We start from the raw sequence: 57,671 nt of genomic DNA, 5'->3' as shown, positions 1-57,671 counted from the left end.
GAGACCGCCAAGCTGGCCCGCGAGCTCTACGAGAATCTGTGACCGCGTAGTTCGCGATTATTCACACCCCCGGTGACGCCCTCCGCGTCACCGGGGGTTTCTTGTTGGTGCGGGTTTCGTGTTTCGGAGGAGTCCTTGTTGTCAGGGTGCTCCGGTCGCCCGGGTGGGATAATGCTCGGGTGACCAACGATGCCACGGCGGCTGGCGGGGACCGGACTCCTGTCCTGGGCGTGCTGAAGCTCCCGTTCCGCGCCGCGTCGGCGATGTTCGACGTCGCCGAGCATGTCCCCGTGGCAGGTTCGGTCGTTCGTGATGTACGACGGTCCGCGCACAACGTCGTCGACTCTGCGGGTGTGTTGGCAACGGCCGGTGTGCAGTCGGGCATGGGTGCGCTGATCCGCGAGATCGTCGACGTGTTCACGTCCGAGATCGACCTCACCGCGCTGGTGCTCGACAACGTCGACCTCGACAAGATCATCGCGTCGGTCGACATGAACGCGATCGTCGACCTTCTTGACCTCGACGCCATTGTCGCGCGTGTCGATCTCGACGCCGCCGTCGCGCGAGTGGATCTCGACGCCGCGGTCGCGCGGGTCGATCTTGACGCTGCGGTCGCTCGGGTGGACCTCGACGCTGCAATCGCGCGCGTCGACATCGAGGCGGTGATCGCGACCGTCGACCTGGACGCGATCATCGACACCGTCGACCTCGACCGTGCCGTCTCGCATGTGGACGTCGACGCCGTGATCAACCGCGTCGACCTCATCGGACTCGCCGACGTCATCATCGACGGCGTCGACCTTCCCGGGATCATCCGCGAGGCGAGCACGTCGGTCACCGCCGACGTGATGACCGACGTACGCAGCACCAGCGAACGCGCCGACGACGCCGTCGCCGTCATGGTCGGCCGGCTGCTGCGCCGACGCGTGGCCGCGGAGGTGGAATCCGGTGAGCGTGACTGAGCCCCAACGGGATTCGTCCGAATCCGATTCGCACCATGAGCCCGACGGCGGCGATCCCTCTGACACTGCCGCCGACGAGCACGCCGCTCGCTCAGAGGCCAGAAAGACCAAGGCCCACGCGGTGCACGACACCTCGAAGTCGGCGGGCATCGTGAGTCGCGGAGTGGGTGCGGTGCTCGACCTGATCGTCGTGCTGGTCATCATGAGTGCCATCTACCTGGGCGTCGTGATGGCCCGACTGCTCTACAACGTCCACGACTTTTCGATGCCGAGCACCAACGGGTTCTTCACGGTCGGTGCATTCGTCGTCGTGTCGATCATTTACCTCGCGACGTGTTGGGCGGTGTCCGGGCGCACGCTGGGGAGCGTCGTGATGGGCATCCGGGTGGTGAATCGCAAGGGAGGCCGTGTGCGGCCATCGGTGGCTGTGATTCGGGCCGCGATCTGCGTGTTCTTCGCCATCGGACTGCTGTGGGCCGGCGTCGACACCAAGCGACGCTCGGTTGCCGACCTGATCCTGCGGACGCGAGTCGTGTACTCGCGCTGAGGTTCTTCACCCGCTGAGGTTCTTCACCCGCCGAGGTTCTTCACCCGCTGAGGCCTGGTCGAAGACTAGCGTTGGTGAGGTGGCTGAGTCGGTGGGAGTGACGGTAGTAGAACTGGTGACTTCACTCGTCGACGACGGCACCTGGCAGTCCTGGGACGAAGCGCCCAGCTACGTTGCGCTCGACCGGGACTACGCCGCGGCGTTGGGGCGTGCACGCAAGCGAACCGGTACCGACGAGTCGGTGATCACCGGTGTCGGAGTGATCTCCGGCGCTCCGATTGTGTTGGTTGTCAGCGAATTCGGGTTCCTGGGGGGATCGATCGGGCGCGCCGCCGGTGAGCGTGTGGTCAACGCTGTTCGACGCGCGACACGTGAGCGACTTCCGGTGCTGGCACTGCCCGCTTCCGGTGGCACTCGAATGCAGGAGGGCACGGCCGCTTTCCTGCAGATGGCGTCGATCGCCGAGGTGGTCGGCAGTCACCGACGAGCGGGGTTGCCGTACCTCGTGTATCTGCGCAACCCGACCACCGGCGGGGTGTTCGCCTCGTGGGGTTCTCTGGGGCACATCACCTGGGCCGAACCCGGTGCGCTGATCGGGTTCCTGGGACCACGAGTCTACGAAGGCCTGCACCACAAGCCCTTTCCCGACGGCGTGCAGGTGTCGGAGAACCTGGCCGCCCACGGCATCATCGACGCCATCGTGCCGCTGGGCGAACTCCCCGGCCGCGTAGCCGAGGTCGTCGCATTGCTCGGTGAGCCTGCTGATCTGCCGGTCGAGGCCTCATCTCCGCTGGTCGACGCCCCATCCCTGCCGGTCGACGCCTCATCTTCGTCGGTCGAGCTTGTCGAGACCTCATCCCCGCCGGTCGAGACCTCATCCCCGCCAGTCGAGACCTCATCCCCGCCGGTCGACGCCTCATCCCCGCCGGTCGACGATCCATCCCCGCCGGTCGACGATCCATCCCCGCCGGTCGACGCCCCATCTCCGCTGGTCGAGCTTGTCGAGACCTGGCCCAGCGTGCTGGCGACGCGCGCCGCAGGTCGTCGCGGGCTGCGCGCGCTGCTGCTCGATTCCGGCACCGCCGTGATCCACGACACCGGTCCAATTGTGCTGGCGCTGAGTCGATTCGGGCAAACGACGGCCGTGGTGATCGGGCAGGACAGGGCAGTGCAGGCCGACGGTCGGCTGATCGGCCCCGCTGACCTGCGGGTCGCCCGGCGAGGTCTGGCGTTGGCGACCGAACTGCGCCTGCCCGTCGTCACGGTGATCGACACACCCGGCGCCGACCTGTCCGTCGACGCCGAAGAGGGTGGTCTCGCGCGTGAGATCGCGCTCTGTCTGGCAGATCTCATCGCTGTGCCACGGCCAACGGTGTCGGTGCTGCTCGGGGAGGGGGCGGGTGGTGCGGCGCTCGCGTTGTTCCCGACAGATCGTCGACTCGCCGCGCACGACGCGTGGCTGTCGCCTCTGCCGCCGGAGGGCGCGAGTGTCATCGTGCATCGTGACACGGAGCACGCACCAGAACTCGCTGCGGCACAGGGTATTGCGGCCACCGACCTCGCCGCACACGGTGAGATCGACGAGATCGTGCGCTGGGGAGCCGACGCAGCTGGCGACCTCCGCGCGAGTATCGGCCGGGTGTTGGCGGGGCTCATGCCCGATCATCAACGGCGCGTGCGTCATTCGGCAGACAAGCGCGGGCGTCGGATACTCGCCGTCGGTGCGATCATTCGCGACGACGACGGACGATTTCTTCTCGTGCAGCGACTTCGCGACCCTCAAGCCGGCCGGTGGACGGTGCCCGGCGGCAAGGTCGATCCGGTCGACGCCGTCGGTCCCTACGGACCCCGTGACGACGCGGACACGCTCGTCGCGGCGGTGATCCGCGAGATCGCGGAGGAGACCGGACTCGACGTCGAGGTCGGTGCCAAGGCATGGGTGGTCGACATCCCCGACGGCAGGGGAGGGGTCTTCGAAATCCACGATTACGTCGCGGTCGCGGTCGGTGGCACGGTGCGGGCCGCCGACGATGCGGCTGACGCCGGATGGTTCACGGTCGACGAGATGCGCGCGCTGCCACTCACCGAGGGCCTGCTCGAGCATCTGACAGCGGGCGGGTTCGTCGAGTGAGCCAATTCGGTTCATCGTGAACACAATTCGACGACGCGTCGAATCCGCAGGTCCGCACGGTGGGTGATGATCGTGACATCGGCGTGTGGTCGGAAGCCTGGTGTGCGGGCATTAGCGTTTTGCAGAGTCAGATCAGTGTCGATTGTGATTCGCGGAGGTCGTCGTGCGGTCGAAAGTTCTCGCCGTCTTGTTGTTGCTCGTGTTCGGTGGGGCGGTGCTGACGGCCTGTGGTGGCGACGACGACTCGTCGAAGGTCAAGATCGGTGTCGCCGACGCGTCCGAGGAATACTGGAATGTGTTCAAGCAGAAGGCTTCTGCGCAGGGCATCGATGTCGAGCTGGTGAACTTCACCGACTACAACCAGCCCAATCCTGCTCTCGCAGAGGGTGAACTCAACCTCAACGAGTTCCAGCACCTGCTCTACCTCGCCACGTACAACGCGAAGAACAAGCAGAACCTGGTGCCGATCGGCGCGACGGCCGTCTACCCGTTGCCGCTGTACTCGACCAAGCACAAGTCGGTGTCGGAGATCCCCCAGGGTGGGCAGGTCGCGATCCCCAATGACCCGACCAACCAGGCGCGCGGACTACTGGTTCTCGAGCAGGCGGGCTTGATCACGCTCACCAAGCCGGGCAATGCGTTCTCGACCCTCGCCGACATCGACCAGGGCAAGTCGAAGGTGAAGGTCATCGCCGTCGACGCCGGTCAGACAGCGGCAAATCTGGATTCGGTCGACGCCGCGATCGTCAACAACAACTACGCGACGTCGGCGAAGCTGACCAAGGACCAGATCATCGCGTCCGACGATCCAAACTCGGCCGGGGCCAAGCCGTACATCAACGCGTTCGTCGCCCGCAACGACGACAAGGACAACCCCACCTACGCGAAGCTGGTGAAGATCTACCACGACCCCGAGGTGATCGCCGCCGTCAAGCGTTCACTCGGCGATAGCGGTGTGATCAAGGACAATTCGGCTTCCGATCTCCAACAGACGACGAAGGACCTGCAAGCGTCCGTCAACACCAATGGTTCCTGACGTCGACGCGGCGTCGGACCTCGGTTCACCTGCGGGGTCCGACACCGCGATCGACTTCGTCGGCGTTTCAAAGCGTTTCGACAAGTCGGGGCCGAAAGTCCTCGACGGGATCGATCTGAGTGTCCGCTCGGGGGAGATCGTCGGGATCATCGGTCCGTCCGGTGCGGGAAAGTCGACGCTCGCCAGGCTCATCAACGGTCTCGAACGACCAACCGGCGGGCAGGTATTCGTGCACGGTGCAGAACACAGCCGGGCGTCGGAGCGGGAGCTCAACCGGCTGCGTACCGATATCGGCATGATCTTCCAGCAGTTCAATCTGTTCAACTCGCGGACCGTGGCGGGCAACGTCGACTTCGCTTTGAAGGTCGCTCACTTTCAGAAGGACAAGCGGCGCAGTCGAATCGAGGAGCTACTCGACTTCGTTGGCATTGCCGACAAGGCCGATCAATGGCCCGCAGCGCTCTCGGGCGGACAGAAGCAGCGCGTCGGAATCGCGCGAGCACTCGCCACCTCGCCGTCGATTCTCATCGCCGACGAGGCGACGAGCGCGCTCGATCCGCAGACGACGTCGGACACCCTGAAGTTGTTGCGGCGCATCAACTCCGATCTCGGTACGACGATCGTCGTGATCACCCACGAGATGGATGTCGTGCGTGACGTGTGCGAGTCGGTCGCGGTCCTCGATCGGGGTCGGCTCGTCGACAACGGAGATGTGTACTCCGTCTTCGAGCATCCCACGTCGGACGTCACACGAGGACTGTTGCGACACGCCGTCGCGGGAGTCCCGGACGCCGATGCGTTGGCGACGCTGCGCGCCCGGCACCCCGGACTGCTCGCAACCGTGTCGGTGCGCGACGACGCTGCCGCTAGCGGTCATCAGGACGCCACATTCGACCTACCCGCGGCCGTCGCGGAACACGGCGCTCGGTCGACGGTGATCGCGGGCGGCATCAGCGACATCGCGGGCCGACCGTTCGGAGCATTGACCTACGAGATCACCGGCGACGCAACGTCGGTCGACGCCGCGCGTGCGCAACTGGTGCGCATCGACGGCGTCGTCGTACACGAGGGGACACAGCAGTGACCGCCGCCTAGACGTTCGTGCTCGCCGACGGTGAGAGCTTCACGCGGGTCTTCGGGCCGGAGCTGCGGCCGTTGTTGATCCAATCCATCTGGGAGACATTCGAACTCGTCGGCGTGACGCTGCTGATCGGAGGTCTGCTCGGGCTGGTCATCGGAGTGATCCTGTACGCGACGAGCCCCGGAAATCTCTGGTCCAACGCGTGGATCTTCAACGGGTTCAACGTCGTTGTGAATATCGTCCGTCCGATCCCGTTCATCATTTTCATCACCGCGATCGCCCCACTCACCAAAGCTGTGATGGGCACGCGCATCGGTACCGAGGCGGCGATCTTCCCGATGACGCTGATGGCGATGGTGGTCATCGGGCGCGTCGTCGAACAGAGTCTTGTGTCTGTTGATCCGGGCGTGGTCGAAGCGGCGCGAGCGTCTGGTGCCAGTCGGTTGCGTACGTTGCTGACCGTCGTGGTTCCCGAAGGGTTTGCGCCGCTGGTTCTCGGCTACACCTTCATCTTTGTCGCCATCGTCGACATGTCGGCAATGGCCGGGTACGTCGGCGGTGGGGGTCTTGGCGACTTCGCATTCCAGTACGGCTATCAGCAGTTCGACTGGAAACTGACCGTCGTGGTGATCGCCCTCCTGGTGATCCTGGTGCAAGTGGGCCAGTACTTTGGGAACTGGCTGGCACGCCGCGCACGGCACAGATGACCCGAGGAGCACGATGACCGACCTTCTGCCGCTGAACCCCGATGAGCTGCTGACGACTACCCGTTCGGTTCGCAAGCGCCTCGACCTGGAGCGACCTGTTCCGATCGAGGTCGTCCGTGAAGCACTCGAGGTCGCGATTCAGGCCCCGACGGGGTCGAACGCGCAGGGGTGGCATTGGATCGTCATCACCGACGCCGACCTCAAGCGCCAGGTCGCCGACTATTACGCCCGCTCGTTCGCCGACTACTCGGCACAGCGCACAGTGTCGACCGACACCGCCCGCCGTGTCGCCGCCAGCGCCCAGTACCTCGCCGACGTGATGGGCGAGGTGCCGGTGTTGATAGTGGGAGCGATCAAGACGGGCGCTGACCTGCCGACAGGCAACCAGGCAGGGGTGTGGGGATCGTTGCTTCCGGGGGCCTGGAACCTCATGCTCGCACTGCGTGCACGCGGATTGGGTTCTGCGTGGACCACCCTGCACCTCGTGTACGAACAAGAAGTGGCCGACCTGCTCGGCATTCCCGACGGCGTGCACCAGGGCGTGCTGCTACCGGTCGCCTACACGCAGGGCACCGACTTCGCGCCGGCACAACGCAAGCCGCTCGACGATGTACTGCACATCAACGGTTGGTGAATTAGCGTCGCCGGTATCGCCGTACCGGCGGTAGATTCGATGACACCATGACGCCAGCAGACCCCGTTGAGACCGCGACGCTCGCCGCGTCTGTCACGCCGCCGCTCACCAAGCGTGGCGAGGCGAAAGCCGCTCGGCGTCGAGAAATGCTCGACGCCGCTGCCCGACAAATGGCCGCACGGGGATTCGCCGGAGTACGTCTCGAGGACATCGGCGGCGCCGTCGGCGTGAGTGGTCCCGCGATGTATCGGCACTTCGCGTCGAAGACCGACCTGCTCGATCAGATGCTGCTCGACATCAGCCGCCGACTCCGCGACGGCGGGGCAGAGGTCGTCGACCGCGGCCTCCCACCTGCCGAGACCCTCGAGGCGTTGATCCACTTCCACATCGATGTGCTGGTCACCAAGCCGGACCTGATCGTCGTGCAGGATCGCGACCTGCACAACCTGACACCGGAGGCCAACCACGAGGTTCGCTCGCTGCAGCGCCGCTACGTCGAGCAGTGGGTTGACGTGCTGCTGGCGCTGATGACCGAACGCGGCGCGACACTCGCGCGGCCGGAAGCCCGCGTCCGGGTGCACGCGATGTTCGGCCTGCTCAACTCCTCGCCGCGACTGCCCGCACTCGACAGCGCCCGCCTCCGCACCGTCCTGACCGCCATGGCCACCGCCGCGCTGGAGTGCGCGGCTGGGTGAGCGGGGGCGCGCGGCGTCGGCGGGGAGCAGCTCTCGGGCAGCCGGGCCGTCGGGCCGTGCAGAAAGTAGGGGAAGGGTTCTTTCCGCGGGGTTTGGGCGTTTCCGTTGGTTGTTTCGCGGGGAAAGGTCAGGACTGCGGGGAAGGGTGTGGGGGTGGTCTGTTCGGCGGTTGTCGGGCGGTGCAGAAAGTAGGGGAAGGGTTCTTTCCGCGGGGTTTCGGCGTTTCCGCGGGTTGCTTCGCGGGGAACGGTCAGACCCACGGGGAAGAGTTCGGCCAGCCTGCTGCGGGACGGCCCGAGCGCCACGCAGAAAGTGGGGGAAGAACCCTTCCCCCACTTCCCGCGCACTCAGTCGGGGACAGCCGTCAGATCCCGAGCTCGGCCCGGCGGCGTGCGACCTCGGCGCGATACCGCGCGACGTTGTCCATCTTGATCTGCTCGTAGCCGCGGACCATGTCGGGCAGCGCCGCCAACTCGGCCAGCGCCGACAGCCGACGCGGATCAGGAGTGCCAGGATCGACAGACCCCGAGCCGACGGCGCCGAGGATCGCGTCGACGAGTTCCCGATATTCGACGATGAGCTCGCGCTCGGTGCGTCGAATCTCGGTGTAGCCGAACGGATCGAGGCGCGTACCGCGCAACTTCTTCATCTTCGCGAGACCGGCGAGCATCGGGGCCGTCCGCGCACCGAACGACATCTTCTCCTTGCGGCCAAGTGCCCGCAGCAGCGGGGGATGCAGTCGCACAGCGACTTTCGCGTCGTCGCCGTAATCGCCGCTGATTTGGGCGGCGAAGGTCGGATCGGCGGTGAGGCGCGCCACCTCGTACTCGTCCTTGTACGCCATCAGTTTGTACAGGTTCCGTGCCACCGCGTCGACGAGTTCGGGGCTGTCCGACTCGCGCGACACGCGGTCGACGACGCCGAGATACTCAGCGGCATAACGCTCGTCGGCGTAAGCGACCAATTCGTCGACGCGAATGCCGACGCTGTGGGCGAGGTCGTCGTCGAGGTGTAGTCGCGCAACCTGCTCGCGCGCATACGAACTCGGCTCGACTGCAGTTGATTCGACGCCGGTGGCCTCTCGCGACACGGCATCCGGATCCGCGATCACCTGACGACCACGCCGGAACGCCTGCAGGTTTGCCGACACTGCAACGCCGTTGAGTTCGACGGCGCGCTCGATCGACTCGGCCGAGATCGGTAGTGCCCCGGTCTGATACGCCGCGCCGACCATCAGCATGTTGGCGAACTGCTCGTCATCGAACAACTCCGTCGCGAGCGCGCCCGCGTCGAGGTATCTGGCTCGTGCGACACGGGCGTCGATCGAGTCATGGACAGCGGTGTCGGCGGGGAAGCCGACCGAGGTGTCGATGACCATGGCGCCGGTGGGAATTCGGGTCGTCGACACCACCGCGACGGTCCGATCCGGCGCGGTGACCTTGAGGTTCACCGGGTCGGTGCCGACGAGGGAGTCGCACGCGAGGTACAGATCGCACGTGTCGGCCGCGGCCTTGGCTGCCTGCTCGACGGGGCTGGGGAGGTGGTCTCGACAAGCTCGACCAGCGGTGGAAGCTCGACCAGCGGGATCGGCTTGACCCGCGGTGGAATCAGCTCGACCAGCGGTGGGATCGGCTTGACCAGCGGAAGACGACGCTTCACCAGCGGGGTCGGCTTGACCAGCGGCATCAGCGGAATCGGTGTCGACGGAGTGCAGCGCCGAGACCTTGATGTCGCTGACGACGGCGCCGCCCTTTTGGGCGAGGCCGGTCATGTCGACCGTGCGGGCTGCGTGGCCGTCGAGAAATGCTGCGGTGGCGAGGATCTGGGAGACGGTGACGACGCCGGTCCCGCCGATGCCCGTGATGCGCATCGTGAAGTCGGTGTCGGACGTGACGGGTCGGGCAATACGGGGAGTGGGGACGGCAGCGGCGTCGATCTCGGTCGCACGCCGCGATGCCGGGGTGTGGCCGGGTGTGACGGTGACGAACGACGGGCAATCGCCCTTCAGGCACGAGAAGTCGAGGTTGCATGAGCTCTGGTCGATGCGGGTCTTGCGTCCGAACTCGGTCTGTACCGGATGCACCGAGAGGCAATTCGACTTCTCACCGCAGTCGCCGCATCCCTCGCAGATACGCTCGTTGATGACGACCCGCTGCGTCGGGGTGGACATGGTGCCGCGCTTGCGTTTCCGACGTTTCTCCGCCGCGCAGTGCTGATCGTGGATCAACACCGTGACCCCGGGGACCGCCGCCAGTTCGGTCTGCACGTCGGCGAGGTCGCCGCGATCACGCACCACGACGCCGTCGGCGAGGTCGGCAGACCGTGTGCGCGACGGGTCGTCGGAGGTGACGACGATGCGCGACACCCCTTCTGCGGCAAGCAGTCGCGTCAACTGGGCGAGGCTGAACTCGCCGACGGGGTCCTGTCCGCCGGTCATCGCGACGGTGCCGTTGTAGAGCAGCTTGTAGGTGATGTTCTCACCCGAGGCGACAGCAGCGCGCAGGGCGAGTGATCCCGAATGCGTGAACGTGCCGTCGCCGATGTTCTGCACGAAATGGTCGGCGGGTACGAACGGTGCCATGCCGAGCCACTGGGCGCCCTCGCCGCCCATCTGGGTGACGCCGGCGATATCGCCGACCTGTTCCGGATCCATCAGCAACACCATTGCGTGACAGCCGATTCCGCCGCCGACGAGCGTGCCGGGACTGACCTTGGTCGAGCTGTTGTGCGGACATCCCGAACAGAAATACGGCGTGCGGACAGCGAGCGGAAGGTCGATCCGGGTACTCGACCGACGCGCGTTGTGCTCGTCGAGCCACGCCTGCGCGGCGTCGACGTGATGGTGTCTTGCCAGGCGTGTCGCGAGGCCGAGAGTGACTGCGTCGACGTCGAGTTCGCCGAAACGCGAGAACAACGTCGAACCGTCCTCATGAACCTTTCCGACGATGCGCGGGGCCCGCGGATGGCGATACAGCATGTCGCGCATCATGGTTTCGATGAAGTCGCGCTTCTCCTCGACGACGATCACCTCGTCGAGTCGACCGGCGGCGGTATCGGTGATGAAGCGCTCGAGGATCTCGCGGTCGAGCGGGTAGACCATGCCGAGTTTGAGGATGCGGATACCGGCCCGTTGTAGATCGGCGTCGTCGAGTCCCATGAGTCGCAACGCATTCCGAAGATCGAGGTACGTCTTTCCCGCGGCGACCAGTCCGATCCTGTCGTCACCACTGCGTACCGCGATGCGGTTGATGCCGTTGTGTCGTGCATATGCCAGCGCGCGCGGGATGCGCGTCGTCAACTGATTCTGTTCGAGCTCCATGAGATTGGCGCCGAGCAGCTTGCCGCTGGGTACGTGCGGGCTGCGCCCCAGATCGCCGTAGACGGGAACCACTCGATCGGGATGCACCACCGCGGTCGACGACCCATCCGCCACGTGTGCAGAGATCTTGAGCGAGGTCCACAGACCGCTGACCCGGCTCATGACCGCGGCGTGTACGCCGAGGTCGAGGATGTCTTGAGAATCGGCCGGGTAGAGCGTCGGGATGTAGAGGTCGGCGAGCGCCATCTCCGATGTGCACGGGACCGTCGAGCTCTTGGCGGCTGGATCGTCGCCGACGAGAGCGACGGCACCGCCGTCGGGATGCGTACCGATGAGGTTGGCGTGGCGTATGGCGTCTGACGCGCGGTCGAGGCCGGGCGCCTTGCCGTACCAGTAGCCGACGACGCCGTTGCGCTGCTGGCCGTCGTCGTCGGCCGCGAGCGGGCCGAGTGTCGGGGCGAGTTGCGATCCCATCACCGACGTCGCGGCGAGTTCTTCGTTGAGACCCGGGCGGTGCACCACGTCGAAGGGTGCAAGGAGCGACTGGCGGCGCATGAGTTCGAGGTCGAAGCCCGCGAGCGGCGAGCCTTCGTAGCCGGAGATGAACGACGCCGTGCGCAGATTCTGTCTCCGGTCGACGCGGGCGCGGTCGGCGATCATCCGGACGAGCGCCGTGATCCCGCCGAGGAAGATCGGACCTTCTTCGCGGGTGTAGCGGTCGTCGAGTGTGAAATCGGTGGGGCGTGTCGTCGCACGCACTCCTGCCTGCGTCGATGCTGAATTCTTCGCGGTTGCGTCGCGCCGGAATCGGTCGGCTCGATCATCTGCGAGGGTCACGGGTTCACCTGGCCTTCGTGGTGTGTCGGCGTCGGCGCGGGTGTGGCCGACGACGTGTGGGCTGGGTCCGGGGGTGGTGGACCTCATCACCCACAGTACGAAATTGCGTGATGCCCGTCACGTCTGGGACGACAATGACAAGTAGATGACAGCCGCGCCGCGATCCGCTAGAGTCGCTTTCAGTTAATTGCAGCTAACTGAAAGCGGATGGCTGCACGCATCCCTGCGAAGCGAAAGGTCTGCCTGTGACGAGGGTGGTCTCGACAAGCTCGACCAGCGGTGAGGGCTCGGCCAGCGGTAGCGGCTCGGGCAGCGTGGTCTCGACAAGCTCGACCAGCGAGAAGGGCTCGGCCAGCGTGGTCTCGACAAGCTCGACCAGCGAGAAGGGCTCGACCAGCGGTGAGGGCTCGGGCGGCGGCAATGGCTCGGCCAGCGGTCGGGCGGTGCACGAGGCCAACGTCGCGACGCTGCGCGAGCGTCTTGCGCGCGTCGCGGTCGGCGGCGGCGAGCGCGCCCGTGAGCGGCACATCTCCCGCGGCAAACTGCTCCCGCGCGATCGCGTCGACGGCCTGCTCGACGTCGGGTCGCCGTTCCTCGAGGTCGGGCCGCTCGCGGCGTTCGGCATGTACGACGACAAGGCGCCGTCGGCCGGTGTGATCGCCGGTGTCGGGCGTGTCGCCGGGCGTGAGTGCATGATCGTCGCCAACGACGCCACGGTGTCGGGCGGCACCTACTACCCGATGACGGTCAAGAAGCACCTGCGTGCGCAGGAGATCGCCGCCGCCAACCGGCTGCCCTGCATCTACCTCGTCGATTCCGGTGGCGCGATGCTCCTGGCGCAGGACGAGGTGTTTCCCGACCGGGAACACTTCGGACGGATCTTCTACAACCAGGCGACGATGAGTGCGGCGGGCATCCCGCAGATCGCGGCGGTGCTGGGATCATCGACGGCAGGCGGCGCCTACGTGCCCGCGATGAGCGACGAGACCGTCATCGTCCGCAATCAGGGCACCATCTTTCTCGCGGGACCCCCGTTGGTGAAGGCCGCGACCGGCGAGGACGTCAGCGCGGAGGACCTCGGCGGCGGTGCCATGCACTCGTCGGTCTCCGGGGTCACCGACCACCTCGTCGACAACGACCAGCAGGCGCTGGCCAAGGTCCGCGAGATCATCGCGACCCTCGGGCCGCGCGAGCAACCGCAGTGGGACACGATCGCCCCGCGTGAACCCGCGCGCAGCCAGACCGACATCTACGACGTCGTGCCCACCGACGCGCGTACCCCGTACGACGTTCGACAGGTCATCGAGATCATCAGCGATGCAGGCGAATTCACCGAGTTCAAGGCGAACTACGGCACGACGCTGGTCACGGCGTTCGCGCACGTGCACGGTCATCCCGTCGGCTTCGTCGCCAACAATGGTGTGCTGTTCAGCGAATCGGCGCTCAAGGGAGCGCACTTCATCGAACTGTGCGACCAGCGTCGAATTCCGTTGGTGTTCCTACAGAACATCACCGGATTCATGGTCGGGCGTGCCTATGAGGAAGGCGGTATCGCCAAAAACGGCGCCAAGATGGTCAATGCCGTTGCGTGCGCACGCGTTCCGAAGTTCACCGTGATGATCGGTGGCTCGTTCGGGGCGGGCAACTACTCGATGTGTGGCCGCGCCTACTCGCCGCGGTTCCTGTGGTCGTGGCCCAACGCGCGCATCTCCGTGATGGGCGGACCACAGGCCGCTGACACCCTTGCGACGGTGCGCCGCAACCAGATCGAACGATCCGGGAAGGAGTGGTCGGCCGACGACGAGGAGGCGTTCAAGACGCCGATCCGCGAGCAGTTCGACGAACAGTCCGACGCGTACTACTCGACGGCGCGCCTGTGGGACGACGGCATCGTCGATCCGGCACACACCCGCACGTTGCTCGGGCTCGCGCTCGAAACCGCCCGTTACGCACCGCTGGCCGATCAGCGCTACGGCGTCTTCCGGATGTGACCGACCGATGCGACACGAGATGGATGAGAACGTCATGACGACACCGACAGCCCGCCCGATCCGCAGCGTGCTCGTGGCCAACCGAGGCGAGATCGCGTGCCGCGTCATCGAGACATTGCGCCGCATGGGGATTCGGAGCATCGCCGTCTACTCCGACGCCGATGCCGACGCTCTGCATGTGCGGATGGCCGACGTGGCAGTACGACTCGGGCCTGCGTCCGCCGCACGCAGCTACCTCGACATCGACGCGGTGGTGCGCGCGGCGCAGCAGACCGGCGCCGATGCGGTGCACCCCGGATACGGATTCCTTTCGGAGAACCAGAAGTTCGCGGCAGCGCTCGACGCCGCGGGGATTGCGTTCATCGGGCCCCCGGCGGATGCGATCGCGACGATGGGCGACAAGATCACCGCGCGCGCCGCCGTCGTCGAACGCGACGTTCCGGTGGTGCCCGGTCTGTCACGGCCGGGGCTGACCGACGAGGATCTGATCGCCGCAGCCCCCGAGATCGGATTCCCGGTCCTGATCAAGCCCAGCGCCGGCGGCGGTGGCAAGGGCATGCACCGCGTCGAGAACGCCGACGAACTCCCGGCGGCGCTGCAACGTGCACGACGAGAGGCCGGATCGGCGTTCGGCGACGACTCGTTGTTCCTCGAGCACTTCGTCGACACCCCACGCCACATCGAGGTGCAGGTCCTTGCCGACCAGTACGGCAACGTGATTCATCTCGGCGAGCGCGAGTGCTCGCTGCAGCGTCGACACCAGAAGGTCATCGAGGAGGCACTCTCGGCGCTTCTCGACGAAGCGACGCGCGCACGTATCGGCGAGGCCGCCTGCGACGCGGCGCGCAGTGTCGGCTACACCGGAGCGGGCACCGTCGAATTCATCGTCTCCGCCAAGCGACCCGACCAGTTCTTCTTCATGGAGATGAACACACGGCTGCAGGTCGAGCATCCTGTCACCGAGCTCGTCACCGGAGTCGACCTCGTCGAGCAGCAGATCCGGGTTGCGCGCGGTGAGAAGCTCGCGCTCACCCAGTCCGACATCGTCTTGTCGGGGCACGCGATCGAGGCGCGGGTGTATGCCGAAGATCCGGCGCGGGGATTCCTGCCGACCGGCGGCACGATCGTGGCGCTCGAAGAGCCGGCCGTGCCGGGTGAGACGTCCGAATACAGCGGCATCCGTGTCGATTCCGCGATGTTCGAGGGCATGGTAGTCGGGAGCGATTACGACCCTATGCTGGCCAAGGTCATCGCATACGGCAGCGACCGCGACGAGGCGATCGAGCGTCTCGACCAGGCTCTCGCGCACACCAGAGTGCTCGGTGTGGTCACCAACATCGACTTCTGCCGCTTCGTGTTGGCGCAGGACCGCGTCCGCGACGCCGAGCTCGACACCGAACTGCTCGACAGGCTCGTCGTCGACTACGCTGCGCCGCAACCGGTTCCGGAAGCGCTGGTGCTCCTGGGTGCTGCCCGCACCGGGTTTCGGCAACCCGGCGACGTCTGGAATACCGAAGTCGGCTGGCGCATCGGTGCACCTGCACCGGTGGTGACCCGCATCGTCGACGGCGACAACAAGCACTGGACGGTCTCGTTCCGTGTCGACGCCGCCACCGACGACACTCTGCGCGGACGCGCGTCGGTCTCCGGCGACGACGTCGACTCCTGGGAAGCCGACGTCGAATACCGTCGAATCGACCAGGGCGGCAACGGTGATCACGTCGACCGCTTGATCGTCGACGGTGTCAGTCAGTCGTGGTCGCACGCGGAGATCGACGGCTCGTGGTGGGTGTCGGGACCAACGGGGTCGTGGACTCTCGAACTCGCCCGACCGATTCTCGACGAGGCCGCAGATGAGAAGGCCGGAGAGATCACCTCGCCCATGCCGGGGACCATCGTTGCCGTGTCGGTCGTCGACGGTGACGATGTCGAGGCAGGGGTACCCGTGCTCGTCGTCGAGGCGATGAAGATGGAGCACACGCTGACAGCCCCGATCACGGGCGTGGTCGCGCTCGCGGCGAAGGTCGGCGACAAGGTCGCGGCGGGCCAAACACTTGCACACGTAACGGATGAGAACTCGATGGAGCAGGCCAACTGATGGAACTGACACAGGACTACACCGACCTGATCGACACCGTGCGCGACTTCGCGCAGTCGGTGGTTGCGCCGGTCGCGGCGAAACACGATGCGGAACACAGCTTTCCGTACGAGGTCGTCTCGCAGATGGGGAAGATGGGACTCTTCGGACTCCCGTTCTCCGAAGAGTACGGCGGCATGGGTGGCGACTACTTCGCGCTGTCGCTCGCGCTCGAGGAACTCGGCAAGGTCGACCAGTCGGTGGCGATCACGCTCGAGGCCGGTGTGTCGCTCGGGGCGATGCCGATCTACAAGTTCGGTACCGAGGAGCAGAAGCAGCGCTACCTGCCCGACCTGACTTCCGGTGTCGCGCTGGCCGGATTCGGGCTCACCGAGCCGGGAGCCGGCTCGGATGCAGGAGCCACCGCCACAACGGCGCGCGACGACGGCGACACGTGGATCATCAACGGCGCCAAGCAGTTCATCACCAACTCCGGTACCGACATCACGTCGCTGGTGACGGTGACCGCGGTGACCGGCGTCAAAGACAATGGGCGCAAGGAGATCTCGACCATCATCGTGCCGTCGGACACGGTCGGGTTCACCGCTGAACCCGCGTACAACAAGGTCGGCTGGAACGCGTCGGACACCCACCCGCTGACCTTCACCGACGCGCGGGTACCGACCGAGAATCTCCTGGGCGAGCGTGGCCGCGGATACGCCAACTTCCTGTCCATCCTCGACGAGGGGCGCATCGCCATCGCGGCACTCGCGACGGGTGTGGCGCAGGGATGTGTTGACGAGAGCGTGAAGTACGCCAAGGAGCGGCAGTCCTTCGGGCAGCCGATCGGCAACTACCAATCGGTCTCGTTCGCCATCGCCCGAATGGAGGCGCGAGCACACGTAGCCCGCACTGCGTACTACGACGCCGCAGCGAAGATGTTGGCGGGCAAGCCGTTCAAGAAGGAAGCGTCGATCGCCAAGATGATCGCCAGTGAAGCCGCGATGGACAACGCGCGGATGGCGACACAGATCCACGGCGGTTACGGGTTCATGAATGAGTATCCCGTGGCCCGCCATTACCGGGACTCGAAGATCCTCGAGATCGGGGAGGGCACCACCGAGGTGCAACTCATGCTGATCGCACGCGAACTGGGGTTCTCATGAGTGATGGCACGCAATCGCCCACATCGACGGCTCGCAGGGTGATACAACGCGGGTTGTGGTTCGAGGAGTTCGACGAGGGCACGGTGTACGAGCATCGGCCGGGTCGGACCGTGACCGAGGCCGACAACGTGCTGTTCACCACGTTGACCATGAACACGCAGGCACTGCATCTCGACGCCGCGTGGTCGGCTCAGCAGCCCGGCTTCGGCGGTCAGCGACTCATCAATTCAATGTTCACGCTGTCGACGATCGTCGGATTGTCGGTGTCGCAACTGACACAGGGGACGCTCGTCGCGAACCTCGGTTTCAGCGAGGTCTCCTTTCCCGCACCGTTGTTCGCGGGCGACACGCTGTACGCGGAGACGGAGTGCACTGGCATCCGCGAGTCCCGGTCGCGTCCCGGCGAAGGGGTGGTCAACCTGCTTCACGTCGGTCGCAATCAGGACGGGGTGGTTGTCGCCCGAGCCGCGAGGGCCACACTGGTACGGAAGCGACCCGACGACTGACGCCGCCGGAGACAACTCCGCCGACGTCTGAACGAACAGGAGTGAGAATCGTGACCACCGGCCCGATCGTGCCGCCCAATCAGTTCGGTATTTCCAGCCAGATCGGCAGTGAACCACAGATGTTGGTCAACGCCTGGCTGCCCTCGGGTCCGGCGATGCTGTTCTGTCCGGCCGACCGTCCCGACCGCTACCAGAAGGCACTCGAGCGAGCCGACGTCGTCATCCTCGACCTCGAGGACGCGGTCGCACCGGAGAATCGCGTGGCAGCACGGGAAGCGTTGGTCGCCAACCCGATCGACCCGGACCGAACCGTCGTGCGTATCAACCCGGCGGGTACCGGTGACTATCGGCGCGACCTCGCGGCATTGAGCGACACCAACTATCGGGTGGTCATGCAGGCGAAGGCCGAGACCGCAGCGTCGGTCATCGAGACGGCGTTCCAGACCATCGCACTCATCGAGACACCGCTCGGCGTGGTGAACGTCAACGAGATAGCTCAGGCCGTCAACTGCATCGGATTGATGTGGGGTGCAGAGGATCTCGTGGCCGGTCTGGGCGGCAAGTCGAGCAGATTCGGTCAGGCTGAGCCGGGGGCGGGCACCTATCGCGACGTTGCCCGCTACGCACGTGCGATGGTGCGGATCTCCTCGGCGGCCGCGGGGATCTTCGCCGTCGACTCGGTACACATCGACATCCCCGACACCGACGGCCTCGCAGCAGAGGTCCGCGACGCCGTCGCACTCGGGTATGCCGCGACAGCATGCATTCACCCCTCACAGGTGGAGATCATCCGTGCCGGATACAGCCCGGATGCCGACGAGATCGATTGGGCCAAGCAGGTTCTCGAAAAGTCGGAGGAGTATCACGGTGGCGTCTTCAGCCTCGACGGGCAGATGATCGACGGCCCCGTGCTTCGTCAGGCCGAGGCTGTGCTGGCGCGTGCCGCCGCAGCCGAAAACCTCGACACGTAAATGACCGCATGATCAGGATATGAGTCCACGAGAAGAGAGTGATCCGAATGGCCGAGCAGAAGGTCGAATTGGCCTATGCCCGTGGTGAAGACAACCCGCCGCTGCTGACGGAGACGATCGGGCAGACGCTCGCGCGCACCACCGAGGCGTACGGGGAGAACCTCGCCCTCGTCGACGCTCCCAGCGGACGAACCTGGACGTATCGAGAGTTCCGTGCCGAGGTACTCGCGCTCGCCGCGGGACTGCTCCGGCACGGCGTTCAGGCGGGCGATCGGGTGGGCCTGTGGGCGCCGAACCGACCCGAATGGGTGATGGTGCAGTACGCGACCGCCGAGATCGGTGCCATCCTGGTCAATCTCAACCCCGCCTACCGGCAGAACGAGCTCGACTATGCGCTCACCCAGTCGGGCACCAGCGTCGTGCTCGCCGCCGAGCGGTACAAGGACTCCGACTATCGGGGCATGCTCGACGCCGCCCGGCCCGCGGCGTCGGAACTGCGTGAGGTGATCCTCTTCGAGACGCCCGAGTGGGACGAACTGCTCACCTGGCCGTCGGACGATGAGTTGTCCGCGGTGGCGCAACGCGCGGCGACGCTGCGGTCGGACGATCCGATCAACATCCAATACACTTCGGGTACAACGGGTTTCCCGAAGGGTGCGACACTCACGCACGCCAACATCAGCAACAACGGTTACCTCGTCGGCGAACTACTCGCCTACACCGACGCCGACCGCATCTGCATCCCGGTGCCGTTCTATCACTGCTTCGGCATGGTGATGGGCAACCTTGCCGCGACGAGTCATGGTGCGGCCATGGTCATTCCGTCGCCGACCTTCGATCCGGAAGCCGCATTGCGGGCCGTCGTCGACTATCGCTGCACGAGCCTCTACGGTGTGCCGACGATGTTCATCGCCGAGCTGGCGCTCCTCGATCACGTCGAGCCGGGCCAGTACGATCTGTCGAGTCTGCGGACAGGGATCATGGCGGGTTCGCCGTGCCCCGAACACGTGATGCGGCAGGTGGTCGATCGCATGCACATGGGCGAGGTCTCGATCTGCTACGGGATGACGGAGACGTCGCCGGTGTCGTGTCAGACGAGAGTCGACGATCCGCTGGAACTGCGGGTCGGCACCGTCGGGCGGGTGGGGCCGCATCTGGAGATCAAGGTGATCGACCCCATCACGGGAGAGACACTGCCGCGCGGTGAGACCGGCGAATTCTGTACTCGCGGGCACAGCGTGATGAGCGGGTACTGGAACGAACCCGAGAAGACCGCGGAGGCGCTCGATGCCGACGGTTGGATGCACACCGGCGACCTGGCCGTCATGGACCCGAACTCGTACGCGCGAATCACGGGGCGCATCAAGGACATGGTGATCCGCGGGGGAGAGAACATCTACCCGCGCGAGATCGAAGAGTTCCTCTACACCCACCCCGACATCCTCGACGCGCAGGTGATCGGCGTGCCCGACGAGCGTTACGGCGAAGAACTCATGGCGTGGATTCAGTTGCGCGACGGCGTCGCCGACCTCACCGCCGACGACGTGCGCGAGTTCGCGACCGGAAAGATCGCGCGCCACAAGATCCCGAGATACGTCCACGTGGTCAAGGAATTCCCGATGACCGTGACCGGCAAGGTACGCAAGGTGGCGATGCGCGCGGAGTCCGTCGACCTTCTCGGGTTGGCGTGATGACCGACCCCGGATCTTCGGGCCGAGGCGAAACAACAACGCGCATGGACGATTTCGCGCGAGAGGTCGCCGAGCGCCACGGCGTCGACACGTCGTCGTACGCGACGCTGTGGGCCTGGTCGGTGGACAGTCCTGCGCAGTTCTGGCGCGCGGTGTGGGACTTCTTCGACCTCGACGCCGTTGCCGGTCCGCTCGCCGAAGGCGCCGCCGCCGTCCTCGCGTCGACGGACATGCCAGGCGCGCAATGGTTTCCCGACGTCACCCTGAACTACGTCGATCAGGTCTTCCGGCACGCCGACGATCCCGACGCCGCCGCGCGGACCGCGATCGTCGGAGTCGACGAGAGCGGCACGCGTGTGTCGCTGACGTGGGCACAGTTGCGCGAGCAGTCGCTGGCGTTCGCGCGCACGCTGCGCGGGCTCGGGGTCGGTGTCGGCGATGTGGTCGCCGCCTACCTGCCCGACATTCCCGAGGCGTTGGTGGCGTTCCTCGGCACCGCCGCGGTCGGCGCGATCTGGTCGGGTTGCGGACAGGACTACGCGCCGTCGGGTGCCGCGGGCCGACTCGCCCAACTCGAGCCCAAGGTGCTGGTGACCGCCGACGGCTACCGATACAACGGCAAGGACATCGACAAGACGGCCGACAGCGCCGAACTGGCAGGCCTTCTCGAAGGGCTGGGCTCCCACATCGTCGTCGGAGATCCGTCGCGACAGCCTGCCCGCGGAATCGAAATTCTGAGCTACGAGAGCGCCATTGCGTCGAATTCGCAGGCGCAGTCCGACGTTCCCGACGCCGACATCCCGGTGCGGGTCGGGTTCGATCATCCGCTGTGGGTGCTCTTCAGTTCGGGAACAACGGGGCGTCCCAAGGGAATCGTGCACGGGCACGGCGGCGTCGTCGTCGAACATCTGAAAGCCGCCGGCCTGCATGCCGATCTGTCGCGTGATGACGTCTTCTTCTGGCACACCGCGCTGAGTTGGATGATGTGGAACTTCCGGGCCGCGGGATTGCTGGTGGGCGCTGAGATCGTCTGTTACAGCGGCTCACCGCTCTACCCCGACGCCGATCGGCTCTGGGCACTCGTCGCCGACGAAGGTGTCACCTACTTCGGCACCAGTCCCGGACAGTTGCAGGCGAGCCGCAAGGCAGGCCTGCAACCGGGCCGCGACCACGACCTGGCGGCGCTACGGGGGATCGGGAGCACCGGTTCGGCGTTGTCGGCCGATCTGTTCGACTGGATCGACGAGAACGTACGCCCCGGGATTCCGGTGTCGTCGATCAGTGGCGGCACCGACGTGGTGACCGCGTTCGCAGGCGGTTCGTCGGGTCAGCCGGTCGTGCCCGGTGAGCTCTCGGTGCGTTACCTCGGTGTGGCGCTTGCCAGCTGGGCTCCCGACACGACGCCGCTGATCGGGGAGGTCGGCGAGATGGTCGTCACCGCACCGATGCCCTCGATGCCGGTGGGCTTCTGGAACGACCCGGACGGTGCTCGTTATCGTGCCGCGTACTTCGCGCACGAGTGGTCGGGCACCGACTCCGATTCGGAATCCGTATGGCGACACGGCGATTGGGTCACGGTCACCGATCGGGGTTCGCTCATCATCCACGGCCGCAGCGACGCGACGCTCAACAAGCAGGGCGTGCGCATGGGATCGGCCGACATCTACGAGGTCGTCGAAAGCCTCCCCGAGATCGCAGAGGCATTCGTACTGGGCGTCGACGGGCCCGACGGCAAGTACTGGATGCCCCTGTTCGTGACCCTGGTGCCCGGCGCCACGCTCGACGACGATCTGCGCTCGACGATCGCCTCGTCGATCCGCACGCGGCTGTCGCCACGACACGTTCCCGACGAGGTGATCGAGGCGCCCGGCATCCCGCACACCCGCACGGGTAAGAAGCTCGAGGTGCCGGTGACCGCGATCCTCGCGGGCCGCACCGGCGTCGACGTCGACCCCCGGTCGATCGACGATCCGGGCCTCATCGACTGGTACGCAGCACGGGGTCGCGAACATCAGTGGTGAGGGATCCGTCTCACACCGATGTACTAGCGTGGTCGGGGAACTGCCGTGCCACGTGTCTGTGCGGGCGCGGCCCGCACGCTTCGACCAGGAGATATGACGTATGAGCTATCAGCCGGGGGGCTCCGGTTTCGGCGCCTCCGACTCGGGCCAGGGTTATGGACAACAGGCCGGACAACAAGCCGGGTATCCGCAGGCCGGGAGCGGGCAGCGCAGCTCTGACCAGCAGGGATCGTCCCAACAGGGCTACGGGCAGCAGGGCTACGGCCAGCAGGAGTACGGGCAGTCGGGATATCCCCAGTCCGGATACTCGCAGCCGGGATACGGTCAGGCCAATTACATCCAGTACGGGCAGGGGCAGTACGGCTACGGTGCCGCGCCGAAGCCTGCGAGCCAGGGACTTCCGGCGAACACCTCGTTGTTCCTCGCCATCGCGCTCAGCGTGCTCGCGGTGCTGAACCTGTTCGTCGGCTTCTGGAGCTACGGATCGGGGCTGTCGTTGGGGGTCATCGTGATCGCGTTGTCGCTGCTCGCTGCGTTGTTCCCCAGCAAGGTCGCCGTCAACGCACTCGTTCCGGTCTTGGCGGCATTGACCGGCGCCGACGCGATCACGCGGATCTACTCGCTCATCCACACCTCGTTGACAGACGTATCGAACTACGCGAACTACGGCGTGACGGCTCCCTCGTCGTCGTGGGAAGACTACGTGCAGTTGGTTATCTCGTTGTTGATTGCGGGCCTCGCTATCTTCTGGCTGCTCATCGTGCTCGGAGCGGTCAAGCTCGCACCGGCGCCGGGCGCTGACGCAACCACCGGGTCGGTTCCCGCGGGTTCGACCGTGACCGCCGTCGAGCAGACGACCGTCGTCGCCGAGACCACTCCCGCGACACAGGCATACGGGCAGGCGACGGCGACCGGCTATGGCGACGCACAGGCATCAGGCAAGGCGCAGGCGCCTGTCGCCTCCACGCCCGCTGCCGCTGGTTCCGCTACACCGAGCCCCTCCGCCGCGGGCTACGGACAGTCGGCGTACACCTACGGCCAGTCGCCGTCTCATCAGGCGGGCGACTCGACTGCGTACGGTGCGGGCGCCGCGTCGGCCCAGGAATCGTCGCCGCAGTCGTCGTCCTACTCGCCCTATTCGGCCTCGTCGCACTCGCAGGCTCAGCCGTCGTCGAGTCCCTCCGCGCACTCGAGTGGGTACCCGAGCGGTCCGGCCGCGTCGGAATCGACGGGAGCAGGCTCCAAGGGGCCGGCGTCGAGGGGAGCGGCGTCGCAGGCGTCCTCACCGTCCGCTGCACCGTCGGCCGAGAGTGGATACGGGGACCGCACCACGGCGTTCCACCGTCCCGAAGATCAGTCGGGTAAGGGCGGTTCGTCGTCGAGCTGACGCCCGGCCGGCAGTGTATCGCCGGGCAGCTGAAAACCAACGCAACAACTCGATACGTGTAGGGCCCGCCTCGTTGCGGGGCCCTACACGTATGCCGTGAGTGTTGTCTCTCGGCGCGTCTCCAACTCAACTGCAGTCACTCGTGTCACGCTCGTAACGATGTCGTCGATCAGGTCTGTGCCCAAAGAGAGTCTTTCCGCGCGTCTGCGTCAGGTGCGGCGGACGACCCGCGCGCAGCGTCTCGGCACCGAGGGCAGCGCGCGGGAGTTGATCCTGGTCGCATTCGGGGTGCCGGTCCTCACGCTGATGGTCCTCGTGGTCTGTGTACTCGCCGTACTCCTCATGTCCGGCGGAGATATCTCGGGCATCGCGAACGTGATCTCGGCGTGCTGGTTGGCCATCCACCAGGTGCCGATGACGATGAACGGCGTCACGCTCGGCGTGCTTCCGATGCTGCCGACTTTGCTCGTCGCGGCGGGGACTGCCGGGTTCGCGTCGTCGGCGAGCCGCGTCGGGCGGTCGGCGTCTGAGCTCGCGGCGATCGTGGCGGCCGCGATCGGCGGGCCGCTGGTGATCACCGCGATGGCGTTGGCCGTGCTCATGGACGGATCGTCGGATACACCCGTTGCCGCCCCGAATGCGTTGTTGGCCTTTGGTTGCACGATCGCTCTGCATGGGTTGGCGACAGCCGCAGGTGTTGCCTGGCGGCGTCGTCGCGACCTGGCGGCACTGAGCTCGGTGACCGCAGCCGACCGTCGGGGGTTTCGCTTCGGTCTGCTTGCCGCGGTCGCGCTCCTCGCGGCCGGGTCGGTTCTCGTTCTCGTACGACTCCTGCTGAGCTTCTCCGACGTCGGGCACGTCATCAGCGGCGGCTACCGCTTCGACGGCTACCTGGGCCTGACCGTGCTGTCGATTCTCTACCTTCCCAACGTGATCGTGGGCGCGACGGCTGTTCTCGTCGGCGCCAACGTCCTCGTCGGGGCGATGTCGGTGGACCTTCTGTCGGTACGTAGCGGGCCGATGCCGCCCGTGCCGCTGCTCGCAGCGCTCCCCGATGCCGATTACGGCACGCTCGGCGTCGTCGGATTCGTTGTCCCCGCTGCCGTCGCCGGCTACGTCGGTTGGCGATGCCGATCACTCGACCCGATCGCCCACGTCCGTGCTGTCGGCGTGGCCGGAGCGGTCGCGGCGTCGATCGTCGTGCTCCTCGCTTGGCCTGCAGGCGGCCAACTCGGCGAGATCGGCGCGACGGGCATCAATGTCGCAGCGGCGGGAGTGTTCACGCTCGGTTGGATTGTCGTCGTCGGACTCATCGTCGCGCTCATCTACGGCTGCCTGCCATCGACTCGGCGCGCCAGGCTGCAGACGGAGTCCGGCGCCGAGGATGCCGACGATCTCAACACCTGGCTCGACGACTCCGGATACGACGACGACTACGTCGCCGACTCCCGGGAAGAATACGACTCCTGGGACGAGGACGACTCCTATTACAGCGATGCCGGTGATGACGCGGAGTTCGACGGCGACAGCGATCTCAGCGACAGCGACGACGACGGCGTCGGCCCCGACGGCCGTGCAGTCGACGATGATGCCCGGTTCGACGGCGATACCGGGTTTGACGATGACGGCGCGTTTGACGATGACGGCGCCGACGTCGATCCGGTCAGCGCCGGGGACGCAACGACTCGCTCACGGGGCGCGAAAAGCGATCCACTAGGCTCGCAGATGTGAACAGAACCCCCGTGGACGCTGCCGGTAACCCGGTACGCGTCCCGATCGTCGTGATGGCGTCGGGTACGGGAACACTGCTCGAGTCACTCATCGACCGCGCCGACGGCCCCGACGCCGCCTTCGAGGTGACGGCAGTCGTCGTCGACCGTGACTGTCGCGCAGCGTCGATCGCGCAACGCCACGAGATTCCCGTCGTCGTATGTCGTGTCTCCGACCACGCCGACCGTGCCCGCTGGGACGAGGCGCTGGCCGAGCAGGTGGCAGCGGTAGCGCCCGCGTGGGTGGTGACCGCAGGTTTCATGAAGATCCTCGGCCCGGCGTTCCTGTCGCGTTTCGGTGGTCGCATCGTGAACTCTCACCCCGCGTTGTTGCCGTCGTTTCCCGGCGCGCACGGCGTCGCCGGCGCTCTCGCGCACGGCGTCAAGGTGACGGGCGCGACGATCCACCTCGTCGACGACGGCGTCGACACCGGTCCGATTCTCGCGCAGGCGCCGGTGATGATCTCACCGAGCGACACCGAGGAGACCCTGCACGAACGCATCAAGTCGGTCGAGCGATTCCTGCTCGCCGACGTTGTGGCGAAACTTGTCACCCGAGGAGTTGTCATCGACGGACGAAAGGCCCGGATTCCGTGAACGCAGCCACCCCCGCAGACACAGGTCGACGCCCCATCAAGCGTGCGTTGGTCAGTGTGTACGACAAGACCGACCTCGCCGATCTCGCGTCGTCGTTGCACGAGGCGGGCGTCGAACTCGTCTCGACCGGGTCGACTGCGAAAACCATTGCGGCAGCTGGAATTCCGGTGACCGAGGTGTCGGAGCTGACCGGATTCCCGGAATGCCTCGACGGACGGGTCAAGACGCTCCACCCCAGGGTGCACGCGGGCATCCTCGCCGACAGTCGCAAGGAGTCGCACGTCGCGCAGCTCGACGAGTTGGGTGTCGCCCCATTCGATCTCGTCGTGGTCAACCTGTACCCGTTCACCGAGACCGTCGCGTCTGGTGCCACGCCCGACGAGTGCATCGAGCAGATCGACATCGGCGGACCGTCAATGGTGCGCGGCGCGGCCAAGAACCATCCCAGCGTTGCCGTCGTCGTCGATCCGATGGACTACGAGCAGGTCTCCGCTGCCGTCGCCGAGGGCGGATTCACGCTCACACAGCGACGTGAGTTGGCCGCCAAGGCATTTCGGCACACCGCTGACTACGACGTCGCTGTCGCCTCCTGGATGTCGCAGGAGGTTGCGCCCGCGGCTGACGGATCGAAGTTCCCCGAGTGGACCGGATTCACCTGGGAGCGTTCCGACGTGCTGCGCTACGGCGAGAACCCCCATCAGGCCGCGGCGCTCTACCTTTCCACCGCTGCTCCCGAGGGACTCGCGTCGGCAGAACAGTTGCACGGCAAGGAGATGAGCTACAACAACTACACCGACTCCGACGCGGCCTGGCGCAGCGCCCATGACTTCGACGCACCCGCCGTCGCGATCATCAAGCACGCCAACCCCTGTGGCATCGCCATCGGTGAGACGATCGGGGAGGCGCACCGCCTCGCCCATGCCTGCGATCCTGTCAGTGCTTATGGCGGCGTGATCGCGGCCAACCGTGAGATCACGGTCGAGATGGCCGAGCAGGTCGCCGAGATCTTCACCGAGGTGATCATCGCTCCGGGCTTCGCCGACGGCGCGCTCTCGGTGTTGCAGCGCAAGAAGAACATTCGCATCCTTCGCGCCACCCCGCCGGTGCGCGCAGGACTCGAGTTCCGTCCGGTGTCCGGCGGCCTGCTCATGCAGGATCGCGACATCCTCGACGCCGAGGGCGACAACCCGGACAACTGGACACTCGTCGCAGGACCCCCGGCCGATCCCGACACCCTCGCCGATCTCGAATTCGCCTGGCGCGCATGCCGCTCGGTGAAGTCGAACGCCATTCTGCTCGCCAAGGACGGCGCCTCTGTCGGCGTCGGTATGGGGCAGGTCAACCGGGTCGACTCGGCGCACCTCGCCGTCACCCGCGCAGGCGAGCGGGCCAGTGGCAGCGTCGGAGCGTCGGACGCCTTCTTCCCGTTCCCCGACGGTCTGCAGGTGCTGATCAACGGTGGGGTATCGGCGGTTGTGCAGCCCGGCGGGTCGATCCGCGACAAAGAGGTCATCGAGGCCGCCGCAGAGGCCGGCATCACCCTGTACCTCACCGGTGCACGGCATTTCGCGCACTGACCTGATCTCGTCGACTGTGCGCTCCGTCGGGCCGGCTGGGCGTCGCGTACTGCCGACTGGGCGCTCTGTCGTGTCGACTGGGCGCTCTGTCGGGCAGAGTGGGCGTGACCGATGAGCGTGCTCGACCTCGCGCTGCTGTTCGTCGCGGGGTTCGGTGCCGGGCTGATCGGATACGTCACCGGCTTGGCGTCGGTGGTCAGCTATCCCGCGCTCCTGGCAGTGGGACTCAGCCCGATCGCGGCGAACGTCACCAACACGGTGTCGCTCGTCGCGGTGGGGGCGGGGAGTCTCGGCCAGTCCGGCAAGGTACTGCTCGCGGGTGATCGTCGGCCGCTGTACGCCGGTGTGGTCGCGTCGCTGATCGGCGGCACGATCGGCGCGATCATTCTCTTGATCACGCCCCCCGATAGCTTCAAGGTGATCGTGCCGTACCTCGTCGGGTTTGCGGCGATCGCTCTGCTCGTTCAGCCACAGCTTCGACGACTCGCCTCACGCCACGCCGACCGTCCGTGGCTCTTCGTCGTCGGACTCGGCCTGATCTCCATCTACGGCGGCTACTTCGGCGCTGGCGCGGGCATTGTGCTCCTCGCGCTGACTCTCGTCGTGACGAGCGAACCACTCTGGCGCGCAACGCTGTTGAAGTCTCTGTTTCTCGGCGTCGCCAATCTTGTTGCGGCCGTGGGGTTCATCATCTGGGGTCCGGTTCACTGGCCGGCGGCGATTGCCATGGCGATCGGCTGTCTGATCGGCGGCTGGTGCGGTCCACCTGTGGTCAAACGACTGCCCGCCGGGCCCCTCCGCATCGCGGTGGGACTCGGCGGGCTCGGTCTTGCTGTGTGGCTGGCGTTCAGCTGATTGCTGCTGACGTCTACTCGGAGCGGCCGGCCGCAGGTGTAGGTCCGTACCCGCCGTCGAGTCGAAATCCCTTGCGCGGACGTATGCTTGGCGTACATAATCGTCGACGTCCCTAAAGAATCGACGACCCATGGCGCCAATCCGGTGGGCCTTTTTCTCACGCTGAGGAAAAGGATGGTCGCGCGCTGCCCGGACCGGTACACATAGCCGGTGACTTTGTTCGTCGACATCACGCCCGAGGAGCAGCAGGGCGGACAACCAGGGGTCGAGAAGACCTCGACCGGCAGCAGACTTCGTTCTGCTGCACTCCAGTTCGGGCTTCCGGTGCTCTCGGTGGTTCTGTTCCTCGCCGTCTACCAAGCCGTCGCCGTCAGCGGCGTCTGGAGCGAGACGTTCGTACCTCGCCTCGGTACTGTCTGGCACGCCTTCGTCGAAATGTCGACGACGCACAACGGCGTCGTCGGATATGCCGGTTATTACTGGTGGGAACACCTGTACATGACGCTGCGTCGTGTCTTCGTCGGTGTCGTGATCGGCGTCGCCGCGGGTGTGGTCCTGGGGCTGATCATGGGGTCGATCCCGTGGGTCCGACGACTTCTCGAGCCGTGGCTGACATTCCTGCGCGCACTGCCTCCGCTGGCGTACTTCTTCCTCCTGGTCATCTGGCTGGGAATCGACGAGGCGCCGAAGATCACGCTTCTCGCGTTGGCCGCTCTTCCCCCGGCAGCGGTGGCGACCACCACGGCCGTCAGCGCCACTCCGGTCTCGCTGATCGAGGCTGCACGCGCCCTGGGGGCAAGCAGGCGTGAGGTGATCTCCGACGTCGTGATCCCGGCCGCGCTACCCGAAACATTCACGGGCATCAGGCTTTCGGTCGGCATCGCCTATTCGTCGGTGGTCGCGGCCGAGCTCTTCAACGGCATTCCCGGCATCGGTGGCGTCGTCAAAGATGCCAGCAACTACAACAACACTCCCGTCGTGCTGGTCGGCATCGTCCTCATCGGACTGTCGGGTCTCATCATCGACGGAATACTTCGGATAATCGAGCACCGCCTGGTGCCGTGGCGTGGAAAGGCCTGAACAACAATGACATTCCTGACATCGAGCGCGTCTCGTCGATCGCGGTTGCGTTCGCTCGGGGTCACCGTCGGTGCTCTCGTCGCCTCGGCCGCGGTTGTACTCACCGGTTGCTCGGTCGACAAGTCGTCCGGAGACAGCGACAAACCGACGATTCGCCTTGCCTACCAGTCCTTCCCGAGCGGCGACTTGATCGTGAAGAACAACAAGTGGCTCGAGGACGCGCTGCCGAAGTACAACATCAAGTGGACCAAGTTCGATTCGGGTGCCGACATCAACACGGCGTTCGTCGCGAAGCAGATCGACTTCGGCGCAATCGGTTCGAGCCCCGTGGCGCGTGGACTCTCCGCGCCGTTGAACATTGCCTACCAGGTCGCGTTCATCCTCGACGTCGCGGGCGACAATGAAGCTCTGGTGGCGCGCAACGGAACTGGGATCAACTCGATCGCCGACCTCAAGGGCAAGCGGGTGGCCACGGCGTTCGCATCGACCTCGCACTACAGTCTGCTCGCCGCTCTCAACCACGCCGGCGTGAACCCGAAAGACGTCAACCTGATCGACCTGCAGCCGCAGGCATCGCTGGCCGCGTGGCAGCGCGGAGACGTCGACGCCGTCTACACCTGGCTGCCGACGCTCGACGAGTTGCGCAAGTCCGGCAAGACCATCGTGACCAGCCGTGAGGTGGCCACCTGGGGCAAGCCGACGCTCGACCTCGGCGTCGTGTCGTCGGACTTCGCGAAGGATCACCCCGACGTCGTCGACACCTGGCGCAAGGCCGAAGCACGCGCGCTCAAGCAGATCCACGACGATCCGCAGGCTGCGGCCAAGGCTATTGCCGCACAGTTGAACACGACGCCCGAGGACGCGGCCAACCAGCTCAAGCAGGGCATCTACCTGACTGACGCCGAGCTGACCTCGCCGCAGTGGCTCGGCACCGAGGGCAAGCCGGGCAACGTCGCCGACAACCTGCACAGCGCCGCGGAATTCCTTGCGGAACAACAGCAGATCCCGTCGGCGCCTCCGCTGTCGACGTTCCAGAATGCGATCTACACCAAGGGGCTTCCGGGTGTCCTCACCGCACAGTGATACCAAGACCGATAGCGGCAGCAAGGTCGACGCCGAGAAGGCCGATGCTCAGAAGGCCGACGCGACGGTGACCGACAGCCAAGCGGCGTCGAGTCCCGCTGCGGCGCAGGGTGAAGGCAGCATCAGCCTGCGCGGCGTGACGCAGCGGTACGGCAAGGGCACCGACGCCGTGACCGCCGTCGGGCCGGTCGACCTCGAGGTCGACCCCGGTGAAGTACTCGTGCTCGTCGGGCCGTCGGGCTGTGGCAAGTCGACGCTCCTGAGGCTGATCGCCGGATTCGAGGACCCCGCGTCGGGCGTCGTAGAGGTCTCCGGACGAAAGCCGGTGCCCGGCAGCTCGTCTGGCGTGGTGTTTCAGCAGCCGAGGCTGTTTCCGTGGCGCACCGTCGGAGGCAACGTCGACCTCGCGTTGAAGTACGCAGGCGTCCCGCGTTCGGATCGGCCGGCACGTCGGGAGGAACTGCTCGCGCGAGTGGGATTGTCCGACACGGCGAATCGTCGAATCTGGGAGATCTCGGGTGGTCAGCAGCAGCGCGTCGCCATCGCGCGTGCGTTGGCAGGCGACACGTCGTTGCTCCTGCTCGACGAGCCGTTCGCGGCTCTCGACGCACTGACTCGAGAGACGCTTCAGGAGGATGTTCGCACTGTGAGTGCGGAGCTGGGTCGCACGAATGTCTTTGTGACGCACAGTGCGGAGGAGGCCGCGTTCCTCGGATCGCGGATCGTGGTGTTGACCAGCCGTCCCGGTCGGGTGGCGCTCGACATCTCGTCGCCGATTCCGCGTACCGGTGTCAGCGCCGACGACATCAGGGACTCCGCCGAGTACACCGTCCTACGCACCGAGATCGCGAGCGCGGTCAAGAGTGCGGCGCGCGGCGAATCCACGGGGAAGAAGTGAGTGTCGGGGTTTTTATCGCGCTGCGGTAAACCCTGTTCGGTCTGCTCGTCGGTGACTAAACAGGTGATGTGAGCACAACCTCCCACCTCATCGCACCCGCCGGCACGCTTCGCGCTGCCGATCGGTGTCGTGTGTGGGACTCTGTTGTCGACGGTGGGTCGGCGCGGACCACGGCCTTTCAGGAGCAGCAGGGGTACGCGCAGATGATTCACCGGATGACATGGGCAGACGGCAGCCACCACGGCTCGCCGCCGGTCTCTCTCGGACTCGCAACCACTTAACGACTCCCCGAGAAGGACCCACCATGACCATTTCACTTCCTGAATCCTCACGTACCGGCGCGCAAGCCCCGCTTGATTCGACGCCTATTGATCCGACGGCAACGGTCGCGTCGGGTGTCGAGTTCGACATCGACGAATTCGGCCCACGATTCGGCGCCGAAATCCGCGGCGTCGACGTCGCCTCGGCCTCCGACGACGAGATCCGCGCCATCCGGGCCGCGCTGATCGAGTACAAGGTGATCGTGCTGCGCGACCAACAGCTCGACGACGCATCGCACGTCGAATTCGGCCGTCGCATAGGCGATCTCACCGCGGGACACCCCGTGTGGAACAGCGGCGACGTGCCCGCCGAGGTGTACTCGCTCGACAGCACCGACAACGGTTTCGCCGACGTCTGGCACACCGACGTCACGTTCATGCCCCGACCGCCAATGGGCTCGATCCTGCGCCCGGTTGTGTTGCCGCGCAACGGAGGCGACACGAACTGGGCCGACGCGGAGCTCGCATACGAGTCGCTGTCGGCTCCGGTGCAGCGCCTCGTCGAAGATCTTTCTGCCGTGCACGACGGTAACCGGGAGTTCGGCTACTACCTGAAGCAGCGTCGTGGCGGTCGCGGAAACGTCTGGGACGGAAAGGAAGTCACCGAGTTGGTTCCGGTGACCCACCCCGTCGTGCGAGTGCATCCGGAGACCGGGCGCAAATCGCTGTTCGTCAACCCGGGCTTCACGTCGCACATCGAGGGCGTGTCCGACGCCGAGAGCCGCGGCATTCTGGATCTGCTCTACGCGCACCTGACGAAGCCGGAACACATTGTGCGACACCGCTGGCGCCTCGGCGACCTGGTGCTGTGGGACAACCGCAATACCCTGCACTATGCGAACCGCGACTACGGCGACAACCGCCGAGTGATGCACCGCATCACGCTCCGCGGCGACGAGCCGCTTGGCCCGTCGGCCGCTGGTTGAGCCGGCGCGAGCGTAGCGAGGATCCGGGTCAGTTCGACCAGCGGGCTGGGGCCGTGTTCCGCTGGTTGAGCGGGCGTGAGCGTAGCGAGGATCCGGGTCAGTTCGACTAGCGGGGTGGCTGGGCTCGTCTTCCGCTGGTTGAGCGGGCGCGAGCGCAGCGAGCACCCGAGTCGAAACCACTTTGGCGGATTCAGCTCGAGCAGCGGGCCGGGCCCGTCTTCCGCTGGTTGAGCGGGCGCGAGCGCAGCGAGCACCCGAGTCGAAACCACTTTGGCTGGGCAGCTCGGCCAGCGGGGTGGTCTCGACAAGCTCGACCAGCGGGTGGTCTCGACAAGCTCGACCAGCGGGTGGTCTCGACAAGCTCGACCAGCGACGGGTGCGCTCGACCGGCGACGCGTCCAGCTCGACCAGCGGGTGGTCTCGACAAGCTCGACCAGCGGGTGGTCTCGACAAGCTCGACCAGCGATGGGTGCGCTCGATCGGCGGGTGGTCTCGACAAGCTCGACCAGCGATGGTGCGCTCGGCCAGCGGGTTCGGCTCGACCAGCGGGTTCAGCTCGACCAGCGACAAGTGCGCTCGACCAGCGACGGGTGCGTTCGGCCAGCGGGTGGTCTCGACAAGCTCGACCAGCGACAAGTGCGGCGCGCGGAGTATTCAACCAAAGGGTTGACAATCCAATGGCCCCGTCGCACACTCGTATTCAACCAAACGGTTGAGGAGGACGAGTGGCAGACGAGCTGTCCAAGGTATTCGCCGCACTGGCAGACCCGACCCGGCGTGACATGGTCGCGCGGCTCGCGGTCGGCGACGCGACGGTCGGTCAGCTCGCCGAGCCCTATGACGTCAGCATCCAGGCGGTCTCGAAGCATCTGAAGGTGCTCGAAGACGCAGGCCTGGTGACCCGCACCCGGGAGGCGCAGACCCGTCCTGTCCACCTGGAAGCCGAGGTATTCGACCTCATGACCAAGTGGATCGAGCGGTATCGCCGCGCGGCCGAGGAGCGCTATCAGCGTCTCGACGTCGTATTGGCAGAGATGAACAACTCGACGATGGACGACGCAGAGAAGAACGACGCGGTTCGCCGTGGCGACGAGACACCGATGAAGAAGGGCAAGGCATCATGAGCACGCAGACGCGCTATCCGGAAGCCACCATCGAGGCCGACAGGGAGGTGCCGATCATCCGCATCACACGCGACTTCCGCGGCACCCCAGCACAATTGATGAAAGCACACACCGATCCCGAGCTGTTCGTGCGCTGGGTGGGGCCGCACTCGATCAGTAGCAGAATCGTCGAGTGGGACGTCCGCAACGGTGGGAGCTGGCGCTATGTGTCATCGCGTGACGACGACGAATTCGCCTTCCGCGGTTGCTTCCACACCGTGTCCGACGACACGATCGTGCAGACCTTCACCTGGGAGGGCATGCCCGATCAGGTGGCGCTGGAGACGCTGAACTTCGAGGACCTCGGCGACGGCACCACGCGCCTGCACGCCCAATCCCTTTGCGACAGTTTCGAAGCCCGCGACGGCTGGTTGTCGTCGGGCATGGAGGTCGGGGTCAACGAGGGCTACGCCAAGCTCGACGGCCTGCTGGGTGAACTCTGACATGACGTCGATCACCGAGCTCACCCCGGCCGACCGGCATCGCATCGTCGCGAACGGATTCGCCGAAGAGGTTGCAGCAGTAGAAGACTGGGATGCTCCGACGCCCATCGATGGATGGGTGGCGCGCGACGTCGTCGCTCATCTCGTCGACTGGTTCGCGGGCTTCCTCGCCGCCGGGGGAGTGCAGCTACCCGACGGCCCGACAGTCGCCGACGACCCACTCGCCGCCTGGCAGGCGCGCAGCGCGGCGATCGGGGAATTGCTCGACGGCCCGTCGTCGGACTCGGCTTTCGCGCACCCGATGGTCGGTGAACATCGCCTCGCCGACGCGGTCGATCAGTTCTATACGGCCGACGTCTTCATGCACACGTGGGATCTCGCGGCGGCGGGAGGTCGCGCCCCCGACCTCGACCCCGTGTTCGCGCAACGACTGCTCGACGGCATGACCGGTATCGAGGAGCTGCTGCGATCCTCAGGTCAGTACGGACCGGCGGTGCCCGTCGACGACGACGCCGATCCGGTCACGCGGCTCGTCGGATTCATCGGTCGCGATCCCGCCTGGCGTCCTTGAGTCCAGCGGCGAACGCAGTCGTGAACCCGGCGCCCGCGACGTCGACGGGAGTACCGTGGAGAAGGTGCCAGAGGAGAACTTCACCACATCCAACTCCCAAACCACCGAAAGTCGCCCACCCTCACCAAGAACCGTCGGTGAGCTGCGTGCCAGCGGCCATGTGCAGCGCAGTGTGCGTGACGAGATCCGCCACAATCTGCTCACCGCGCTTCGCGAGGGCGACGACCCGTGGCCGGGAATCGTCGGGTTCGAGGCAACGGTCATCCCGCAGCTCGAGCGTGCGCTGATCGCAGGCCACGACGTGGTCATGCTCGGCGAACGCGGTCAGGGCAAAACGCGCATTCTGCGCACATTGGTCGGCCTGCTCGACGAGTGGACGCCGGTCATCGAGGGCTCTGAACTCGGCGAGCATCCGTACGAGCCGATCACGCCCGCGTCGGTTCGACGTGCGGCCGCACTTCTCGACGAGCTCCCGATCGAGTGGCGTCACCGTAGCCAGCGCTACAGCGAGAAGCTCGCGACACCCGACACCTCCGTTGCCGACCTCGTCGGCGACATCGACCCCATGAAGGTGGCCGAGGGGCGCAGCCTCGGCGATCCGGAGACCATCCACTTCGGACTCATTCCCCGTGCGCACCGTGGCATCGTCGCCATCAACGAGCTGCCCGACCTTGCCGAACGCATCCAGGTCTCCATGCTCAACGTGATGGAGGAGCGCGACATTCAGGTGCGCGGCTACACGCTGCGGCTCCCACTCGACGTGCTGGTCATGGCGAGCGCGAACCCCGAGGACTACACCAACCGCGGCCGCATCATCACACCACTCAAAGACCGCTTCGGCGCCGAGATCCGGACGCATTACCCACTAGAACTCGACGACGAGATCTCCGTCATCGAGCAGGAAGCCGACCTCACGGCGACGGTTCCGACGTTCATCACCGAGATCCTCGCCCGCTTCACCCGCTACGCGCGTGACCATCCGTCGATCGATCAGCGGTCGGGCGTCTCGGCGAGGTTCTCGATCGCGGCCGCAGAGACCGTCGCCGCCGCAGCGTTGCATCGCGCCACCGTGACCGGGGAGGACGTGCCCGTTGCGCGCGTCGTCGACCTCGAATCGGTGATTGAGGTGCTGCGCGGCAAGATCGAGTTCGAGTCGGGTGAGGAGGGGCGCGAGCTCGAGATCCTCGAGCACCTGCTCCGCAAATCCGTCGCTGACACCGTGCGCGCACACCTCGGCGGCATCGACATGGCGCCGCTCGTCGACGCCCTGGAGAACGGAGAGCCCGTCGTCACCGGCGACAGGGTCACGGCGTCGGACTTCTTGGCGTCGATCCCCTCACCCGAGACGACGGCCGGTGTCCTCGACGGCATCGCCGAGCGTCTCGACGCCGAGGCCGACGGTGAGCGTGCGAGCGCACTCGAATTGGCGCTCGAGGGACTATTTCTGGCCCGTCGCATCGGCAAGGAAGCCGACGACGAGGGGCAGACCATCTACGGCTGATCTCGGCCGTACGACATCGGGCTGGACGTATACACATGGCTCAGAAGAACTTTCACCGTTCGCGCTATCAGCGGTACACCGGTGGCCCCGACCCGCTTGCGCCGCCGGTCGATCTCCGCGAAGCGCTCGAGGAGATCGGCGACGACGTGATGGCGGGGGCGTCGCCGCAGCGCGCGTTGCGCGAATTCCTGCGGCGCGGGACTCAGGACATGCGCGGGCTGGACAAGCTGCGCGAAGAGGTCAACCGTCGGCGGCAGGAGCTGTTGAAGCAACGGAACCTCGACGGAACGTTCAATGAGATCCGCGAGCTCCTCGACCGCGCGGTACTCGAGGAGCGCAAGCAACTCGCACGCGACCTCGACGACGACGCGCGTTTCGCCGAGATGCAGATCGGGAGTTTGCCGCCGTCGACCGCCCAGGCCGTCGAGGAACTGTCGGAGTACAACTGGCGGAGTCCTCAGGCGCGCGAGGACTTCGAGAAGATCAAGGATCTGCTCGGGCGAGAACTGCTCGACCAACGTTTCGCGGGCATGAAGGAAGCGCTCGAGGGTGCCACCGATCAGGACCGTGAGGCCATCTCCGAGATGCTCACCGACCTCAACAAGCTTCTCGACGCCCACAATCGTGGCGAGGACACCAGTGAGCAATTCGACGACTTCATGCGCAAACACGGCGACTACTTCCCCGAAAACCCGCGCAACACAGAAGAACTCATCGACTCGCTCGCACAACGTGCCGCCGCGGCACAGCAGTTCTACAACTCGCTCACGCCCGAACAACGAGCAGAACTCGATCAGCTCGCGCAGCAGGCGTTCGGGTCACCCGACTTGATGAATCAACTCGCGCAAATGGATTCGGCGCTGCGCGAGGCAAGGCCGGGCCTCGATTGGGATGGCGGCGAGTCGTTCTCGGGTGATCAGCAGATGGGACTGGGGCAGGGTGCGGCGGCGCTGCGCGACATCTCCGAACTCGACGCGCTCTCCGAGCAACTCTCGCAGCAGTACGCCGGCGCGCGCATGGACGATATCGACCTCGACGCCCTCGCACGACAACTCGGCGACCAGGCGGCCGTCGACGCCCGAACACTCGCCGAGCTCGAGAAGGCGTTGACCGAGCAGGGATTCTTCGACCGCACGTCTGACGGGACTCTGCGGCTGAGCCCCAAGGCGATGAGGCAGTTGGGGCAGACCATCTTTCGTGACATCGCCGACCAGATGTCGGGGCGTCGGGGTGACCGACAGACTCGCAAATCAGGATTGCTCGGCGAGCCGACCGGGGCGACGCGCGAGTGGGAGTTCGGCGACACCGACCCGTGGGATGTCACGAGAACTGTCTCGAATGCGGTGTTGCGCACCATCTCCGAGAGTTCCGATCCCGTGAACGCGCCGTCGGCGATGGCTCGCGAGGGTGTGCACATTTCGGTCCGCGACGTCGAAGTCGCCGACACCGAGGCGCGGACACAGGCCGCGGTGGTGCTGCTGGTCGACACGTCGTTCTCAATGGAGATGGAAGGTCGCTGGACGCCGATGAAGCGGACCGCGATCGCGCTGAATCACTTGATCTCCACCAGGTTTCGCAGTGACGAACTCGAAGTGATCGCGTTCGGACGATATGCCCGCAGCATCGACATCGCCGAACTCACCGGCCTGCAGCCACGGATGGAACAGGGAACCAACCTGCACCACGCACTGTTGCTCGCCCAACGGCACCTGCGGAGATTCCCCAACGCGCAGCCGGTGGTCCTCGTCGTCACCGACGGTGAGCCCACCGCGCACCTCGACCCGAGCGGCGAGCCGTTCTTCTTCTATCCGCCGCACCCGCAGACCATCGCGCTCACCGTGCGCGAACTCGACCACGTCGCACGGATGGGTGCGCAGGTCACGTTCTTCCGGCTGGGGGAGGACCCCGGCCTCGCGCACTTCATGGACCAGATCGCCCGCAGGATCGGCGGTCGGGTGGTGGCCCCAGACGTCGACGGACTCGGCGCCGCGGTGGTCGGAGACTACCTGCGGTCACGGCGTCCGCGCCGCGGTTGATCGGCGCGTGAGGCGGATCTCGGAGAAATCAGGGGACGAGTCAGGGTATTTCAGGGTGTCGGGCGCCGCATGCGATCACTAACGTCGACGGTATGAGCGTTCCCGCCGAACTGCCAGAGCCCGAACTGCCAGAACCCGATTCGACTGGGCATGACCCGGCAGCTCCTGAATCGACCGGGCCGGATCTGACAAAGCCCGAGTCGGGCAAGCCTGAGCCGGCCAACGCTGAGCAGGCAAACGCTGAGCCCGCCAAGCCCGACCTGACCAAGCTCGGTCCCGCCCAGCACGAGGCCGCGGCTCCCGGCGGTACGCCTGCGCCCGATCACCGACTCAGAGCGGCCGACGCCGACCGCGAACTCGTGCACCAGATCCTCTCCGCGGCGATGACCAGCGGCGCGCTGACGCCGAGCGAATACGAGGAGCGGGCGCTGAAGGCCTCTACCGCAAAGACTTTCGGCGATCTCGACGCATTGACCGACGACCTTCCCGTCGGGAAACTCGGTGTACCCCTGCCGCGACCCGGCGACCCGTACCCGACGGGCGTGACGCGTCCCGGCACGGGGTCGGGGCGTAAGCCGGTGCGTCATCGACTCGCGATCATGTCCGGCTCGGAGCTGAAAGGCCGTGCGGCGGTTGCTGATCAGCTCGAGGCGACCGCGATCATGGGCGGCGTCGAGATCGACCTGCGAGAGGTCGAGTTCACCGAACCGGTGCTGACTGTCCAGTGTGTGGCGATCATGGGTGGCGTCGACGTCATCGTGCCGCCGGATGTGACCCTCGAGGTCGGTGGTCTCGCCATCATGGGCGGATTCGAGAGCAAAGCCGAGGGGCCCGGGCGCCCCGGCGCTCCGACTGTCCACGTCACCGGATTCGCGTTGATGGGCGGAGTGGACGTCAAGCGCAAGGAGCGTCGTTGATCGCGGTGCTGTTGATCGTGCCCGCGCGGTGTCGCTGATCGCACCCGCGCGGTGCTGTTGGTCGCGCTCGCGCGGTGCTGTTGATCGCGCTCGCGGGGTCGTCAGTCGATGCGACCGTAGATCATCCGCAGGATGGCGACGGTGAGTGTGTCGAGAGCGTCGTCCGCGGGGACCGTGACCGCAGGAACCGTGCCCGCGGACGATGTCAGTTCGCTCAGGCCTGCGTCGCGCATCACGGCCACCAGGTTTGCCAGATTGGCGGCTGGCGGACCGTCGGGCGCCAGCCCCGCTGATCGATCGCGCTCGATCTTGGCGGCGAGTCGTTCGACGAATCGGGCGCGTGCTCGCGCGAGGAAGTCCTGTAGCGGCGCGTAACCGGAGGTGTATCCGGTCCGGGCTGCGCACGCCATGATCGATCCGTTCGTCTGCCAGATCGCGGCGACGGCGTCGAGTTGCTCGCGCAGGCCGTCGGGGTCGGGTCCGACGGCGTCGAACCAGTCGTGAGTGCTGGCGAAGTCGTCCCAGATCCGTTCCATGAGCGTCGTGAGGACGGCCTGCTTCGACGGAAAGTAGAAGTAGAAGCTCGTTCGTGAAATGCCTGCCGCAGAAGAGATGTCGTCGATGGTGACGTCGTCGATCGGATGGTCGGCGAGAAGTGAACGCATCGCGCTCAGAATCTGATCTTCACGCTCGTCGCCCTTGGTGCGAGCACCTCTACGGCGGGCCGGGTTGGCCTGCGAATCGTCGGGCGCCTTGGTCGTCATACCTCCATAGTAGGAAATCCGGACAATTTCGACTAGTCGTCGACAAAAATCGACGAAGCGTCGATTTTGTTCTAGATTGTCCCGTATGACACAAGCGGCAGCTCCGGAGCAGGCACCCTCGAAGGTGCGCTCGTCGACAGCACTGATCGTCGTTGCCGCGGCGGCGTCGGTGCTGTTGCTCTCGATGATTCAGACCCTCGCGGTGCCCGCGCTGCCGCAGATCGGTGAGCAGCTCGGCGTCTCGCTGACGACTGTCGGATGGGTGACCACGGCGACGATGCTGGCGGCGTCGGCATTCACTCCGCTGTTCGGGCGTCTCGGCGACGTCTACGGGCACAAGCGAGTGATCGTCGCGGTGCTGCTGATCACCTTGGTGGGCAGTCTCATTGCGGCGCTGGCGAATTCGATCGACTTGCTCATCGTCGGTCGCGTGTTGCAGGGTGCGAGCTTCGGACTCTTCCCGCTGGCGATCAGCGTGCTGCGGCAGGAGCTGCCCCGCGAACGTCTCACCGGGGCGATGGCGATCACGGCGTCGTCGTTGGGAGTCGGTAGCGGGCTGGCGCTCGTGGCAACAGGTCTGCTGACACAGGGCGGCGCCGACTACCGGCGCATCTTCTGGCTGTGTGTGGCGATGTCGGCCGTCGTTCTGGTGCTCGTGATCTTCGCGATTCCGTCTCGACCGGGAACGGGCGGTCGCGTCGACTACTTCGGTGCGCTGGTGCTCGCGATCGGTCTGGTGTGCCTCCTGCTGCCGACGTCGCAGGGCCACACGTGGGGCTGGGGGTCGGCACGTGTGATCGGCCTCTACGTCGCCGCCGTCGTCGTGCTCGGCGGCTTCTGGATACTGCAGAGTCGACGCGGCGAGCCGCTGGTGTCCGTCGACCTGCTCAAGCAGCGAGCAGTTCTCGCCACGAACGTCGCGTCGCTGTGCGTCGGGTTCGCGATGTTCAGCGTGTTCCTCGGCGCGACGTACTTCGTGCAGACGCCGGATGCGTTGGCGGGCTACGGCTTCGGCGCCTCTGTCCTACGGACCAGTGTGGCGTTCATGCTTCCCGGCGCGATCGTGTCGATCCTCGTAGGCCCGGTCGCGGGCGGACTGGTCGGCCGTGTGGGTCCCCGCATCGTGCTGCTCGGTGCGAGCGTGATCGGCGTGGTCGGAATGCTGATGCTGACCTTCTTGCACGAGAACACCGGCGAGATGATCGCCGGCCTCATCGTTGCGAATGTGGCTGTGGCCGCGGCATATTCGGCCATGCCTGCGCTCCTGGTCGAAAATGTCGAGCCGCATGAAACCGGCATCGCCAATTCGATCAACTCCATCATGCGCACGGTCGGTGGCGCGATCGGCAGCGCGGTCATCATCACCGTGCTCGCTGCCGAGGTCGCGATTCACGTCGTGGGTGGCACCGCGGTCTCGCTTCCGACGGAGAACGCCTACCGCGCCGCGTTCCTGCTCGGCGCCGGAGCGTTCGCGCTCGCTGCCCTGCTCGCGGCCTTCGGGATTCCACGTCGAAGCCCGCACCACCTGACGGCGCACCAGCGTGAAGAAGAGATCGCGCTCGGTGCCGCGGGCGAGTTCGCGACCGGGTCCGTCGACGTCGACTGACGATCTGGCTCGAGTTGCGTGGGACACAGGGGTACAAAAATGCCCCCGAGCGTCCCACGCAACTGAGGGGATTCCGCCGCAACTCGGTCGCTCAGGCCAGCAACCACGCGATCACCGCGATGACGGGGATCGATACCAGGGTGGTGAGCAGTGCGGTGTCGCGCGCGAGTACCTGCCCCCGCCGGTACCGCGTCGCGTAGACCAGCACGTTCTGGGCGGTCGGCAGCGCCGCGATCACGACCTGTGCGAACAACGTGTGTCCTGACTCGCCGAACCCCCATCGCGCGATCACGTAGACCAACGTGGGCATGAACAGCATCTTGAGTACGGTCGCGAGTGCGACCTCGCGCCGCGGACTCTGCCCCTTCTTGAACAGCGGCACGCCTGTCAGCGACATTCCGAATGCCAGGAGCGCCGCGGGCACCGACGCACTGCCGAGCATTTTCATCGGTTCGAGGATCGCGGTGGGCGGATGCCACCCGATCAGCGAGACGACCACTCCGATCAGCCCGCCGATCACGATCGGGTTGGTCAGGGGGAGTCGCAGGGTGTCGCGCAGCACCGACTTTCCCGCGGTGCGGTCCAACGCGGTGACGTCGAGGACGCCCAACGCCAGCGGCGAGTAGATCAGAATCTGAAACAGCAGCAACGGCGCGATGAACGAGGCGTCGTCGAGAACGAAGATCGCTATCGGTAGACCGAGATTGACGCTGTTGACGTACGACGACGAGAGCGCGCCGATGGTCAGCTCCGGCACCTCGCGACGTCGCAGCACCCCGCGCGCGATCACGATGTAGAGCGTTCCGGTCGCAAACGCCGAGACTCCTGCGATGACGAGCGTCGACGAGAAGATGACCGAGAGGTCGGAGGTCACCAGCGACGAGAACAGCAGCGCCGGCGTGCAGACGAAAAACACCAGTCGCGACATCACGTCATGGGCGTGTTCACCGAGGATCTGCGTCCGGCCCAGGGCGAATCCGATGGCCACCAGAATGAAGATGACGGTGAAACCTGAGACGACGCCTGACACTCGGATGAGTGTATGCAGCCGGGCTTGTGCGCTTTTCACTAAGCTGGCGGCAGCATTGGAGTGACCACGCCCTGCGGGGCGTGCCCGGTCCCTCTGACAGTACGGTCGGTGCGGCGATAACGCCGACGGCGATCCCAACGAGGGAACCCAAAGGGGCGAACCCAGAGAGGTGAACGCAGATGTCCACTCCGTATGGAGGTTCGAGCGCATCGGATCCAGAGCGCCCAGACCAGAACTCGACCGGCTCCGACGCTTCCGGCTCACCCAGCGCCGACGCACCTGGGTCGACGCCGAGCGACGATGCCACCTCGCTGATCAAGCGGCCAAGCTCCGGCTCAGCTGGTTCGGGGGCCTCTGGTTCAGCGGCCTCGGGTTCGGGGGCCTCGGGTTCAACTCCGCCGGCCGGCAGCGGATCACCTGAGCCTCCGACGACCAAGTTCGACCCCTCCGCCTACGGCCCGCCCTCGCAGGGCGAGTCGACGTACCAGCCGCCGCAGTACGGTTCGACGCCCGACTACGGCTCGGGCTCGCAGGCTCCGCAGTACGGCCAGACACCCGACTACGGCTCCGGCTCGCAGGCTCCGCAATACGGCCAGACACCCGACTACGGTCAGACACCCGGCCAGACACCCGGCTCGACCCCCGACTACGGCTCGACGCCCCAGTACGGCCAGTCCTCGGCGCAGCCCGACTACGGCACGCCGCAGGGTTTCGGTCAGTCGTCCGCCGAGTCCGGGCAGTCACCGTACGGTCAACCGCCCTACGGCCAGTCCTCGTACGGTCAGCCCGGCTATGGCCAGCAGGCGTACGGACAACCCGCGTACGGTCAGCCCGCGTACGGTCAGCCCGGCTATCCGGCGGGGCAGACGACGAACGGTATGGCGATCGCGTCGCTGATCGTGTCGATTGTCGGAACCCTTGCGTGCTGCTTCACCATCGTGGTCCCGGCGGTGGGCATCGTGCTGGGTTTCGTCGCGCGTAAACAGATCAGTGCCTCCAATGGAACCCAGAAGGGCGACGGGATGGCACTCGCGGGCATCATCATCGGCGCGATCGGCGTGGTCATCGGGGTCATCTATTGGATTGCGTTCTTGAGCTCGGGCAACTGGGATCTGAGCGACAGCTCGACGTACTGACAGAGGCTGATCGCGCCCGACGTCGGCGCCATTCACTCCCGTCGTTTTGGAGGTTGACCGCGCGACCGGTAGTCTAGAGAGGTTGCGTGCTGCGCCCGAGGGTTGCGTGGCACGTCCACCACGCCGGTCGACGCCCCACTCTGTGGAGAACGGACGACCTGAGGGCACGGTCCGCGAGGGCCACGGTTGCAGGTCCGCGAGGACCACAGTGACCTGTCCGCGAGGACCACAGTGAGACACAGTCCGTAAGGACACAGTAGAGAAGGGCACAACCATGGCTGTACCGAAGCGCCGGATGTCGCGGGCCAACACCCGCAGCCGTCGTTCGCAGTGGAAAGCGGACAACCCCGCGCTGCAGGAGGTCAAGGTGAACGGTGTCGCTCAGCGCATCCCGCGTCGTCTGGTCAAGGCTGCGCGCGCTGGCATCATCGATCTCGACCGCCGCTGATCGCGACATAACCTCAGCGACTTAATCCAGCACAACTGCCGCAACGTCCCAGACGTTGCGGCAGTTGTGCTGTTCTGTGGAAGTACGCCTGGATGTGCACTCCTCCGGAACTACGCCGTGAAAGTCCTCCAGTGCGGAAGTACACCGTGAAAGCGCGGGTGGTCGCCGTGAAAGCGAGGTGCCGATGCTGCTTGCGATCTTGAACATCGCGGGTATCGGGGTGTTCGCTGCGTCGGGAGCGTTGGTCGGAATCCGAAAGGACTTCGACATCTGGGGGATCGCGACGGTTGCGGTGCTGACCGGAGTCGGCGGCGGCATTCTGCGCGATCTTCTGCTCGGCATCACCCCGCCCTCGGCGCTCGACAATTGGGTCCCCGTCACGACAGCACTGATCGCCGCGCTGGTGACCGTGATCTTTCATCCGTCGTTTGCGCTGCTGCGTCGGACCATCGTTGTCCTCGACGCGATCGGCATGGGATTGTTCGCCGCCACCGGCGCGAGTATCGCGATCGACCATCACGCGCACGCCTTCGCCGCAACCCTCATCGGGATGCTCGCGGCGATCGGCGGTGGCGTCCTGCGCGACGTGCTCGCCAACGAGATTCCGTTGCTCCTGCAACCAGCCGATCTCTACGCGGTGCCCGCAATCGTCGCTGCCGCGGTAGTCGCGATCGGCAGAACGTACTCCGACCTGCCGTCGCAGGTCTGGGTCATCGCAGGACTCATCGTCGGCGCACTGCTACGCCTGGTTGCGCTCGTCCTCGGTTGGCGGCTGCCGATGGCGCCACGCGGCGTCGGCTACAACCGGCGTCGTCGCGGGTGACGGGCGGCGATACACCTCTCACCGCCCGTCTCGGGTGACTACTGAGCGATGACCTTGTTCACCAGTCGGTTGAGCGAGTTGGGGATGAACTTTGCCGCGTTGCCCAGGAAGAGCGTCTGGGTGCCGACGGAGTAACTCGTGCGGTGCAGCCGCAGATCATTCTTGGTGGGATGGACCGACTCCCAGATCTTGTCGGCGACCTGCTCGGGGGTGATCCGCACGCCCAGCGTCTTGGTCGACTTGGCGCCGTTGGCCGCCAGCGCGGTCTTGGCCCACAGCGGCCAGATGCTCACGACGCGGATGCCGTCGGGTTCCCACTCGAGCTCGAGTGCCTCGGTGAGTCCCGCGACGTAGAACTTGCTGGCGCTGTAGGTGGCGATGCCCGGCTGCCCATAGATCGCCGACGCCGAGGCGATGTTCACCAGGTGCGAGCCCGGCGTCTTCTTGAGGTACTTGTGTGCGGCCTGAGCTCCCAGCGTCACGCCGAGGGCGTCGATGTCGATCTGGCGACGCACGGCGTCGGGGGAGATGTCGGCGAGCTTGCCCTCGGTGAGCACGCCGGCGTTGTTGTCGAGGACGTCGAGGGTTCCGCCGGTGTGTGCTGTGAAGTCGGCGAGGGCGTCGTCCCACTCCTTGGGGTCGCGGACGTCGATCTTGCCGGTGATGAAATCGGGGTGGTTCGCCTTCACCTTGTCGAGCGCGTCGTTGTCGACGTCGTACACGCCGACGGTCCACCCCTCGCGTGCGAAACGCTCCGCCGTGGCCAGGCCGATACCCGCGGCCCCACCGGTGATGAAGATCGATGACATGAGGTTCCTGCCCTTCTGAACTGCGACGACGTTCCGCTTCCGTAACTTACTCGCCAGTATAGATGTCCGAGTTGTTTACTACCTCACACCTGGGTGCTATCTTGACAACAAACGTTGATATGACATTAGTCGTTGATACAAAACTGAGGGTCAACACCTCACCGCTGTGCCACTGAAATTCAGGTCGCCGAGTTCCGCCGCAGGCGGAGATGGGAAGTCGAGCACCATGACTGCTGCAATGGACCGCACCGAACCCACCGACGACGTCGTCGGCAACGTCGTGAGTCTTCGTGACGAGGGTGCCGACGTCGTGTCCGAGCGTCTCCTTGCGTCGGCGGCGCGGCTCTCGCGCAACGCCATGACGGAGATCGACTGGAGTCTTCCGATGGACCCGACCAAGTACGGGTGCAGCCCGGAGTGGTCGTCGCTCTACGGCACGGACTACTGGGACGAGATGACCGAGGAACAGCGGATCTCGGTGACGCGTCACGAGTTCGCGTCGATCATGAATATCGGAATCTGGTTCGAGATGATCCTGCAGGAGATGGTCATCCGCGACCAGTACCTCGGCGCCTATCACAGCAATGAGTTCCAGTTCGCGCTCACGGAGATCGCCGACGAGTGCCGTCACTCGATCATGTTCGCCAAGGCGTCGGAGAAGATGGTCGGCACGTCGTACAAGCCCACCAAGTGGGTCGGTCGCGCGGGCAAGCTGTTCAAGCGCACCGCCAAGGACGAGGTCGCGTTCGCGGGCATCCTGGTCGCCGAAGAGGTCCTCGACGTCTTCCAGCGCGGCTGCATGCGCGACGAGCGCGTGCTTCCGTTCATCCGTACCGTCAACGAGATTCACGTCCTCGAAGAGTCGCGCCACATGAAGTTCGCGCGTGAAGAGGTCCGCGATTCGATGAAGGGTGTCGGCTGGTTCCGCCGTCAGTTCAGCGCGCTCTACGTCGCGCTCGGTGGCTACTTCATCGTGTCGAGCCTCGTGCAGCGTCAGGCCTTCGTCGACGCCGGGCTCGACGCCGATCGTGCTGTCGCAGAGATGAATACCAACTCGCACTTCCACTCGATGATCCGCGGTAGCTGTGCGCACCTCATGGAGTTCCTCGACGAGGTCGGCCTCCTGACCAAGCCCGCCGCGTACTACTACCGGAAAGTGCACATGCTCTGATGTTCGTCATCACTCAGTCCTGCTGCAGCGACGCAGCATGTGTATCCGTGTGTCCGGTCAACTGCATTCATCCGACGCCGGAGGAGCGCGGTTTCGGCACCTCCGACATCCTGCACATTGATCCGCAGGCCTGCATCGACTGCGGTGCATGTGCAGACGCGTGCCCTGTCGACGCGATCTTCCCGGCCGAGAACCTCGGCACCAGGGACAAGGTCTTCATCGAGATCAACGCCGACTACTACAAGAACAACCCGGACGTGAAGTCGGGCTGGTCTGACGTTGTCTACCCCGAGATTCCGAAATTGCCTGCGGGACTTCGTGTTGCGCTGGTTGGCACCGGACCGTCGGGCGGCTACGCGCTGCGTACGCTGCTCGACCGCACCGAGGCTTCGGTCACCGTTATCGACAAATTGCCCACGCCCGGCGGCCTGGTTCGCGCGGGCGTCGCCCCCGACCATCCCGGCACCAAGGGCGTCCTGCGCGGATTCGATCTGCTCTACCGCGACCCGCGCGTCACGATGGCGACCAATGTCGAGGTCGGCGAGTCGGAGGGTCAGATCACGCCCGCCGAACTCGCCGAGCACTTCGACGCCGTGTTCTACGCGGTCGGCGCGAGTGAGTCACGACGCCTTGGCATTTCGGGTGAGGACCTGCCTGGCTCGACGTCGGCGACCGAACTCGTCGCCTGGTACAACGCGGTGCCCGGCGCCGACGCTGCTCCGCCGATCCGTCGCTCGACCGACGCCGATCCGGCGAGCGGACGCGCCGTGATCGTCGGAACCGGAAACGTGGCCCTCGACGTCGCGCGAATCCTCGTGTCGCCACCGGAACTGTTGGCCACCACCGACATTGCCGACCGCGCACTGGGCATCCTGGAGCAGCAGAACGTCCACGAGGTTGTCCTGCTCGGTCGTCGAGATCAGGCGCACGCGGCCTACACGTCGGCCGAATACCGTGCGCTGTCGACGATTCCGGGTGTCGAGGTGCTCGTCGTCGACGACGCCGACGGCGCCGGAGTTCCCGACCTGACCGGGCCTGCGGACCCCGACCACCGACGAATCGTGTTCCTGTTCCACAGCACTCCCGACGAGATACTCGGTGACGAGCGCGTCGAAGGCGTCACCGTCACTACCGGCGGGCAGACGCATCGGATCGACGCCGACCTCGCCGTGCGCAGCATCGGATACCGCTCGGTTCCCATTGCGGGACTTCCTTTCGACGACGCTCGTGGACTGTTCCCGAACGTCGACGGACGGATGCTCGACGACTCGGGCGAGATCATTCCCGGTTCGTACGTGCTCGGCTGGGCCAAGCGCGGTCCGAGTGGCGGCATCGGGGCGAACAAGAAGTGCGCCCAGTTGACGGTCGAGGACTTCATCCGCGACGCGGTCGACGGCAAGCTGAGTCGTACCACGCGTCAGCCCGGCGAGTTCAGCTCGTTGCTACGCAAGCGAACTCGCCACGTCATCGGCTATCGCGGTATGCGCGCAATCGACCGGATCGAACGTCGACGCGGCTCCGAACAAGGCCGTCCGCGAGTGAAGTTCACCCGCGTGGGCGACATGGTCGGCGCTGCGGGCTGGCGTAAGCGGTAGCAGCCGAGCACATTCGACGTTTCCTGCGCTGAAACCGTGCAGCCCTGCAACTCTCAGTTCTGCGCGGTTCAGTCCTGCTTGGTTTCGGCGCGGTTCAGTCCTGCTTGGTTTCGGCTTCGACGGTGTGCAGGCCGAGCCCTTCCTCCTCGGGGAGCAATTGCTTCTCGCCGGTGATCGGGTTGGTTTCCTCGAGCGGGGGGACAGGTTGGCCGGCGAGCACGAGTGCCATTCTCTCCTTGTCGAGTTCGCCCTCCCATGCGGCGACGACGAAGGTGGCGACGCAGTTGCCGATCAGGTTCACCGACACCCGCATCGAGTCCATGATGCGGTCGGCGCCGAGCAGAAGGGCAACGGCCGCAACGGGAATCGATCCGTGACCGATGGCCGAGATCGTGGCTGACAATGCCAGGAACGACGAACCGGGTACTCCCGCCATGCCTTTCGACGTCAGCATCAGCACCAGCATCGCGGTCAACTGCTCGCCGAGGCTGAGGTGCACGCCCATCGCCTGTGAGAGGAACAGCACACAGATCGAGAGGTACAGGGTCGCGCCGTCGAGGTTGAACGAATAGCCGGTCGGGACAACGAGTCCCGTGACGGACCGCGAACACCCCGCGTAGGTCAGCTTGGTCATGATGCGCGGCAGCACCACTTCCGTCGACGCGGTGCCGAGTGCGACGAACAGCTCGTCTTTGATATAGACGATGAACTTCCACAGGTTGACGCCCGCGAAGACCCGGACGATCACCCCGAGAACCAGGATGAACAGCACCGCTGCGAGGTAGCAGCACGCGATGAGTTTGCCGTAGCTGCCCAGTGACGAGATGCCGTACTGGCCGATGATGTACGCCATCGCGCCGAATGCTCCGAGCGGAGCCAGCTTCATGATCCAGCCGATCATGGTGAAGAAGACGTGGCTGGACTGATCGACAAACCCCAGCACGATGGGCGCCTTCTCGCCGATCTTGGCAAGCGCGAGTCCGAAGAGGACCGCGAAGAACAGCACCTGCAGCAACTCGTTCTCGGCGAAGGCGGAGATCGCCGACGTCGGGATGATGTTCATCAAGAACTCGACAGTGTGGGGGAGTTCGCCGTTGCTGGTCTTCTTCGCGACGGCTTCGGCTCCGGTCGCCAGGGTTTCGGGGTTCACGTTGAAACCGGCACCGGGTTTGACGATGTTGCCGATCACGAGCCCGAAGATCAGGGCAAACGTGGTGACGACCTCGAAGTAGATGAGTGCTTTGACCCCGATCCGCCCGACGGCCTTCATGTCGCCGACGTGGGCGATGCCGAGCACCACCGTGCAGAAGATGATCGGTGCGATCAACATCTTGATCAGCTTGATGAAACCGTCTGCCAGCGGTTTGAGGGCCGAGCCGAAGTCCGGCCACACCGCCCCGACGACGATGCCCGCGACGATCGCCACCAGCAACCAGATGAACATCGATCGGTACCACGGTGTTTTCGACGACTCGACCGGGCCCTCCGCGAGTGCGATGTCTGTTGTCATCGCGCAAGTGTCCGACCGTTCGGGTGCGGCTCCGTGAGCGAGCGGTTGCGGACAGGTAAAAACGTTTGCGAAGCATGCTCAACCCGCCGAAGGCCGCGAAGTGTCACGAAGTTGTCGGTAATCGGCGCGTTGCTCAGCGGGTTCTCAGTCGAAGTCGATAAGACTGTCTACATGCGCATTCTTGTTGTCGACGACGACCGGGCGGTCCGCGAGTCGCTGCGCCGCTCGCTGACGTTCAACGGATACACCGTCGACACCGCGGGTGACGGCATCGAAGCGCTGGAGAAGATCGTGGCCGAGCGGCCCGACGTGGCGATTCTCGATGTGATGATGCCCCGGCTCGACGGTCTCGAGGTGTGTCGCCGACTCCGATCGACCGGCGACGACCTGCCGATCCTGGTGCTCACCGCACGCGACACCGTCTCCGAGCGGGTCTCCGGCCTCGACGCCGGCGCCGATGATTACCTGCCCAAGCCATTCGCTCTCGAAGAACTGCTCGCGCGACTGCGCGCACTGCTGCGCCGCGCGGCACCCGAGGAAGACGCCGATTCGGAGGCGCTCACCTTCGCCGACCTCTCGCTCGACCCGGTGACCCGCGACGTCTCGCGCGGCGAACGCCAGATCAGCCTCACCCGCACCGAGTTCGCGCTGCTGGAGATGCTGATGGCCAATCCCCGTCGGGTGCTCTCCCGCAGCCGCATCCTCGAAGAGGTGTGGGGCTACGACTTCCCGACATCGGGCAACGCGCTCGAGGTCTACGTCGGATACCTGCGGCGCAAGACCGAAGCCGACGGCGAGTCGAGGCTGATTCACACCGTGCGCGGCGTCGGCTACGTGCTACGTGAGACGCCGCCGTAGTGCCGTCTGTGCTTCGACTCCGCCTCGCACGGATGTGGTTGCGGGTGCGTCCGGAGGGCAAGTCGGGCGAAATGCGCGACCCGATGCCCCTGACCCGGTTGGTCTCGCTGCGCCTGCGCGTCACGTTGTTGTCGGCGACGGTCGTGCTGGTCTCGGTGGGCCTGATGGCCGCTGCCGCGTACTTCGTGGTGTACCGCGCGATGTACAACGAGGTCGACAACCAGCTCGAATCCCGCGCAGACGGCATGACCGCGCTCGCGAAGATGGGGACACTCAACGACCGTCCCGAGGCGTTGGTCGCGGGAACGGTGTTCTCCACCAATATCTCTCTCGCGCTGGTGAAACCGAGCGGGCAAACCTACCTCGTCGGGTCGGTGCCATTCGAGGACGTCGAACGCAAAGTCGCGCGCTCTCCGTCGAATCCGGGGAACAACCTGCAGAGTCTGCGGACCGTCAACAACCAACGGGTACTCGCACGCAAACTCGACGACGGCAACACCCTCATCCTCGCGCAGAGTCTGCTGCACACCGATCGTGTCCTCAAACGACTCGCGTGGGTCCTCTTCGTCGTGGGGTGTGGCGGCGTCGCGCTCGCGGCAATCGCAGGTACGACGGTCGCGCGTGCGGGTCTTCGACCTGTCGCCCGCCTCACTCGCGCTACCGAACGGGTCGCGCGCACGCAGGACCTCACCCCGATCCCGGTGGCGGGAAACGACGAATTGGCGCGTCTCACCGAGAGTTTCAACACCATGCTGCGCGCGTTGGCTCAGTCGCGTGACCAGCAGGCGCGACTCGTTGCCGACGCGGGCCACGAATTGCGTACTCCGCTCACGTCTTTGCGCACGAATCTCGAATTGCTCATGGCCGCAAGCGAACCCGGCGCGCCCGCGGTGCCCGCGGCCGACATGATCGAACTCCGCTCCGACATCGTGGCGCAGATCGAGGAATTGTCCACTCTGGTGGGCGATCTCGTCGACCTCGCGCGCGAGGACACCCCCGAGGTGGTCTTCGAGGAGGTCGACCTCGACGAACTCGTCGAGACAGCGCTCGAGCGAGTACGTCGACGCCGCGTTGACGTCGAATTCGAGGTGCATCTCGAGCCGTGGTTCGTATTCGGTGAGCAGCACGGGCTCTCGCGTGCGGTGGTCAACGTCCTCGACAATGCAGCCAAGTGGAGTCCGCGTGGGCGTTCGGTACTCGTGACGCTGCGACAGCTCGATACCGGCACAGCCGAGTTCTCCGTCTCCGACGCGGGTCCTGGTATCCCGCCGGAGGATCGGGAGTTGGTGTTCGAACGCTTCTATCGGTCGACGCAGTCGCGGTCGATGCCAGGTTCGGGACTCGGCCTCGCGATTGTGCGGCAGGTCGTCGACCGGATGGGTGGGACCGTCCGCGCTGATCAGTCGAGTCTCGGTGGCGCGATGATCACGATGACTCTGCCCGGTCGCCCGACTCCGGTGGAACCTTCACCGAAGGTGATTCGTCAATAGTTTCGGGAGACGACACTTCCGGCCTATCGCTTACCTACGCGAGCAGACGGTCCAATAGTGTTGAGCAACAAGTGAGCGCCGGACGGGAAGTGCGGTCCGGCGTCGAAGATCGGTCGATGGGTCCGCGGTCTGCCAAGGCGCGGTCCGAACAAGGCGAGGAAAGAAGCACGACGATGACAGGTGGAGGCCCGCACGGGGGAAATCCGTACGGAAACGACCCGCATACCGGTGGATTTCCCGCGTACGGCTCGGGTCACGGCGATTCTCAGCAGAGTCCGGGCGGGCAGCAGGGCTTCGGTGCACCACCGACGCAGCAGTATTACGGACCACCTGCGGGCCAGCAGCCCAACCAGGCGTGGAGCGCAACGGGTTCGACGACGCCGCCCGGGCCTCCGGGGCCTCCGACAGGATTCGACGCACCTGACGCGGGTGAGCCGACGCCGCCCAAGAAGTCGCGCGGCGGGCTCATCGCTGCGCTTGTCGGTGGCGCGCTCGTGATCGGTTTGGTCGCAGGAGGAATCGGCGGCGTCGTCGGAGCAAAGGTCTCCGACGATGATTCGACGTCGAGCAGTTCGGCGCCGCTCGGCGGCGATCCGAACACCAACAGTCAGAACGTGGCTGCCGCGCCCGCGGGGTCGGTGCAGGAGGTCGCCGCCAAGACGCTTCCGTCCGTGGTGTCGATCGACGTGGTCAGCGGATCGGAGGCGGGCGAGGGATCGGGCGTCATCCTCTCCGACGACGGATACATCATGACCAACAACCACGTTGTCGCCGGCTCATCCGGAAGCGGGAGACCGTCGGCGATCCAGGTCAACTTCCAAGACGGCTCGCGCGCATCGGCGAAACTGATCGGTGCGGACTCGATCTCCGACATCGCGGTGATCAAGGTCGAGAAGAACAACCTCCCGCCGATCAACGTCGGAACGTCGAAGAACCTGGCCGTCGGGCAGTCAGTTATCGCGATCGGTGCGCCCCTCGGACTTCAGGGCACCGTCACCACAGGCATCATCAGCGCGTTGAACCGTCCAGTGTCCACGTCGCGCGACGGTGGAACGACGTCGGTCATCGACGCCATCCAGACCGACGCCGCGATCAATCCGGGCAACTCGGGTGGCGCTCTGGTCAACGCCAGGGGCGCCCTGATCGGCATCAACACCGCGATCGCATCGCTTGGTGCGTCCGAACAGCAGCAGAGCGGCAGCATCGGGCTCGGCTTCGCCATCCCGATCGACCAGGCCATCCGCGTCGCCAACGAACTCCGGAACAACGGTAGGGCGACTCACGCCAGCCTGGGGGTGTCGGTGCGGCCGAACAGTCCCGCGAGCACGCCCGGTGCTGTGATCTCCGACGTCACGGCCGGTGGGCCTGCCGCGCAGGCGGGTATCCCCAAGAACGCGATCGTCACCAAACTCGACGACCGGAACATCGCGTCGGGCGATGCGTTGGTCGCCGCGGTGCGCTCGCACGCACCCGGCGAGAAGGTGACGGTCACCTACGTGGCGGATGGGCAGACCCGCACAGCGTCGGTGACGCTGGGAACGCTCACCACCAATTGACCGGTGCCGTCGCTCGATCACTCGGGCATCTGCCGGCCACCAAGCGATGTGTCACCGACTCATATGCCACAGAGTGATATGCCACCGACCGATCATCGAGGCCCCCGATCTGAGACCATGAGCAAGGGGCGAGAACAGGCGAGAACGAGAAAGAGGCGAGCATGATCGAATCAAGCCGCAGTCCGCAAGGCTCAACCCTCACCGACGACGATGCGTCGAACGTGATCGATCCGATCGCGTTGGAGGCCTCCGAGGTCGATCCCGCCGACGTGGTTGCCGCAGACGCTGCGGCCCGCGAGTTTGTTGCCCGCCACACCAGCGAGGCGGCCGGGACCGCGGGCGACGAGATCGGTAGAGCGTTGGTGGTGGTCGTCGACGACCAGATCGCGCACGGCGAAGTCGCCGACTCACTTGGCCCGCTGGTCGGTGAGCTGCTCAACGAGGCAGGCTTTCACGTCGACGCGACGCTAGCCGTGTCCGGCGACGAGATCGAGATCCGCAACGCGCTCAACACCGCGGTCATCGGGGGCGTCGACCTGGTGGTTTCGGTCGGTGGTGTCGGAGTCGGTGCTCGCGATGTGGCTCCCGAGGCCACCGAGCCGCTGCTCGACCGCCGACTTCGCGGCATTGAAGAAGCAGTCCGAAGCTCCGGTCTCGCTGCGGGAGCCACCGACGGCGGGCTATCGCGGGGACTTGCGGGTATCTCGGGCCAGACACTGGTCGTCAACATCGCCGAGTCGCGCGCAGCCGTTCGCGACGGAATGGCTACCGTCGCACCGCTCGCGAAGCACGTGATCGAGTCGATCAGCGAGTTCTGAGCCGAGGCCAGGCCATGCGAATGGCGCGAAATATCAGGAAATGCGCACCTCTGCATGACTTCGGTTCACCTTGTGTTAACAAAAAATTCGACGGCTCGCCGCTTTTCGACTTGAGACGGAATTATTGATATGTCGCGTGAAGACTCGAATCGTGGGGCGCAGGACGGTTCACGACGGAAATCGCGGCAACGTCGCAGGATCGACGATGTTTTCGGCGACGACCTGCCCGAGACCACTTCCGATGAGAGTGACGAAGGTCACAAAGGTGTTTCTCAGGAGTGGTACCGCGCCCAGCGGCCTCCGCATTACGAGTGACACGGCGTCTCCGAGGTAGCCGACGCAGCGTGTTTTCCTTTTGTTAACACTTTTCCTGGCACTGTCGTGAATTCTTCCTGTGGAATCGTGTAAGAAAATATTGAGATCGGCCTGAGCGTTGCTGTTGCCCGCTTTGATATCGCTCGGATAACGTTCGCTGCGACAACACTCGGTCCCTGCGGGAGGCCGGGGCCGTGGTCCTGCAGTCCGATCAACGTCGGCCGGCAGCAGTGGAACGAGGGGGCTGGGACTTTAACGCCTCGGTGAGCACGCCGAAACAGCGTGTTAACCGGAGCGGACGATGATTCCCGCGAGCCGCCAAGGTCAACCCGAGGGAACGAGTTCGTCTCCCTCGGATAACAGCCGAATCCTGTGAGAGGGAACGAATGAGCAAGTTCAGCAAGCTTGGGCGCCGCGGAGCTGCTGCGGTCGCCGTCGCCGCTGCCGCGGTGATTGGCGCAACCAGCATGGGGGCGGGACACGCCGAGGCGCAGAAGCTCGCGCCCGGGTACAAGAAGGTCGAGGGCTTCAACGGCGACTCGGTGCAGATCTGGCGCAAGGGCGAGTCCGGCGGACCGGTCGGCACCGTAGCCAACAACCCGCTGTCGCGCGGCATCAGCATCTCGGGTGTCTATACCGCGCAGGGTTCGGATGGAGTCGGTGGCACTCTGCAGCTCGGCTACATCGTTGGCTGCCAGGTTGACATCAGCGGCATTTCAATCGGTCTGAAGACGGGCTTCGACTTCTCGACAACCAGTCTGAGCGGAAGTGGCACTTTGAGCCTCCCGATCAAGCCGGGCCAGGCAACTTTCGTTTCCAACGTTTACAGCGCCGACCTCAACGACAAGGGGCTAGCGGCGCTCCAGGTCTCGAACTACCAGATCGAACTACCCCACTGCGGTGGGTACGCGGCGGCGCGCTCGGTGGTGCAGGTACTGGCAGCTAAGGGCTACGACCCCAAGGGCGGCACCTTGAACGCTGACGGTGCAGTTCTCCAGTCCACTCTGTATGGCCAGCCCTTCAACGTCAGTTGAGCGGCAGCAGGTAACCAGTAACAACTCTGAGATTTATCTGCTCGCACGCAGATTGACATTCCGCAAAGGGGAATCATGAAGAAGAGCTTTACACGCGGCTTGACCGCCGCGGCTGCGCTTACCGGCGCCGCGGCGATGGGTCTGAGCGGTATCGGCGCAGGTGACGCCGCCGCCAACGGCAAGGTCGTCAAGACGCTGGTTGACGGTACGCCCGTCACTATCGAGGTCACCGGCGAACGAGTCGACGTGCAGCGTCCGACCAACCTCAGCCCGCTCACCCGCGAGGCATGGGGGTCGGGTCGGGTCAAGGTCACCGTCGGCGGCAAGGCCACCGGCGGAGCGGTGAAGGTCGGCTATGAGGTTGGCTGCCAGGTTAACTTTGGTGGTGAAGCAGGAATCGGTTCACCGACGCTGGGTGGCACGGTGGCGCGGAACCCGAGCTATGACGGTTCTAATTCGCCCGTGAAGTACACCAACGGCAATGAGCTACCTACTCCGTCGGCTGAGGCAACACTTGGCCCCGGCGGCGTCACGCGCGTCTGGCTGATCGGCAACATGGGCATCACGTCGAGTGACGTCACCAACAGCGCCGACGACAACTACGCAGTGAGCGGTCTGACCTTCAAGGGCAACACCGGCGGCGTTGTATACAGCCAGGAGGGTTTCCGGATCAACAACTGCGCGGGCTACGCAGCTGCCCGCACCATCGTGCAGGTGACCGTCAAGACCGACTCGGTCAAGGGCGTTGTCAATTACACGGGTAAGCAGTTCACCCTCGGCTGATCACGCCTGTCGCACAACTGAACACCAACCGCAGGGCGGGAACCGATATGGTTCCCGCCCTGCGGCATTGGTGACGGCCTTCTCGGAGGCCTTCTACGAGCCCAGACAGATCAGGGGCGGGAACCGGAGATCCGGTTCCCGCCCCTGAGAGGTGTCGCTGTGCCGATGGCCTCGGGGATCGACCATCGACACAGTGGCACCGTCTGCGCAGTGGCGTTGTCGGACGCCACCAGCGGTCAGCTGCCGATGAACTCGGCTGCTGGTTTCAGCTCCCGAAGAAGGGGAACGGGAACCACGGACGCGGACGCGGGCGCGGCTGGGGCTGCGGCCTGCCGTGGTTGTTCTGGCCCGGTTGACGAGGCTCAAGAAAGTTCCCCAGGTGTGCTCACTGAAATTCCCCACCCGTGGGCGGTTTCTACTGTAGCGACCT

Annotated in this window: 49 protein-coding genes (1 of these 49 running past the window's edge); 44 read left to right on the top strand and 5 right to left on the bottom strand. The window is 65.6% G+C overall.

The genetic code is table 11. The features are described from left to right. From sucD to A5766_RS14360, 9 genes are all read left to right on the top strand, one after another. Positions 1–42, top strand: the end of a protein-coding gene (sucD, locus tag A5766_RS14400) for a succinate--CoA ligase subunit alpha (RefSeq protein WP_005207310.1). It extends 861 nt beyond the left edge of the window; only the last 42 of its 903 coding nucleotides appear in the window; its start codon lies off the left edge, out of view; it ends in the stop codon at positions 40–42. 137 nt (positions 43–179) lie between these two features. After that, positions 180–962, top strand: coding sequence for a hypothetical protein (locus A5766_RS14395; protein WP_039856201.1), 783 nt, complete (start codon positions 180–182; stop codon positions 960–962). Then, positions 949–1,509, top strand: coding sequence for an RDD family protein (locus A5766_RS14390; RefSeq protein WP_005207308.1), 561 nt, complete (start codon positions 949–951; stop codon positions 1,507–1,509). Before A5766_RS14395 ends, A5766_RS14390 begins: the two co-directional genes overlap by 14 nt. Before the next feature lie 79 nt (positions 1,510–1,588). Next, a complete protein-coding gene (locus tag A5766_RS14385; protein WP_005207307.1) occupies positions 1,589–3,640 on the top strand; it encodes a carboxyl transferase domain-containing protein in 2,052 nt (683 codons plus the stop codon). 163 nt (positions 3,641–3,803) lie between these two features. Next, positions 3,804–4,676: a MetQ/NlpA family ABC transporter substrate-binding protein gene (locus tag A5766_RS14380; protein WP_005207306.1), complete on the top strand. Its 873-nt coding sequence runs from the start codon at positions 3,804–3,806 to the stop codon at positions 4,674–4,676. Further along, complete coding sequence (locus A5766_RS14375; protein ID WP_005207305.1) at positions 4,666–5,760, top strand: methionine ABC transporter ATP-binding protein; 1,095 nt, start codon at positions 4,666–4,668, stop codon at positions 5,758–5,760. Before A5766_RS14380 ends, A5766_RS14375 begins: the two co-directional genes overlap by 11 nt. A 17-nt stretch (positions 5,761–5,777) precedes the next feature. After that, positions 5,778–6,464: a methionine ABC transporter permease gene (locus A5766_RS14370; protein ID WP_005207304.1), complete on the top strand. Its 687-nt coding sequence runs from the start codon at positions 5,778–5,780 to the stop codon at positions 6,462–6,464. Between the two features lie 13 nt (positions 6,465–6,477). Continuing rightward, entirely contained in the window at positions 6,478–7,098 is a 621-nt protein-coding gene (locus tag A5766_RS14365) for a nitroreductase family protein (protein WP_005207303.1), read from the top strand. Between the two features lie 47 nt (positions 7,099–7,145). Then, on the top strand, positions 7,146–7,793 hold the full coding sequence (locus A5766_RS14360) for a TetR/AcrR family transcriptional regulator (RefSeq protein WP_005207302.1): 648 nt from the start codon (positions 7,146–7,148) through the stop codon (positions 7,791–7,793). A 364-nt stretch (positions 7,794–8,157) separates the two neighbouring features. On the opposite strand, the gene A5766_RS14355 is transcribed toward A5766_RS14360, so the two are convergent. Beyond that, a complete protein-coding gene (locus tag A5766_RS14355) occupies positions 8,158–11,949 on the bottom strand; it encodes an indolepyruvate ferredoxin oxidoreductase family protein (protein ID WP_197501462.1) in 3,792 nt (1,263 codons plus the stop codon). Between the two features lie 443 nt (positions 11,950–12,392). Between A5766_RS14355 and A5766_RS14350 the strand changes: the two genes are divergently transcribed. From A5766_RS14350 to A5766_RS14235, 23 genes are all read left to right on the top strand, one after another. Continuing rightward, the gene (locus A5766_RS14350; RefSeq protein WP_039856216.1) at positions 12,393–13,940 is read left to right on the top strand and encodes a carboxyl transferase domain-containing protein; all 1,548 of its coding nucleotides are present in this window, start codon (positions 12,393–12,395) and stop codon (positions 13,938–13,940) included. Between the two features lie 34 nt (positions 13,941–13,974). Then, the gene (locus A5766_RS14345) at positions 13,975–16,038 is read left to right on the top strand and encodes an acetyl/propionyl/methylcrotonyl-CoA carboxylase subunit alpha (RefSeq protein ID WP_064905189.1); all 2,064 of its coding nucleotides are present in this window, start codon (positions 13,975–13,977) and stop codon (positions 16,036–16,038) included. Next, complete coding sequence (locus A5766_RS14340) at positions 16,038–17,183, top strand: acyl-CoA dehydrogenase family protein (RefSeq protein ID WP_005207298.1); 1,146 nt, start codon at positions 16,038–16,040, stop codon at positions 17,181–17,183. The genes A5766_RS14345 and A5766_RS14340 overlap by 1 nt, the downstream gene beginning before the upstream one ends. Next, positions 17,180–17,689: a MaoC family dehydratase gene (locus A5766_RS14335; RefSeq protein ID WP_039856200.1), complete on the top strand. Its 510-nt coding sequence runs from the start codon at positions 17,180–17,182 to the stop codon at positions 17,687–17,689. Before A5766_RS14340 ends, A5766_RS14335 begins: the two co-directional genes overlap by 4 nt. 50 nt (positions 17,690–17,739) lie before the next feature. Further along, positions 17,740–18,660 carry an HpcH/HpaI aldolase/citrate lyase family protein gene (locus A5766_RS14330; protein WP_005207296.1) on the top strand — a complete coding sequence of 307 codons (921 nt, stop codon included), beginning with the start codon at positions 17,740–17,742 and terminating at the stop codon, positions 18,658–18,660. Between the two features lie 47 nt (positions 18,661–18,707). Further along, the gene (locus tag A5766_RS14325; protein WP_064905187.1) at positions 18,708–20,351 is read left to right on the top strand and encodes an AMP-binding protein; all 1,644 of its coding nucleotides are present in this window, start codon (positions 18,708–18,710) and stop codon (positions 20,349–20,351) included. After that, on the top strand, positions 20,351–22,372 hold the full coding sequence (locus A5766_RS14320) for an acetoacetate--CoA ligase (protein WP_064905135.1): 2,022 nt from the start codon (positions 20,351–20,353) through the stop codon (positions 22,370–22,372). The genes A5766_RS14325 and A5766_RS14320 overlap by 1 nt, the downstream gene beginning before the upstream one ends. A gap of 100 nt (positions 22,373–22,472) precedes the next feature. Continuing rightward, a complete protein-coding gene (locus tag A5766_RS14315) occupies positions 22,473–23,759 on the top strand; it encodes a hypothetical protein (protein ID WP_064863821.1) in 1,287 nt (428 codons plus the stop codon). Between the two features lie 159 nt (positions 23,760–23,918). Beyond that, the gene (locus tag A5766_RS14310) at positions 23,919–25,490 is read left to right on the top strand and encodes a cell division protein PerM (protein ID WP_231894652.1); all 1,572 of its coding nucleotides are present in this window, start codon (positions 23,919–23,921) and stop codon (positions 25,488–25,490) included. 53 nt (positions 25,491–25,543) lie between these two features. Continuing rightward, entirely contained in the window at positions 25,544–26,125 is a 582-nt protein-coding gene (purN, locus tag A5766_RS14305) for a phosphoribosylglycinamide formyltransferase (RefSeq protein WP_064863841.1), read from the top strand. Then, positions 26,122–27,702 (top strand): bifunctional phosphoribosylaminoimidazolecarboxamide formyltransferase/IMP cyclohydrolase, encoded by a 1,581-nt coding sequence (gene purH, locus A5766_RS14300; protein ID WP_064863820.1) that lies wholly within the window; start codon positions 26,122–26,124, stop codon positions 27,700–27,702. Before purN ends, purH begins: the two co-directional genes overlap by 4 nt. Positions 27,703–27,813: 111 nt before the next feature. Continuing rightward, positions 27,814–28,557, top strand: a complete 744-nt coding sequence (locus A5766_RS14295; protein WP_005207289.1) for a sulfite exporter TauE/SafE family protein — start codon at positions 27,814–27,816, stop codon at positions 28,555–28,557. Between the two features lie 210 nt (positions 28,558–28,767). Further along, positions 28,768–29,637 carry an ABC transporter permease gene (locus tag A5766_RS14290; protein ID WP_005207288.1) on the top strand — a complete coding sequence of 290 codons (870 nt, stop codon included), beginning with the start codon at positions 28,768–28,770 and terminating at the stop codon, positions 29,635–29,637. Positions 29,638–29,643: 6 nt separating this feature from the next. Continuing rightward, positions 29,644–30,720, top strand: coding sequence for a taurine ABC transporter substrate-binding protein (locus A5766_RS14285; RefSeq protein ID WP_005207287.1), 1,077 nt, complete (start codon positions 29,644–29,646; stop codon positions 30,718–30,720). Between the two features lie 67 nt (positions 30,721–30,787). After that, positions 30,788–31,618, top strand: a complete 831-nt coding sequence (locus A5766_RS14280) for an ABC transporter ATP-binding protein (RefSeq protein ID WP_039856210.1) — start codon at positions 30,788–30,790, stop codon at positions 31,616–31,618. Between the two features lie 68 nt (positions 31,619–31,686). Further along, positions 31,687–31,899, top strand: a complete 213-nt coding sequence (locus A5766_RS14275) for a hypothetical protein (protein ID WP_005207285.1) — start codon at positions 31,687–31,689, stop codon at positions 31,897–31,899. A gap of 23 nt (positions 31,900–31,922) precedes the next feature. Then, positions 31,923–32,864 carry a TauD/TfdA dioxygenase family protein gene (locus A5766_RS14270; RefSeq protein WP_005207284.1) on the top strand — a complete coding sequence of 314 codons (942 nt, stop codon included), beginning with the start codon at positions 31,923–31,925 and terminating at the stop codon, positions 32,862–32,864. A 725-nt stretch (positions 32,865–33,589) separates the two neighbouring features. Further along, positions 33,590–33,988 (top strand): ArsR/SmtB family transcription factor, encoded by a 399-nt coding sequence (locus tag A5766_RS14260; protein WP_064905133.1) that lies wholly within the window; start codon positions 33,590–33,592, stop codon positions 33,986–33,988. After that, entirely contained in the window at positions 33,982–34,470 is a 489-nt protein-coding gene (locus tag A5766_RS14255) for an SRPBCC family protein (protein WP_064905185.1), read from the top strand. The genes A5766_RS14260 and A5766_RS14255 overlap by 7 nt, the downstream gene beginning before the upstream one ends. 1 nt (position 34,471) lies before the next feature. Continuing rightward, a complete protein-coding gene (locus tag A5766_RS14250; RefSeq protein ID WP_064905131.1) occupies positions 34,472–35,041 on the top strand; it encodes a maleylpyruvate isomerase family mycothiol-dependent enzyme in 570 nt (189 codons plus the stop codon). Positions 35,042–35,096: 55 nt separating this feature from the next. Beyond that, positions 35,097–36,542: a sigma 54-interacting transcriptional regulator gene (locus tag A5766_RS14245; protein WP_005207280.1), complete on the top strand. Its 1,446-nt coding sequence runs from the start codon at positions 35,097–35,099 to the stop codon at positions 36,540–36,542. A 35-nt stretch (positions 36,543–36,577) separates the two neighbouring features. Continuing rightward, entirely contained in the window at positions 36,578–38,578 is a 2,001-nt protein-coding gene (locus A5766_RS14240) for a vWA domain-containing protein (RefSeq protein WP_064905128.1), read from the top strand. A 260-nt stretch (positions 38,579–38,838) separates the two neighbouring features. Next, a complete protein-coding gene (locus tag A5766_RS14235; protein ID WP_231894655.1) occupies positions 38,839–39,495 on the top strand; it encodes a DUF1707 SHOCT-like domain-containing protein in 657 nt (218 codons plus the stop codon). A gap of 101 nt (positions 39,496–39,596) precedes the next feature. Here A5766_RS14235 and A5766_RS14230 read toward each other — a convergent pair whose 3' ends face one another. Next, positions 39,597–40,259 carry a TetR/AcrR family transcriptional regulator gene (locus A5766_RS14230; RefSeq protein ID WP_064863812.1) on the bottom strand — a complete coding sequence of 221 codons (663 nt, stop codon included), beginning with the start codon at positions 40,257–40,259 and terminating at the stop codon, positions 39,597–39,599. An 85-nt stretch (positions 40,260–40,344) separates the two neighbouring features. On the opposite strand from A5766_RS14230, the gene A5766_RS14225 reads away from it, so the two are divergent. After that, positions 40,345–41,865 (top strand): MFS transporter, encoded by a 1,521-nt coding sequence (locus tag A5766_RS14225; protein ID WP_051993946.1) that lies wholly within the window; start codon positions 40,345–40,347, stop codon positions 41,863–41,865. A 91-nt stretch (positions 41,866–41,956) separates the two neighbouring features. On the opposite strand, the gene A5766_RS14220 is transcribed toward A5766_RS14225, so the two are convergent. Further along, positions 41,957–42,895: an AEC family transporter gene (locus tag A5766_RS14220; protein WP_064905123.1), complete on the bottom strand. Its 939-nt coding sequence runs from the start codon at positions 42,893–42,895 to the stop codon at positions 41,957–41,959. Between the two features lie 179 nt (positions 42,896–43,074). On the opposite strand from A5766_RS14220, the gene A5766_RS14215 reads away from it, so the two are divergent. The 3 genes from A5766_RS14215 to A5766_RS14205 all read left to right on the top strand — a co-directional run bounded on the left by A5766_RS14215 (position 43,075) and on the right by A5766_RS14205 (position 45,302). Beyond that, the gene (locus tag A5766_RS14215) at positions 43,075–44,031 is read left to right on the top strand and encodes a DUF4190 domain-containing protein (RefSeq protein WP_005207274.1); all 957 of its coding nucleotides are present in this window, start codon (positions 43,075–43,077) and stop codon (positions 44,029–44,031) included. Between the two features lie 274 nt (positions 44,032–44,305). After that, entirely contained in the window at positions 44,306–44,479 is a 174-nt protein-coding gene (gene rpmF / locus A5766_RS14210) for a 50S ribosomal protein L32 (RefSeq protein WP_005174583.1), read from the top strand. Between the two features lie 184 nt (positions 44,480–44,663). Then, positions 44,664–45,302, top strand: coding sequence for a trimeric intracellular cation channel family protein (locus tag A5766_RS14205; protein WP_005207273.1), 639 nt, complete (start codon positions 44,664–44,666; stop codon positions 45,300–45,302). A 38-nt stretch (positions 45,303–45,340) separates the two neighbouring features. Here the strand turns inward: A5766_RS14205 and A5766_RS14200 are convergent, their stop codons facing one another. Next, complete coding sequence (locus tag A5766_RS14200) at positions 45,341–46,111, bottom strand: SDR family oxidoreductase (RefSeq protein WP_005207272.1); 771 nt, start codon at positions 46,109–46,111, stop codon at positions 45,341–45,343. A 226-nt stretch (positions 46,112–46,337) separates the two neighbouring features. On the opposite strand from A5766_RS14200, the gene A5766_RS14195 reads away from it, so the two are divergent. Together A5766_RS14195 and A5766_RS14190 are read left to right on the top strand one after the other, a co-directional pair. After that, positions 46,338–47,282 (top strand): AurF N-oxygenase family protein, encoded by a 945-nt coding sequence (locus A5766_RS14195; RefSeq protein WP_005207271.1) that lies wholly within the window; start codon positions 46,338–46,340, stop codon positions 47,280–47,282. Further along, positions 47,282–48,877 carry a 4Fe-4S binding protein gene (locus A5766_RS14190; RefSeq protein ID WP_005207270.1) on the top strand — a complete coding sequence of 532 codons (1,596 nt, stop codon included), beginning with the start codon at positions 47,282–47,284 and terminating at the stop codon, positions 48,875–48,877. The genes A5766_RS14195 and A5766_RS14190 overlap by 1 nt, the downstream gene beginning before the upstream one ends. Positions 48,878–48,971: 94 nt before the next feature. On the opposite strand, the gene dctA is transcribed toward A5766_RS14190, so the two are convergent. Beyond that, positions 48,972–50,387, bottom strand: coding sequence for a C4-dicarboxylate transporter DctA (gene dctA / locus A5766_RS14185; protein WP_005207268.1), 1,416 nt, complete (start codon positions 50,385–50,387; stop codon positions 48,972–48,974). Positions 50,388–50,558: 171 nt separating this feature from the next. Here dctA and A5766_RS14180 point away from each other — a divergent pair, with 171 nt between their 5' ends. The 6 genes from A5766_RS14180 to A5766_RS14155 all read left to right on the top strand — a co-directional run bounded on the left by A5766_RS14180 (position 50,559) and on the right by A5766_RS14155 (position 57,241). After that, positions 50,559–51,245 carry a response regulator transcription factor gene (locus A5766_RS14180; protein WP_005207267.1) on the top strand — a complete coding sequence of 229 codons (687 nt, stop codon included), beginning with the start codon at positions 50,559–50,561 and terminating at the stop codon, positions 51,243–51,245. A gap of 32 nt (positions 51,246–51,277) precedes the next feature. Beyond that, entirely contained in the window at positions 51,278–52,735 is a 1,458-nt protein-coding gene (locus A5766_RS14175) for a sensor histidine kinase (protein WP_064863806.1), read from the top strand. Positions 52,736–52,908: 173 nt separating this feature from the next. Continuing rightward, entirely contained in the window at positions 52,909–54,291 is a 1,383-nt protein-coding gene (locus A5766_RS14170; RefSeq protein ID WP_064905183.1) for a S1C family serine protease, read from the top strand. 161 nt (positions 54,292–54,452) lie between these two features. Then, positions 54,453–55,109 carry a MogA/MoaB family molybdenum cofactor biosynthesis protein gene (locus A5766_RS14165; protein WP_064905120.1) on the top strand — a complete coding sequence of 219 codons (657 nt, stop codon included), beginning with the start codon at positions 54,453–54,455 and terminating at the stop codon, positions 55,107–55,109. Between the two features lie 701 nt (positions 55,110–55,810). Next, positions 55,811–56,458: an MspA family porin gene (locus A5766_RS14160; protein WP_064905119.1), complete on the top strand. Its 648-nt coding sequence runs from the start codon at positions 55,811–55,813 to the stop codon at positions 56,456–56,458. A gap of 75 nt (positions 56,459–56,533) precedes the next feature. After that, on the top strand, positions 56,534–57,241 hold the full coding sequence (locus A5766_RS14155; protein ID WP_064905117.1) for an MspA family porin: 708 nt from the start codon (positions 56,534–56,536) through the stop codon (positions 57,239–57,241). Positions 57,242–57,671: the final 430 nt, after the last annotated feature.

The sequence above is a fragment of the Gordonia sp. 852002-51296_SCH5728562-b genome (genome assembly GCF_001665475.1).
In the GTDB taxonomy this organism is placed as follows: Bacteria; Actinomycetota; Actinomycetes; order Mycobacteriales; family Mycobacteriaceae; genus Gordonia; species Gordonia sputi.
The sequence above is the reverse complement of the archived record's forward strand: the minus strand, read 5'-3'. Positions and strand labels throughout refer to the sequence as shown.

Excerpts from the sequence above, each read along its gene's own strand:
- A5766_RS14365 (WP_005207303.1), top strand. The coding sequence starts at position 6,478 with ATGACCGACCTTCTGCCGCTGAACCCCGATGAGCTGCTGACGACTACC.
- A5766_RS14195 (WP_005207271.1), top strand. The coding sequence starts at position 46,338 with ATGACTGCTGCAATGGACCGCACCGAACCCACCGACGACGTCGTCGGC.
- A5766_RS14215 (WP_005207274.1), top strand. The coding sequence starts at position 43,075 with ATGTCCACTCCGTATGGAGGTTCGAGCGCATCGGATCCAGAGCGCCCA.
- A5766_RS14375 (WP_005207305.1), top strand. The coding sequence starts at position 4,666 with ATGGTTCCTGACGTCGACGCGGCGTCGGACCTCGGTTCACCTGCGGGG.
- A5766_RS14360 (WP_005207302.1), top strand. The coding sequence starts at position 7,146 with ATGACGCCAGCAGACCCCGTTGAGACCGCGACGCTCGCCGCGTCTGTC.
- A5766_RS14180 (WP_005207267.1), top strand. The coding sequence starts at position 50,559 with ATGCGCATTCTTGTTGTCGACGACGACCGGGCGGTCCGCGAGTCGCTG.
- rpmF (WP_005174583.1), top strand. The coding sequence starts at position 44,306 with ATGGCTGTACCGAAGCGCCGGATGTCGCGGGCCAACACCCGCAGCCGT.
- A5766_RS14345 (WP_064905189.1), top strand. The coding sequence starts at position 13,975 with ATGACGACACCGACAGCCCGCCCGATCCGCAGCGTGCTCGTGGCCAAC.
- A5766_RS14190 (WP_005207270.1), top strand. The coding sequence starts at position 47,282 with ATGTTCGTCATCACTCAGTCCTGCTGCAGCGACGCAGCATGTGTATCC.
- A5766_RS14285 (WP_005207287.1), top strand. The coding sequence starts at position 29,644 with ATGACATTCCTGACATCGAGCGCGTCTCGTCGATCGCGGTTGCGTTCG.
- A5766_RS14175 (WP_064863806.1), top strand. The coding sequence starts at position 51,278 with ATGTGGTTGCGGGTGCGTCCGGAGGGCAAGTCGGGCGAAATGCGCGAC.
- A5766_RS14200 (WP_005207272.1), bottom strand. The coding sequence starts at position 46,111 with ATGTCATCGATCTTCATCACCGGTGGGGCCGCGGGTATCGGCCTGGCC.
- A5766_RS14165 (WP_064905120.1), top strand. The coding sequence starts at position 54,453 with ATGATCGAATCAAGCCGCAGTCCGCAAGGCTCAACCCTCACCGACGAC.
- A5766_RS14335 (WP_039856200.1), top strand. The coding sequence starts at position 17,180 with ATGAGTGATGGCACGCAATCGCCCACATCGACGGCTCGCAGGGTGATA.
- A5766_RS14250 (WP_064905131.1), top strand. The coding sequence starts at position 34,472 with ATGACGTCGATCACCGAGCTCACCCCGGCCGACCGGCATCGCATCGTC.
- A5766_RS14340 (WP_005207298.1), top strand. The coding sequence starts at position 16,038 with ATGGAACTGACACAGGACTACACCGACCTGATCGACACCGTGCGCGAC.
- A5766_RS14320 (WP_064905135.1), top strand. The coding sequence starts at position 20,351 with ATGACCGACCCCGGATCTTCGGGCCGAGGCGAAACAACAACGCGCATG.
- A5766_RS14310 (WP_231894652.1), top strand. The coding sequence starts at position 23,919 with ATGTCGTCGATCAGGTCTGTGCCCAAAGAGAGTCTTTCCGCGCGTCTG.
- A5766_RS14315 (WP_064863821.1), top strand. The coding sequence starts at position 22,473 with ATGAGCTATCAGCCGGGGGGCTCCGGTTTCGGCGCCTCCGACTCGGGC.
- A5766_RS14205 (WP_005207273.1), top strand. The coding sequence starts at position 44,664 with ATGCTGCTTGCGATCTTGAACATCGCGGGTATCGGGGTGTTCGCTGCG.
- A5766_RS14295 (WP_005207289.1), top strand. The coding sequence starts at position 27,814 with ATGAGCGTGCTCGACCTCGCGCTGCTGTTCGTCGCGGGGTTCGGTGCC.
- A5766_RS14155 (WP_064905117.1), top strand. The coding sequence starts at position 56,534 with ATGAAGAAGAGCTTTACACGCGGCTTGACCGCCGCGGCTGCGCTTACC.
- A5766_RS14230 (WP_064863812.1), bottom strand. The coding sequence starts at position 40,259 with ATGACGACCAAGGCGCCCGACGATTCGCAGGCCAACCCGGCCCGCCGT.
- A5766_RS14325 (WP_064905187.1), top strand. The coding sequence starts at position 18,708 with ATGGCCGAGCAGAAGGTCGAATTGGCCTATGCCCGTGGTGAAGACAAC.
- dctA (WP_005207268.1), bottom strand. The coding sequence starts at position 50,387 with ATGACAACAGACATCGCACTCGCGGAGGGCCCGGTCGAGTCGTCGAAA.
- A5766_RS14170 (WP_064905183.1), top strand. The coding sequence starts at position 52,909 with ATGACAGGTGGAGGCCCGCACGGGGGAAATCCGTACGGAAACGACCCG.
- A5766_RS14270 (WP_005207284.1), top strand. The coding sequence starts at position 31,923 with ATGACCATTTCACTTCCTGAATCCTCACGTACCGGCGCGCAAGCCCCG.
- A5766_RS14225 (WP_051993946.1), top strand. The coding sequence starts at position 40,345 with ATGACACAAGCGGCAGCTCCGGAGCAGGCACCCTCGAAGGTGCGCTCG.
- A5766_RS14160 (WP_064905119.1), top strand. The coding sequence starts at position 55,811 with ATGAGCAAGTTCAGCAAGCTTGGGCGCCGCGGAGCTGCTGCGGTCGCC.
- purN (WP_064863841.1), top strand. The coding sequence starts at position 25,544 with ATGGCGTCGGGTACGGGAACACTGCTCGAGTCACTCATCGACCGCGCC.
- A5766_RS14240 (WP_064905128.1), top strand. The coding sequence starts at position 36,578 with ATGGCTCAGAAGAACTTTCACCGTTCGCGCTATCAGCGGTACACCGGT.